Origin of the sequence: Zunongwangia pacifica (assembly GCF_023499215.1) — a bacterium.
Taxonomy (GTDB): domain Bacteria; phylum Bacteroidota; class Bacteroidia; order Flavobacteriales; family Flavobacteriaceae; genus Zunongwangia; species Zunongwangia pacifica.
This window is the reverse complement of the sequence record NZ_JAKHSK010000023.1, coordinates 1-57,671: the sequence shown is the minus strand read 5'-3', so window position 1 is coordinate 57,671 and position 57,671 is coordinate 1. Positions and strand designations below refer to the sequence as shown.

Below are 57,671 nucleotides of genomic sequence, written 5' to 3'. Positions count from 1 at the left end.
TACCAGGATCACACCATTTGCACCAATAGTACCATAAATAGCGGCCTGCGCATCTTTAAGAACGGTAATGTTTTCGATATCCTGAGGGTTAATACTATTTAAACCTCCTTCATATTGAAAACCATCCAGAATAATGAGTGGTTTGTTCTGCCCGTTTGTTGAAATTCCACGAATCCTGATATTGGACTCCGCTCCCGGCGAACCTCCTGTAGGCGTAACGTTTACCCCTGAGGTTGTTCCCTGAAGTGCCTGCGCGGCGTTTACCGGTTCTAATTTAGAAATCGTCTCGGCCCCTACATTAGAAACAGCACCAGTAATATCTCTTTTCTTTTGTGCTCCATAACCAATCACTAAAACTTCGTCTAATGCCTGAGAATCGACACTTAAAACTACATTTATAGCATCCTGATTGGTAATGTTTACTTCCTTACTCGTATATCCGATAAAAGAAAATACAAGCACATCTCCTTGCGAAACATTATCAATAGAATAATTACCATCAAAATCGGTAATTACTCCATTAGTAGTTCCTTTCACTACAACATTTACTCCGGGTAGTGGCATTTGTGTTTCATCTTCTGAAACGGTACCCGAAACCGAAAACGTTTGAGCGTGTATGCCAAATGAAAGCATACAAAATAAAATAAGTAACAGTACTCTATTCATTTGTTGATTGTTTTGTTTAGTACGCAAAGTAGGATGAAATCAAAGCAGAAAACGAATTTAGAACCCTTACAAAAAGTATACATTCTAAATTTTTAATGTTAAAATTGAGAATATGCTAATAAACCACTGTGAAATTGATGTTTCAAGAGGATTTATAAAGTTGAGATTAACTAGGCTTAAATGAAGGATTTAGAAAAATGTTGAGGTAATGTTGAGGCAAATTTTACACTTGTAAAGGAATTAGAAGCTTAAGATGTATTCTACCAAACCTTCTTCGTGGGCTAAATCCATCTTTTTCCTCAAACGATATCGTTTAATCTCTACACTTCTCACTGAAATATTTAAAAGCGGAGCGATTTCTTTAGAGGATAAATTAAGCCGTAAGTACGCACACAATTTCAGATCGTTCGATGTTAAGTTGGGATGTTTGGCTTTTACGGTTTGTAAAAAATCTTTATCGGCATTATCAAAAGCTTCTTTAAAAAATTTCCAGTTATCCTCTTCGTTTATATTGGAATCGATAGTTTTTAAAACAGATTTTATATCTTCTACTTTTTTAATAGCGGCAAGTTCATCTTTAATCTGGTTTAAAACTTCACTTTTTCTAATAATACTCATGGTAGAAGCAGCCAATTCTCTATTCTTGGAAGAAACATCAGCTTCTAATTGTTCGTTTTTAAGCTTCATGATCTCCTGCTGCGCTTCAAGCTGTTGCATTTCAGCCTTCTTTTGCTGCACCTTAATCATTTTCTCGTGCCTTTTATTATAATAGCGGGTGTAAAAATGATGAGTAATAAAAATAATAATGGCTAATAACAACACATATACAAAAAAGGCCAAGTTGGATAAAAACCAGGGCTTTTCTATAGAAAAAGGATAGGTTTCCAGGTTAATATCTTTACTGTTATATTTTGCCCTTACCTGAAATTCGTAGTTTCCGTAGGGTAAATTCTCGAAAGAAGCCATACTTACCGTCTTAAAAGGCGTCCATACTTCAGTAAAACCTTTAATTCGGTAACTATAGGTAACATTAGAGAACTTTTGGTATACCGGTGTATTAAAGTAAAAATTGAAATAATTTTCAGAATTCTTAAACTCCGGATTAAGCTGTTCCCTATCAACAAGCTCAAAACTCAACCCTTTATCTGCAATTTCGATTTTATTAATTTCCAGCTCAGGGATTTCATTTTTTGTAAAGGGTGTATTAAAAATGGCATATCCATGATTGCTTCCTACCAGATATTGATTTTCGTTAATTTGGGATAGATTTTCAAAACCACTGGAAATATTTCTAAACTCATAAGAAAGTGGAATTGATGCTACATTAATCCCATTCTGAAAAGCGTCTTTTACGGTATAGTAGATCTCGCTTTCAGAAAAAGCCCACCATTTCCCATCAGGGGTACGTTCAGAAATTCCAGTACTTCTAGTTAAATTTTTAAATGCCTTCTGAAGCTTATTTTCAGTAGTAAAAACATCTAAATTGGGATCATATTTAAAAATGCTGCTTGCGGTGGCATAATAAATATCTTCGTTAAAGCGAAAAAGTTTAATCCCAGAGGCGTCTTTATAATCTACCGGATAATTTTTTACAATTTCGACTTTGAAATTGGTTAAATCTGGTTTCAATTTAAAAATCCCTTTATGGTCATGGCCTATCCAAATTTCCTCGTCATTACTATTCAGGATATTTCTGGACGAAAGATTAAAACCATTTAAATAAGAGATTTCATTAAAACTTTGACCTTCTTTGAAATAACTTAGACCATTATAATGTCCCTGAAGAAATCCATCTGAAAACGGAATTACCTGCCAGGTTCCCAATCCATCAAAAATATAGTTTAGGCTATTATTTTTTAGAATAAAAGTCCCACGATCGTGACCTATAAAAAGCTGATCGTTATACTGCTGTAAACTCCATACCTGCCCACTGGTGCCTTCAATTAAATTAAAATCCTTAGAATCTTGATCACGTCTGTAAAGCCCCTGATTAGTACCAAGATACAACTGGTTTTGGAACATGATACTACAATAAACAGTACCAAGTTTTCCTGTAATATCTGAAAATATGGAAAATTGACTATCTTTTTCAATAAGACTAATTCCGTTATCCAGTCCGCACCATATATCTCCGGCTTTATCTTCAAATAAAGATAAGACCGTATTATTAAGAATATCGGGTTGAACGATTTGCTGCAAATTACCATTTACCAAATTCAGAATAAATAATCCATCGCCAATGCTCCCTAGCACCAGCATATCATCATCGGTATATTTAGCGGTGAAAAAACTGGAAGAAATTGGATAATTTGGGATACTAATTTTTTCCCAGTTGGATGATGTAAAAGAAAATAATCCGTCATCGCGGGTTACGGCTACTTTTTGATCATTCCAATGAAAAACCTGAATAATTGCTTTGGCCCCAGTTTGGTCAAAACCGACTTCTTTTTGTATACCTCCACTTTTTATCGAATACAATCCATCTTCTGCCACCTGAAAATATACGGTATTTCCCGATTTATAAAGATTCGCTATTGTTTTGCCCAGATCGATCACATTGATTGTTTGATTCTTGACATGATAACTAAATAACCGGCTGAGACTTTGAAAAACGATGTAATCCCCAAATTCTTCGATATGCCAAATCTGTTCGCCATCTCGAATTCCATCAGGTAATTTTTCTAAAAGTGAGATATAGTTTAGAGTGCCAAAAGAATCTTGCTTCCAATATCCAAAATCCATATAAGCTCCTGTAAAAATTAAGCTATCCACTACTTTTACAGAACGTACAGGGCTGCCATCTTTCATTTTATGAAGACTCCACTGCTCTCCATTAAAAGACAATAACCCCGAATTATTGGCAAAATACATCCAGCTATTCCCTGCCTGGCTTATCATCCAGTTTTGGTTCCCCCCATTATAGGCCTTGGTATCAAAATTGGTGATCGGTGGGAGTTCCTGACTTTGGGATAAAGACGGAAGGAGCAAAATTAATAGGACTAACCAACGCATAAGCAATCGCTTTTGGTATAAAAATATCAATTCTGCTAAAACTACAATAAAAAGCTTATGCAGTCCTAAGAAACTTTGGGAGAATTATTGTTCTTAAACTGTTGCAACTCTCTTTTTAAATCTTCCATAGACTGCTGTAATTGCTGAAACAGGCCATTTTCTGAAGGATTATCAATATTAAAAGTAAGCTTACTGTTTACCTGCCATAATTCCTGAATATCCCCAAGTTTTACTTCTATAGGCAAATATTCTTCATTTAAAGAAATTAGTAAAAGTTTTGATGGATCTGGCAGACGCTGTATTTTCTTAATCAAAACAGAATCGTACATCACCACGACATAAACGCGATTATTATTCACCTCGTCCATACCTGCAACCCCTTTAGCCATTACCCATTCACCGGGACGGTAATTAGGGAGCATACTATCGCCTTCTACCTGAAAACCACGATAACTGGCATTTCTAAATTCTGGCAATGGAATTTCGAAAGCCGGTAATTGTGTATACCATTCTACATCCTGAACATTGTGGGGATAACCGGCGGCGGCTTTTTGATTCACCATGACGATATTTTCGTTATCGGTATTTCTATCTACCGTCACTACTTTTGGGCTTACGTCTCCTTTAGAAATCTTCAGGTATTTTTGACCACTATCTCCAAACAACCAAAGCGGATTAATCCCAAATTGTCGTAATAGTTCAGAAACTACCTTTCCTGAGAGTTTGGTCCTGCCGCGTTCAATGTCTGCAGTAGAGTTTTTTATTCCTAAAGTCTCGGCAAATTCAGCCTGTGTAAAATTATTTTCTTCCCTTACTTCTTTAAAATGCTTAATTTCGATGGATGATGCTGCCATAATTATCTTAATAGGAATTATTCCATGCAATATAAATACTATTTGGATTAATTCCTATACTTAAATCATTTTTATGCTAAATAAAATAATATTTCTTTTCTCTTTATTCTTTATTCAATTGAGCTATTCCCAACTTCCCGAAGGTTTTGTATATGTATCTGATCTTATTCCAGATATCGAGGTGGAATTACGTTATTTTAGTGAAAATAACTTTACCGGTAAACGAGTACCCGGTTACGAAGCCGAAAAACTAATTTTAACGAAAGAAGCGGCGATGGCCCTCCAAAAAATTCAGCAGGAGCTGGAGAATGATGGCTATTGCTTAAAATTTTTTGATGCTTACCGCCCACAAAGGGCAGTAAATAGCTTTATAGCATGGGCCCAAAAACCTGAGGATACGATTACTAAATCTCAATTTTATCCAGAAAAGAAAAAAAGCAACCTCTTTAATCTAGGGTATATTGCAACACGATCTGGACATTCCAGAGGCAGCACCGTCGATCTTACGATCGTGGATGCTAAAAGTTTGGAAGAAGTAGATATGGGCGGTTCTTACGATTATTTTGGAGAGCGCTCTCATCACAACTTTCAAGATATTACTGAAAAACAAAAAGCGAATAGACAGTACCTGAAAGCTATGATGAGTAGATATGGTTTTAGAGCCTATAGTGAAGAGTGGTGGCACTATACTTTAAGAAATGAACCTTATCCCAATACTTATTTTGATTTTATCATTCAATAAGCTTTAACAGAATAGATATTTAATTTATTGATTTTTAACCTTATATTTAAAAATGATTATAATTATTTAAAATTATGATCGATTAATTTTGTGAAAAATCAATCAAAATATGAACAACCTCAAATCCCTGGGCTTTCAAAATCGGCTGCAACAATTAAAAGACAGGTACGATTTAAATAATTTGGATCTCGAAATTCTCAAAAAAGTTCAGCAATACCAGATTATTAGTATCTGCTGTACTACCGAAGGTGGTTTTGACAAGAAAACCGGAGCTTTTTATACTCAGGAACGCACACTTAACTATAAGATCAAAATCGCTTTTAAACGAACCGCTAATGCTCCATTAGAATTTGTGCTTATAAAAGCCGAGGAAGCTGAAGAAGATTTTTTCCATTTTCCTAAAAAAACAACATCATTAAACAAAGCGGTTTAATAAATACATACTTTTAACCTCTAATTTTGCACTTTAAGCAAAATAATTTCTTTTCTTAACATCCATATATTATTTTTTTCTATTTTTCCGCAGTTAAATGATTTACAGGAAAATGGAAGAAGATACACTTCGGCAGGAGGTATTAAGTAGTTTTATATTTAAGGATAAAACTACAGAAAAAATTTTAGATGAATTAACCCAAATGGCGGCAGCTATCTGTGACACTCCTATTTCTTTAATTAGCCTGGTTGGCAAAGAAACACAATGGTTTAAATCTAAAATTGGTCTTGAGATAGCCGAAACTCCTATCCAGGATTCCTTTTGCAAATACGCCATAGAACAACCAGATGAAATTTTCATTGTAGAAAATCCATTAGAAGATATTCGGTTTAAAAATAATCCACTTGTCCTTGGCTATCCAAACATTCGCTTTTATGCGGGTGCCCCTTTAACCACATCTAATGGTTTGACTTTAGGGACTTTGTGCGTTATCGATAAAAAAAATAGAAATTTAAGTAAACTACAAATAAAGGCACTTCAGATTTTAGCCAATCAAACAATCGATTACCTAGAGCATAAAAAAGAACATATCCATCAAAATGATCTGCTAAAAAAAAGCATTTCAAAATTCAATAAACTGAGTAATCATTCTCTGGATGCTTTATTTCAGCTTGAAGTAAACGAAAATAAGCGTATTCATTTTACCTATATTAATGAAACTTTAAAGGATCTACTACCACAACTGGATACCCAGGATTTTAAAGAACATCCTTCTAAAGCTTTAGATTTTGTACATCAGGAAGATCGTATGATGGTAGAAAATACTTTTGTCGATGCTGTACGGCATAAAAAAGAATGGGATATTACCTATAGGGTTTTCAATCAAGACGGGAGTATCTCCTGGCATCAATCCAGAGCATTCCCTGATCAATTTTCAGGCAATAAAACGGTATGGTATGGCAGTTTTAGAGATGTTACCGATAAAAAGAATTACCTGGAATTACTCGAAAAGATCATCTTTGACATCTCTCACATTATGCGTCGCCCTATTGCCAATATGCTAGGTTTAATTTATTTACTTGAAGTCTCGGATGATAGCGATATGCTAAACAACAGAGAAATTATAAAGTATATTAAAATTGTATCTGAAGAAATCGATGAAGAAATACAGGGACTAAACGAAAACTATCAAAAAATTAAAACCAGCTTTAAAAATATCTATTAAATACGGTAGAAAGTAGATCGAAAGTTTTGACATAAAAAAATCGCCTTATTTTCATGAGACGATTTTTTTATTTGAATCTTAAAGAATTTTGAAATCTTAGTTTTTTACTACTGCAAAGTAAGGCTCAAAACTGTCTCCGCTAGACCAGCTTAATTTACCATTGTAGTATATTTTATCTTGAATAATATAGCGATCACCTTTTAAATATTCGCTTTGAATGGTATCCACATCTCTTTCATTCCACTGAATTAACGTTAAAGGACGATCTTCAGTTTTTGATGGATTTTGAATAATTCTCATTCTATAGGTATCTCCGGTTTGAAAAACCATAAAGCTTTTTGGTAAATCACTTGTTTCATCATAAACTTCCTGAGCTTTACCTCCTTCTACATAATACAATTTTACATCTTCTGGATTTATCGCTCCTTCTGTTTTTGGATCTAAAAGATTTTCTCCTGCTTCATTCTGTAAAGTAATCTCGAATGCAACATCTAAATTAAATGTATCTGCACCTGGTCTTTCATGGCTGCATCCAATGGCTAAAAAAGCTCCTACGATTCCTAAAAGTAACTTTGATTTCATATGATTCTATTAAGATTTAATATTTCAGTTATTTCTACGAAGTAAAATTAATAAAAAAGAAGCATCAAAAAACACACAAAACCGATGAAATACACTTTTAAGGTTGAAAAACCCCAATTTAACACATTTTTGTAAGTAAGATATTACAAATATGAATTTTCAACACAAATTAATTGCTTAAGAAGTAAGAATTTACCTTCTTTATAATTCCAAAATATTTGTTAAAAACGGTCAAAAAGCACTAAAAATGGTTTTTAATCCAGTTAAAAGGCATAAAAAAACCTCCAAAAAGGAGGTTTTTTATCGATAAAATACACCTATTAACTGTTAATCATCAGCAAAAATTTTATCAATTCTAGCGATCAAATCTTTATAATGATATCGGCTTAAACGATCTGAAGTTGAATATTGCATACGTTGCAATTGGGATTGAAGCGTTTCTAATTCTCCCCTCATTAATGCGATAATATCTGTGCCAGAAACCTCATCTTCTTCTTCTAGCTTTTCTAAATACGTAATTGCAATATCTACATAAGAGCGTTGCAGGTTTCTTCGGTAAGCGTCAACCTGTTTTCCGTTATACAATTCAGAAAAAATACCTTTACGTAAATCTTCTAATAGTTCTACGACCGCATAATCGCTATCATGTAATTGCTCATTTTCGATCATTCGCATTAAACGATCTTCATCAAGCAAATAATTTAAAACCCTAGATTGTAGGCTTTGTACCCGCGCTATTGCTCCACTCGATTCAATACGATCTAAAATATCCTTATTTAATAACCAATCTGGTGTGGTAAACGCATTTTCATTTAAAAACTTTACCGCATTTTGTTGAATTTCATCTGGCACCGGAGTATAAACAGCTCCTTCCTGATCTGATGTTTTTCTGGTTTCATAAACGCCGCCTACATTTGTAACCACATGATAAAGGTACCCCCTCCAAAGGCCAATAAGTTCGCCATACACTTCTTCTAACTCATCATAACCATAGCCATCTTTTGTAGTCCATTCGATCAAATTTGGGACTACCCTCTTCATATTCGCCAGGCCATATTCACTAGCTTTTACCTGGTCTTTCCCTAAACTTTCACGTTGCGCCTGCGGATCGAAACCTCCGTAACCTCCGCCGAATTCGTACACAGGATCACCTGCTTTTTCAAGAATCCATTGATCCAAAGTCTCTTTTTCATCATCAGGACTTTTGGCCTCTGGCAAATAACGATATCCCCAATTAATCGCGTACAAATCGTAAGGCCCCATCATTCTAATATACCGCACACCTTTATCTTCTGGTTGAGCGACATAATTGACACGGGCATAATCCATAATCGATGGGGTAAGACCATATTTTTGAGTAAACCTGGCAGAACGTAAAGAATCTGTAGAGTAAGCTGCACTGGCTTTCATATTATGAGGTAAGCCTAAAGCATGACCAACTTCGTGCGCAATAACCATTCGCATCATTTCCCCTATCTCTTCTTCTGGAGTATCTAGTGTGCGGGCACTAGGATTCTGAGCTCCGGCCTCGATCATAAACCTATTTCTGTAAGAACGCAAATGATTATGATACCAGATAATATCACTCTCTATAATTTCTCCTGTTCTTGGATCGACTACAGAAGGGCCTACGGCGTTACGGGTAGTACTGGCAACATAGCGGACTACAGAATATCTTACATCTTCCGGGCTAAAATCGGGATCTTCTTCTTTAGAAGGAGGATCCTTTGCTATAATCGCATTTTTAAAACCGGCAGTTTCAAAAGCTTTGTTCCAATCCTCAATTCCCTGTTTAAAATAAGGTCTCCAGCGTTTAGGAGTTGCAGGATCCAGGTAGTAAACAATGGGCTTAATCGGTTCTACCAGTTCTCCTTTTTTATATGCTTCAATATCTTTAGGTACCAGTCTCCATTTTCTGATAATCTGATAATCATCAGATTTTAAAGCATCTGAATCATAATCATATTTTCCTATGGTAAACCATCCCACGCGATAATCTGCAATTCGTGGCATCATTTTATCTTCAGGAAGCAGTACCATAGATTGGTTCATTAATAAAGAAATGGTACCGGCCTGATCTCTTTCTGGCGGTTCTTCAGCTTCATAAGTCATCACATGTCTTACTTCCACATTTTGCGGAAAAGAATGAACCTCATCAATATAAGATCGGCTCTTATCAAGTCTTTTTACTTTATATCTTTTTCTGGAAGAGGCATTAATACCGTTAATCGCTGTCACTTCCTCTTCAAACAAACCAGTGACGTCGATCACATAAGCACTACTGTCTGCGCTTATGGTTTCGATTTTGGCACTGTACATAATTGGCTCGAAATTATTGGCCTGAACAGATTTATAGATAGGAGATTCTTCGTCACTCTGGTTTTCAAAGCTCATCACCTTAATGTCTACATTTTTGCCCCGTTTATTCCAACGCATTACCTGCTCATTCACTTTAGAACCAGCATTTACATAGCCACCCCCATAACCCGAAGGCACTTTAGCAATTCTGCTTACCCATAACATATCTTTATTAAAAAGAGAATCGGGAATTTCAAAATACAGTTTACCATCTACCCGGTGGGTAGTAAACAATCCTTTATCTGAAATTGCTTCAGCAGTAACTACTTCTTTGTAGGGTTTAAAATCTCCTTTCTTTTCGGTTTTAGGAGTTTCGACGACAGATTTAGAAGTTTTACAGCCAACACTTAAGGCTGCTAACACTCCAATCATTAGTACTTTTTTTATCATGAAGGTTTGAATTTTCCCACAAGATAAGGAAAGCTTCTAAAATGAATAAATAGCTGAAACCAGGATTACCGTAAATTGAAGAATTGTTAAGCAAACTAGCTTAGGGCAAACTCATAAGGCATTCATTAGAAAATTATTTTTATTTCCAGACATTTAATCTCGATGAGCGAGTAAAAAGTCCTTTTTTAAAAATTTGATTTAATCTTAAAATCACTATCCCCGGCTTTCACTTTTTCGATAAAGGCCTGCATCTCTTTGGTAAGCAATAATTGATTTTGATCATCCCAAAAACCTGAAATATACTTCGTACCCACATTGAAAATATCTTTTTTAGCACGAATATTTCTATTTACTTCAAAATTTCCGAAATGATCGTTGCTCAAATAATTGATACGCTGAATGTAGGTAAACATCTTATTTTCATACTTACATTCTATAGCAGCTTCATGAAAACTTTTAATCAAAATGTACTTCTCATTCGGCAGTTTTTTATAAAAAGAGTGAAAAATATTATATAACGTTCGGTTTTCTGTGTTTTTACCAGTCTCAAATTCTGCATCTGGATAGCCAATTTTAATATAACTTTCTTCCACGGCATAATTTTCTGTATTAATAATAAGGTAAGCTTCAGATGCCTCTTTATGCACATAAAGTTTAACCAGATCATCTCCATAATTTGATAATTCTACCTGTACCGAATCAGAAAGACTAACTATAAGACTGGATAAATCAAAATAGCGTTCAAACGACGGAAATATAAATTCTATATCATCTTCTCTAATTTCCGCTTTTCTCAAATTCTCTATTTCTATCGTATAATTTTTCCTGGGACGTTGATCGGTTTTAAGATCCCCCAATAGCCGCTGTCGCTCTAATTTTCCATTAGCATCTGCCAGCTTGGTAATATGTCCATCCTTTTCAACTATCGCACGCAAGAAAAAGCGCTCTTTATAAGGATGTATAGGGTAATTATCTTCCAGATGATCGATCATTTTTTTATAAATACCTTTATCTAATAAATGAACCTCATCCAAACTTTCTGCAGCTTGGTTTAAATAAATAGTATCTCCTATTATGGCTGAAATTGCAAAACTTTTGGATACATAGCCTAATCTATTAAACTTAATTGTATCTCCATTGGTTGTAAATTCAAAACGTCCGTCGCTATTGGTTGAAGTATAATTTTTTGAATTATAAACGTCTACAAATTCTAATGGTTTTCTAGTTTCAGCATCTAGAACAATAGCTTCAATTCTAGATTGAGCCCGAAATTGGAAAGAACAAAATAATAAAATTAAAAGAAGATAACGCATCATAAACCCAAACCTATAAAAAATAACGTTTAACTATAAATTTAACAATTTTTACCTTCTCGCTCTCATTACTATGCCTGTTTTTTATAAAAACCCGACCGTTTCGCTGCAATAAAATCTTAAACTCATTACATATTTTCAGGATATCTTTCTTTAAAACTTATAATTCGTTATTTTTAAGTGATATTTTTTAACTATTCAACACCTATTTGTTTTATAGCTATAAATTCCCCAATTTAAACAATAGTTTTTTACTATTATAATTCACAAAAACATAGCATTTCATTATCTACTTTTAACCAGTTATTAATTAAAATCTTAAGTCATGGCAAACAACAATCATCAAGACAGTCCAGATAACCACAAAGTTTGGGAAGTAAATGATTCCAGTAAATGTCCTTTTTTAGGTGGAGCGAAAAACTTCACCGCAGGAACCGGAACAACCAATAAAGACTGGTGGCCCAACCAGCTTAATCTAAAAATATTAAGTCAGCATTCGTCTAAAACCAACCCCATGGACGAGGATTTTAATTATGCTTCAGCATTTAAGAAACTAGACCTACAAGCGGTAAAACAGGATTTATTTGATTTAATGACCGATTCGCAAGACTGGTGGCCGGCAGATTATGGTCATTACGGACCATTTTTTATAAGAATGGCGTGGCATAGCGCCGGTACATATAGAATTGCCGATGGTCGCGGTGGAGCTAGTTCTGGTTCACAACGTTTTGCGCCTTTAAACAGTTGGCCAGATAATGCTAATCTAGATAAAGCGCGACTACTTTTATGGCCCATCAAACAAAAATATGGTAAGAAAATTAGTTGGGCAGATTTAATGATCCTTGCCGGAAACTGCGCTTTGGAATCTATGGGATTTGAAACTTTTGGTTTTGCCGGTGGCCGTGAGGATATCTGGGAACCCGAAGAAGATATTTATTGGGGATCTGAAGGTGAATGGCTAGGAAACAAAGAACGTTATGAAAACGGAAACACTTTGGAAAATCCGCTTGGCGCTTCACATATGGGATTAATTTATGTAAATCCTGAAGGGCCTAACGGAAATCCAGATCCTGTTGGTGCTGCAAAAGATATCAGGGAAACTTTTGGGCGTATGGCCATGAACGACGAAGAGACAGTAGCATTAATCGCTGGCGGACATAGCTTCGGAAAAACACATGGTGCGGCCGATCCTGAAAAATATGTGGCGGCAGAACCTGCCGGTGCAACCCTCGAAGAAATGAATTTAGGATGGAAAAATACCTTTGGAACAGGAAATGCCGGAGACACCATCACAAGCGGACTTGAAGGTGCCTGGACCACCACCCCTACGAAATGGAGTAACAACTTTTTTGAAAACCTTTTTGGTTTTGAATGGGAACTCACCAAAAGTCCGGCCGGTGCACACCAGTGGAAACCAAAAGACAATGCAGGCGCAGGTACCGTTCCAGATGCGCATGATCCTAATAAAAAGCATGCACCTTTTATGCTTACTACCGATCTTGCATTAAAAATGGATCCCGAATACGAGAAAATCTCCAGACGATTTTTTGAAAACCCAGATGAATTTGCCGATGCTTTTGCCAGAGCATGGTTTAAATTAACGCATCGGGATATGGGACCACTTTCCAGATATTTAGGCCCCGAAGTTCCTAAAGAAGAATTGATTTGGCAGGACCCTGTACCCGCTGTAGAACATGAATTAGTAAATAGCGAGGATATTGCAGGTTTAAAAGAGAAAATTTTAAACTCGGGATTATCGGTTTCAGAGCTGGTTTCTACTGCCTGGGCTTCGGCTTCTACCTTTAGAGGTTCAGATAAACGTGGTGGCGCCAATGGGGCCAGAATTCGCTTAGAGCCACAACGTAACTGGGAAGTAAATAACCCGCCAAAACTTCAAAAAATAATATCAAAATTAGAAGAAATTCAGGCTGATTTTAATGCTTCTTCGGAAAGAAAAATCTCTTTGGCCGATTTAATTGTTCTTGCCGGTAACGCAGCGATCGAAAAAGCGGCTAAAGATGCCGGAAGTGATATAACACTTGAATTTACACCGGGACGTACCGATGCTACTGAAGCGCAAACCGATGCCGACGCATTTAATGCGTTAGAACCGGAAGCTGATGGGTTTAGAAATTACGTAAAAGGTAGCGAAAATATAGGTACTTCAGCGGAAACCATGCTTATTGACAGAGCGCAATTGCTAACACTTAGTGTTCCTGAATTGACAGTTCTTTTTGGCGGACTTAAGGTATTGGACATTAACTATGACGGTTCTAAAAAAGGAGTTTTTACTGAAAAACCCGGCGTTTTAAGTAATGATTATTTTATGAATTTGTTGGATATGAGTACCACATGGAGTTCTACAAATGATGCTCAGACAGAATTTGCCGGAAAAGACCGAAAAAGCGGAGAAACAAAATGGACGGCCAGCCGTGCCGACCTAATATTTGGTTCGAATTCTGAACTACGTGCCCAGGCTGAAGTTTATGCCTGTTCTGATAGCCAGGAGAAATTCTTAAAAGATTTCGCTAAAGCCTGGACTAAAGTCATGAACTTAGATCGCTTTGATTTAAAATAAAAATATCGATCTAAAATATCGAAAAGCAGCTTCCAGATGGAGCTGCTTTTGTTATTAATAAATAAAAATTTAGAAATATCTCAAATTTTTAGAGATTATTCACGTTTCATAGATTAGTATAAGACATCTTATACCTTTTAATAAAAATATAGCAAGCATAACCATCACTAAGATTCTTTTAAAACATTAACATTCCATCATTTAATAGCTAATAATTATTCTAACACAATATAATGAATCAATTAATACACTTAGGAATTATAGGAACCGAACTTATAGAAGTAGCATTTAATAATAAAGCTCTTGAAAATCCCATCACTGTTAATTCTTTAGATTATTTTGAAATAATAGCTGTTCAGCAGAATAGCCGAAAAATATGGTTATTTGTTGGACCTTCTGGAGAATATAACGGAAGTAGCACTTTGGCTACAGAGCAAGATTTTACATTGATTGATAGTGGCATCTTAACTTCTCAGGCTATTCAGAATGCTCTTGGGGATAAACCAGTACTTGCCGGAGGAAATACTGATGATACTGCTAAAACGTTGAGAGATGATGTTAATATCAAGCAAAATGTAGCGGCTAATATAGCTAATCTTAAAACTGTTGACGTTTCAAAAATTAAAGACGGTGATGAGTTTTCAATAACTGGCCACTCAATAAAAGGAGACGGCGGCGGAGGTGTATTCTTTTGGAATGCTAGTTCAACTGCCACTCCAGATGATGGAACTATAATTCAGGTTAATGGACAAACGAATGGACGATTTATTCGTAAACGTTTTGGTACTCCCGTAATACCGGAATGGTTTGGTGCTAAAGGTGATTTTTTAGAAAATGGCAGTAATGATACAGAAGCACTTCTAAAATTATTTAAGCATAGAAACATAGCACTTACAGAAAGTAAGCACTACGGAGTTTCAGAAAGTTTAATCCCATTATCTGATACAATTTTAGAGGGTAATAATTCATTTATTCATGTTCATCCAGATATAGAAAATGATGTTTTGGAAAATCCTGAATATAGCCTTAACGACAAAGGGGAAGTTATCAAATGTCGAGATGTTGAAAATGTAACACTTCGGAATTTTACCATTAAAAAGGATGGTGTAGATTATGCTTTTGATAGAAAATGGGAAGCAGGTGTAATTACATTCAGGGATGCAGATCATTGCCTAGTAAACAATGTGACTGTTGATTATGATTTTGCATTTGGACAACCAAAATTTATACATGGAATTGTTGTTACCGGACTATCGGAATATGTAAAAATTGATAGCTGTACATTCAATACGGTAGGTATTCATTATGCCATTAATGGTGCAAAATACACTCATATCGAGAACTGTATCATTCGAAATTCCTGTCAAAATGCATTGACTGCAAATGGAAATAGCTCAATAAATTATATTATTGGATGTAGAATTAGAAATAACAAACTCTACAATTGTGGAAGGATGGGGATTGAAGACTGGGGACAAGTCTTTGGAACTCTTATCGAAGGAAATGAAATCTATGGTGTAGGAAAAAATACTTTTGAAGATTATGCCAATAGAGCTTTTGGTATTTCAGCAGTTGCTTTTGACATCTCTGTTATTAAGAATATAATTGAAGATTTTGGAGAATATGGAATAGAAGCACCGGGGCATAAAGGTTTAATTATTAAATACAATCTTATTAAAGGTAAAGACGACGCGACTTCTAAAGTAGGGATAATGAATAATTCAACGGGTACACAAGAATTGGCAAAAAAATTAACCATTCTTGAAGGTAATACTATTGAATACTGTAGAACTGCAATAAACATTTTTGGAAGTAATTATCCTAATGTAAATGCTGTAAACAATATCATTTTAGATCCAATTGTCTCTGGTATTGTAGCAGATTACACATCACCGAACGCTAAAATTAATATAAGTAAGAATAAAATTTATTTTACTCAGCCAAATAACACCGGTGATTTTAGACGTGGAATTACTACAAATTCAAGCGATATTGGAATAAGTGGTTCTAATGTAAATATCGATTGGAATTATATATTCTACGAAGAATCGGCTGCCGGAGGAAGTGATATTGATATTGCTATCAGACCAGGCACACCTAACTTAAATATCGCATTTAATTTCGTCAATGGAAATGATAATTTAACAAGCGAAGGAAGAGAAGTATTGGCTTTATTTAGTTTTGGTTCAGCAGCACCAAAGTCTCGAGTAGTTTTTAATACCTTCATAGGGGCTGTTACGAAATATCAAAGTTTAGAGGACTGTTATTCTTTCGGAAATTTATCAGATAAAATTGAAAATAGTCAAAACCAAAAATTTTCATTTTTCGACTCCCCTCCTATTTCAAAACCAACCGTTTCTGGTATTATTGGTAAAGGAGGCAAATCACTGGCACAAGCTTTAAATGCTTTTGGTTTAATCAATGACAATTCCAACCTAAAGGAATATAATACCATATATCCTTCAAATAATTACACATTAAACGTTGCTCAGAAAGATCAATTTTTAACGATAGGATCTCAGGCATCTGTACCTATCAATATTATTGTTAACGATACTTTTGAAATTAATGATATTATTGAAGGTCGAATTGCTTTAAACTCAATTAATTTTACAGGAGAAAATATTACTATAGTTGGAGCAACTTCAGCTAAAGTTGGGGATTTTTTCAAAATTAGAATTATATCAGAAACGCAAGCTTTTATATATGTAGTTCCTAAACAATCAATAACCTTTGGATTTAAAAAAGGACAAGCCTTAGAAGGCTCAGAATATGGAGAAATAGAAATGATTAATATACCTGATGGTGCTACATATTCTTTAAATAGAAATACCAAAATTCCTGCTTTACATGTAAAAGAAGGAAGTACCGAACAAAGCTTTAGTATTAATTATGAAAGCTTTGAAAATAATGATGTGAAGCATTATAAAGTAATGAGAGGTCAAACCGCTGGAAAACTTACACTCGATAATAGCGGAGAAGCTATACCACGATGTCAAATCCTAACACCAAACGGAAAAACAAATAAAGTAGTCCAAGGAGGAACGGTTGATGTACATTTCATCTCAAGTAAATTATCTAATGGTACAAGGTTTTATTATTGGGCGGCAACAGGCGATCTGGAAGATATTTTAATTTCAGAAACTTCTCGAAATTTTAATTCAGCAGGAGGGAATTTTGATATCATCATTTCAACTCTTCATGCATGGTCAATAGATGATGATTCAGATTGGATAATTTTTTCTAAAACATCAGGTGTCGGTAGCGATAGAATTACAATTACAGTGGAGGCTAATCCCACTCCAGAAATTAGCCGGGTGACGAATATTGAAATTTCAGACAGCTTTAAATCAGAACAACTTACTATACAACAAAATGTAGGCTAAGAATATTTTTCATTCTTAATAGTTTTTATTGATAGAATAAAAATAATACAAAACTATTTAAGCTAGAACCAACCGATATTCAAATTAGCAACGCAGAAGCATCTAATTATAAAAGTTAAAAAAATATTAAAAACACAACCTTTAACACTAAAAAATAGCATTAAATCAACAACAATATTAAATTAATACTCTTAACCACTTAAATTATTATTATGAGAAAATTATTTTTATCCGCCTTTGCGTGTGCTTCTTTATTATTTGGAAGCACTTTAGCCTCTAATGCAGAAACTAAATCTTCAGCGACCACATTACTGCCTCCCCTGTTCCAAAATTGCGATCAGGCCAATGACTTTTTGGCTAGCATTCGTGAAAACCCAGAAAATTACGCCCCATACCTCTATTATTATACAATAGATTATTTAGAGAATAATGATTGTCCTTATGCAACATCGCCAAATCCTTATATTTTAGTTCCCTAAAATTTAAATCTCTTATTAATTTATAGAAAACCGTTAACACCTACGGTTTTCTATAAATTACATGACCAATCCGTCTAATTAGAAATAAAAACAACTGAAACTATAAAATAAGGTCTTTTCAAAAAATCACCAAAACATCATCCAGTCTAAAAACCATAATCAGCATCAGATATATTGCGCTCTGAAACCATGTCCGCTATTCCCTGAAAAATATTTAATGGATATTCCGCCCAACGATTACATAAATACAAGTACCACTCTTTTCCGTATACGATATAAATTCGGCAATTATAACCGTCATCTTTATACTTTTGGAATTCTTCATTTCTAATGCCCAACAGTCTTTCGAGCACATAATTGGTGGGCTTACATTTTTCGATTAATGCAATCGTTTCATTATATATTTTTTCATCATGCGAGGCTATAGCACATTTATGGTTATTCCTTAAAAGTTTCTCTACATATCCCAAATAAATCTCATCAAGCTTATCCCCACGTTCTATCGATAATCCCTTTGCAGTTTCATAGGCTCCTTTTACCATTCGTATACTGCCAGACAACTGGGACACTTCTTTAAAATCATCGCTTGTCCTTTCCAGATAAGCCTGAAGTGTGATTCCAAGATTTTTATGCGTTTTTAAGGTTTCTTTATACACCTCCAGAATACTATCAGTTCTGTCCGTGCCTTCCATACTGATAATAACATCCTGGTTCATTTTACCTGCCTCTTCGCAAATGGCTTTTAAGTTCTCCATTGCCAGTTCTTTCGAGATAAGCAGACCAATATGTGATAGGTCTAAAGAAATAGAAGAATTAAGATGATCTTTTTTAACTGCCCTGGCAAAATTCATAAATTCAGCGGTCGCTTCGTTGGCATCTTTTTCATTCCGAATACTTTCTCCCATAAAATCGGTCGTTACGTCGTATCCCTTTTCATTCCATTTCCGAACCGAAAAGAGTGTTTCTTTTATCGTTTCCCCACCAATATATCGATCTGCGGCTTTCTTTAAAACCTTAAATAAGGCTTCATTATTTAATATAAAATTTTTGGCCTCTTCATTTAAGGCTGCTTTTTTCAGGCTATCTGACCCTATCCTTAATAAGTTTTGTTCTTCTTTCATGGCATTTGAATATGTTACGGGGTATTGCACTAATCTTATAGTTTTTGATTCTTAAACCGACATGAATTTTTCTAATTTATCTGAAGCTTTTAAAATACCTTTTAGCATTAATGGAATTTTATTGTTTTTTGAACTCACCGCACTTTCAATCAAAATCGGTATAATAAGACATAACAATAATCCTACAGACCAGATTGGAATAATCTCATAATGTACAATATTTATAACGGCTACAATCGCTACGACTAAGGCTACGATACCACCAAAAATAAATCCCGGATTGTATTTCTTTGTTTTTAAGGTCAGGATTATGTGTTGCAAAGAATTGAGTATGGTAAAATCTATTAATAACATCATTATTACGGTACTTAATGCCATATTTGGAATCCAATAGCAAATCCCCGTCCATACAAACCCTACAATACTTAGAAAAAACAACCAAAGTCGGGTTCCTAAAATACTCTCTTCAATGACTCCTGTAGGGTAGTTTTTTTGATGATAATGATAGATATTCCATTCTTCCATTTCGTGTATGAATAATACGAGTGGAATTACAAAGAATAATTCTTTTAAAATTTCGATATTAAAAATCATAGCAAACCTGTTTTATGAATTAAACTTCAGTTTTCTGTTTGCTAAATTAGTCGATTTTCAACCTCTATTCTTGAACGAAATAACTGTCTTTCAGTATCGATTTCATAGTCATTCCTGAAATTTGATGGATAACTCTACTCAAATGGGCATAATCTGCAAAGCCGGCTAAAAATGCAGCTTCAGATAGACTTTTATTTTGCATAATATGATAAAACGCATGCTTAATTTTTACCCATAAAAGGTATCGCTGCATAGAAAGCCCTGTTTGCTGTTTAAACAACGAACGAATACGACTTTTTGATAAAGGAATCTCATTTATTAGGGTATCAAGGTCGATCTCTACAGCGGGCGTATCATGCATTGCTTCAATCAATTTGGCAATACGAGAATCTATTGTCCTCTTCGCTGGAGGTAACTTTAGTAGCTTAAAAATTTTGAATTCCAGATTTTCTATCGATTGACCTCCTGCCTGATTACGGGCAGACAATTCATATCGCAAATCCCTTAGGGCATCCTGGCAAATAGTAATGGGCTTATACGGCGGCGCGTACTTTTTTACCAAAGCATTCCCTAAATCGGTCGTTGGATCGATCAATATACAAAACAGTGCTCCATTTTTCGAAACATGCCGGTGTGGTACATTCGAATGGATTATAAAATTATGATGATCATACTCCTTATCTTCAATAAATAATCGATAACTACCATTTAGCACCAATCCTATTTGTATGGCGTAATGTTTATGCTGTTGGGTCTTAGAGACTTTTCCGGCATAAATAATTATCCCATTATCCACAAAAATTTTTGAATTGTGTTTCATGTAAGCACCACTATTATTAGGCTGTCAAAAGCAGCCAATACCAAAATCTATCGATTAGGATTTAAAAGTAGTGGAAATTGTAATTTGAAACAAAATTGATGATGTTGAGTTCAGTATTTTTTTTTGACATGACCAAATCTGCTAAAGCCAATCTAGAATTTTTCAAAATCGATTTGAAAATCACCTAATACTTCTTATTTATTCTCCTTCCCCAATTGCTCTATTTTGGACAAATATTTTTTTCTGAATTCTTCACTCGAACTCTTTATGGGAGCGATATAACTAACTTTAACCGGATTGACTCCACAAAACTGAAGAGTTCCTTTTTTAAACTGATTCAGCGCCGGAGTTTTCATAAAAAGACGATCATACCACTTTGGCGTATCGGCCGTCATGATGATCCTTGCTGTTTTCCCTTTTAATAGCTTTTTGGGGACCGACTTTCCCGGTTCATAATCAAACATAATCCCAGGTAAAAAAGTCCGATCAATAAAACCTTTCATCAGTGCAGGATAACCATACCACCACATCGGGAAAACCCATACCAGATGATCTGCTGCTTTAATTTTTTCTATGGAAGACAAAAGATCTGGCTCCAAATTTACCCGCTGACGATAACCGAATTGCAGATTGGGATTAAAATCCAATTCCCGAATGTTAAGTAAGTTTACTGAGGCATTGGACTCTTTCGCTCCTTTTTGGTAAGCTGCTGCCAATGCGCTATTAAAACTTTCCTGATCTGGGTGCCCGTTTATAATTAAAACCTGTTTATTTTTCATAACCTTCTTTATTTGATGCAATACTAAAGACATCAGTAAAGTGTAGAAAGGACAAATGTCTAAATCGGAGTTCTATTTAATCCCCCATTGAGGATTTAATTCCCCGTCCCGACAGCAATAGGGATGCCCTCGAAATTATAAAGAGTTTTTCCGATTCATATCTGGAGGGCATGCTCCGAGATTCTTGATTAACATACCAGAGGCTGACTGAAATCTTTGCAAAAGATTTGGTATAAAAGCTTCCATTTTTGTTTTATTTCGACACCAATTTATTTTGAAAATGTACTCCATGCCCCAATGGCCGTATTAACCCAATTCAGGTTTTATTTATAAAAGTTGGCTTCGAAGCCTGCTTAAATGTCTTTGGGTGATCCCAAGGTAAGAGGCAATATACTTTAAAGGCACCTGCTGAATGATTTCAGGATGGTTCGCTATTAAATCGGCATAGCGCTTTTCGGCAGATACCATTTGCAACATCAATAAGCGTTCTTCCATTAAAACATAGGATTGCTCTGTAAAATAATTTGAAAACTTAAGCCATCCATAACTAGAACGTATTAATTCCTGATACTGCTTTTTTTGAATCATTAATACCTCGACATCGGTTAAGGCCTGAATATATTCGAATGTCTTTTTCCCGGTAAGAAAAGAAGAATAAGCTGTGATAAATGTATTAGGAAAAGTTAAACAATAGGTAACCTCTTCATCCTTGCCGGAAAAATAGTAGTTTCTAAGCGTCCCGGAGCTTATAAAAGCGATCCAGTCACAGGTTTTCCCGGCTTCTATAATTAGTTCATTTTTCTTATAAAATTTGGGAGTAAAAACCGCTAAACCTCTTTTGATATCGTCTTCCGACAATTCCTTAAAAGATCTAAATACCTTTTCCAGCGCTTCTTTCATCCTGATGGTATTTCGGTTAAAACAAACCTTTTTCGACTACTTTTAGTGATTTCAGTAAAATGAATCCCATATCCTAAAAAAATTGCAACGAAAGTTTCTATCAGAAAAAACAATGAAGGTGGAGATTGAGAGTGAGACTTTTTATATTATATAATTTTTTGGATCATAATACCCTACCTTAAATTGATTATCAGAAAGCACTGGGTAATCTTCGTAAACATCTAAATTAAAAGAATCAGGAGACTTTACAGATCTATACAATTTAACTTCCGTATTGTGGTTATTGTTGTATTCATCTACATACTTAGTCGCTTCATTAATTTTGGTATACCTATGCCCCATTATTATTGCTTTCAAAGATTTAGGTTCAAATTCCAATAAATTATCCTTTGTTTCACCATAAAATCGAACTTCATTCTCATATGACCACCGATTAGATTTTGTTTCGATTATGGAAATTAATTGATTTTTGAGTAAATCACGAGTCGTCATACCTTCATAAAAATCAATTTCGGGTAATTTGGATGAGTATTTAACTTTACAAAAATCTAAATCTTCATTTGAAAAAATTTTATTTTTCTCAAAAACATAACAAATCCCTTTATGTTTATCTGCATAATGAGACCACATCAAACTCTCGCTAGGAGTTTCACTAAAACAAGTAACTTTAATATCATCTAATAAATTATCTATTAACTCCTTAATATTTTGGATTTGAAGTTCATCAATAAATTCATAACCTCCATCTTTTAGCCTACTAAAATCTTTATATGTTTTATTTTTATTGGTGAAATAATTTAACATATAACTAGATTCATACAGATCATTAAATTTATTAAGACTAGTAAACTTCAGTTTATGATTTTTGAGGGTTTCTTCAAAATATTTAAAGTTACTGTATTGAAATAAATACTTACTATCGAACTCTACAGGCCCAACCGATGTAATATCATAAACTTTATTAGGTATTAATTTACTCATATTTAAAAATCTAAAGTGAATATATTGGAATGATCTGGCGGAATAGATTTTTTATGCTTTCGAAGGTAGGTTTTTATCCCTGCAATCGACTTATGCTGAGTGATTGGCATTAATTGAAACAAAATCTCCATTTCCTTCATCAACCAGGCTGTTATATACACTCATATTACCGTATGCATGTAGATGTAAATCCTACTTATCTTAAAAAAGTCCGGTATAGGATTGAGATATCTAAACTTCTTTGCAAAATAATCATCTCACAATCCAATTACTCATAAAAATAATCAATTAAAAATCTTAAAGAAACGGTATTGGTAAAAAATTCTTTTAATCAATGTAAAATATAATTCATCCAGAATCCGTCATCTCATCTTTTATAATGAAAAAATTGCAGAATTACTGGATACTATTTTGCCTCATATTTATCACTTAAAACAAAAAACCCTCTAAATCAAAAAGATAAAGAGGGTTTTTGTACTCGGAGCGGGACTTGAACCCGCACGAACGTTGCTGTTCATTGGATTTTAAGTCCAACGTGTCTACCAATTCCACCATCCGAGCATAATATTATATATACTGAGCGAAAAACGGGATTCGAACCCGCGACCTCCACCTTGGCAAGGTGGCGCTCTACCAACTGAGCTATTTTCGCGTATTTAAAAGAACTTTCGGTTTTACCGATGCGCAATTGTTTATTGCGGATGCAAATTTAGCACATTTCTTAAAACGACAAAGCTTTTTTTTAATTTTTTACGTTTTCGGCCTTCTTTTTTTGTTTTACCGAGAGCATTCGCTTAATTTCATTTAGCTTCATTAACGCCTCTACCGGCGTAAGTGTATCAATATCAATACTTACCAGTTCATCACGTAAATCTTCCAGCAAAGGGTCGTCCAGATTAAAAAAACTAAGCTGCATCTCTTCTTCGGCAGATTTTTTTAAAACCTCGCTGCTTTCTTCCATATTATGGCTTTGCTCCAGCTTTTTTAAGATCTTATTGGCCCTATGTAAAACCTGTTGTGGCATCCCCGCCATTTTCGCTACATGAATCCCAAAACTATGTTCGCTACCCCCGGGAACCAGCTTCCGCAGAAAAAGCACATTATCCTCTAATTCCTTTACAGAGACATTATAATTCTTAATGCGGCTAAAGGTATCACACATTTCATTTAACTCGTGATAATGCGTCGCAAATAGCGTTTTTGGGCGTGATGGATGTTCGTGCAGATACTCACTAATCGCCCAGGCAATCGAAATCCCGTCATACGTACTCGTCCCACGACCAATTTCATCTAAAAGCACTAAACTCCGTTCAGAAATATTATTCAGAATATTGGCAGTTTCGTTCATTTCTACCATAAATGTCGATTCGCCCATCGAGATATTATCACTCGCACCAACCCTGGTAAAAATCTTATCTACCAAACCGATATTAGCCGATTTTGCCGGCACAAAACTTCCCATTTGGGCCATAAGTACAATCAGTGCGGTTTGGCGCAAAATAGCCGACTTACCACTCATATTTGGCCCGGTAATCATAATCACCTGCTGCTCCTCGCGATCTAAGAAAACGCTGTTGGTCACATACGATTCACCAATTGGCAATTGCTTTTCGATCACCGGATGGCGGCCATCTTCAATTTGCAACTCGAAGCCCTCCTCTATTTCAGGTTTACAGTATTGCTCGATATTAGCCTGCTGCGCAAACGAACATAAACAGTCTAACTGCGCGATCAACTGCGCGTTTTGCTGTACTGGCTGAATATAATCGTTCATCCAAAGCACCAATTTCGAAAATAAGTCCTGTTCTAATTGCAGGATTTTCTCTTCGGCACCTAAAATTTTAGCCTCGTATTCTTTTAATTCTTCGGTAATATAACGTTCCGCATTTACCAGCGTCTGCTTTCTTACCCACTCGGCCGGCACTTTATCTTTATGCGTGTTTCGCACTTCGATATAATAGCCGTACACATTGTTATTTCCAATCTTCAGCGAAGTAATTCCTGTAGCCGCACTTTCACGCTCCAGCATATTATCCAGGTAGTCTTTTCCTGAAAACGCAATCGCCCGAAGTTCATCCAGTTCTTTATGAAAACCTTTAGCGATTACATTTCCTTTTTGAACCAATACCGGCGCTTCCTCGTTAATGCTTTCTTTTATTTTAGACCGAAGCAACTCACAGGCATGCAAATTATCCCCAATCACTTTTAAAGCTTCGTTCTCGCAGGCCAAAGCGGTTTCCTTCACCGGAAGTATGGCTTCTAAAGAATTTTTAAGCTGAATGACTTCTCTTGGCGAAACTTTACCGGTCGCTACTTTTGAAATTAAGCGTTCCAGATCGCTCATTTCCTTAATTTGCTCCTGTACCTTATATAAAATCTCGGGATGCGCTAAAAGATAGCCAACAACCTCGTGGCGCTTCTTTATTTTTTCTGAATTTTTTAATGGAAGCGCCAACCAGCGTTTTAGCAATCGCCCGCCCATAGGCGAAATTGTCTTATCGATCACGTCTAAAAGCGTTACCGCATTAGCAGCCGTACTGTGATACAGTTCCAAATTCCTGATGGTAAAGCGATCCATCCAGACATATTCTTCTTCGGCAATCCTGCTAATCGCCGTGATATGTTGTAATTTATTATGCTGCGTTTCGGCCAGATAATGCAATATGGCTCCTGAAGCGATAACTCCTTCCTCTAAATGCGAAACGCCAAATCCTTTTAAAGAAACGGTATTAAAATGCCCATTTAAGGTTTCACTGGCAAAATCGTTTTTAAACACCCAGTCTTCCAGATAGAAAACATGGTAATCTTCGCCAAAATCTGACGCAAAATTCTTTTTATATTTCTTCTGAATTAAAACCTCACTGGGATTAAAATTCTGAAGCAACTTATCGATATACTCCTGAGTGCCCTGAGCGGTTAAAAATTCGCCCGTGGAAACATCCAAAAAGGAGATCCCAAGATTTCTTTTTCCGTAGTGAATCGCGCAAAGAAAATTATTCGACTTACTGTTTAACACCTCATCACTTAGCGCCACACCCGGAGTTACCAGTTCGGTTACCCCACGCTTCACGATCTTCTTCGTCATTTTTGGATCTTCTAGCTGATCGCAAATCGCTACACGTTGCCCGGCCTTTACCAGTTTTGGCAAATACGTATTAAGAGAATGATGTGGAAAACCAGCAAGCTCACTCCTCTCGCCCCCGTTATTCCTGTTGGTAAGTACAATGTTTAAAATTCGGGCAGCCACCACGGCATCTGCCCCAAAAGTTTCATAAAAATCCCCTACTCTAAACAATAACATTGCATCGGGATATTTAGCTTTAATCGCTAAATACTGCTTCATTAAAGGGGTCACTTTTGCTTCTTTTTTTGCTGCCAAACCAGGAGAATTTTAGAAACGCTAAAATACAGAAACCTCCTTGCTAATCGATAAACTAAGGCCTCCTTTTTATTCACAAGTTTTTTACAGTTAGATGTAGTGAGTAGTGAGTAGTGAGTAGTGAGTAGTGAGTAGTGAGTAGTGAGTAGTGAGTAGTGAGTAGTGAGTAGTGAGTAAGATTTGGATTCTTAGCTGAATTACAAACCTGAACAAGAATTTTATCAAATGCCTGTTAATTTAGGGCACTTTACTTCTTCATATTAAACATGATTGTCGGCAGCCAGGCTCGAAATGAAAAAGCACGGTTTTTTTGCTTTCACTTCTTCTATTGAAATCTAATCATTATTTCACTTAAATCTACCAATCACAAATATTAGGATGACATACATTGAAGTCATTTCGACCCTGCCTCGCCGGTAGGCAGGTGAAGCGCAGCGCAATGGAGAAATCTCTTTCAGGATTTAAATTCAAAATAATGCCTTGATTCCTTATTCCCACGTCTTGCTTCTATTATCAATCCTCTCACATCTCTACTCCTTCTCCTGCCAAACACATTTCAGATAACATCAAAGTTGCTGTAATTTCTGCTCCCATTTGCTATCGGCTAAAAACTTCCGATAATCCTGAATAGTGAGCATATCCTGGATCGCCTGCTTTTTATCTTCTGCATTTTCGTAATACGATTTACAGATTTCATAACCAATCCAATACCCTAAATCTGGATAACTATCTTTTGAAGCTTTGCCATAATTAGCAATCCAATTGCTATAGCGATCGTAATACATATCTTTTTTAAAGTCGGTCCAAATTTGTTTTTCTTTTCCTTTCGCCCAATCAAATATTTTTCTGTTTGCAGTTTCCCCGCTAATCAATTCACCTATAAAATCGGCCATACCTTCACTTATAGCGTAACCAAGGGTAATAGTATCATTTTTAAGACCATCCTGCTGAAAATGGATTAATTCATGAGAAACGATATACGGAATATTTTCTGATTGATTCATCAATAATTTATCGCCAAAATCCAGTTCCTCTGTATTCACATCTTCTCCATCACTCATCTGATTTATTCCAATAAGCAAACCGGATGATGAAACCGTTCCGCCACTAGTGAATGCCCCCATCACAAAATAAACATCCGGAAATTTAGCCGAGGGATAAATCTCCTTAAGTTTCTTAAAACTTTTTTGGATATCCTTTTTATACTCCGATACTTTAAGCGTATTTTCTCTTATGGTTTTATAAAGTTTAGGATGGCTCTCAATATGCTTTATAAAATAATCTTTAGATTTTACTTTTAACCCCATATAATCCTCCATGCCGGGACTAGCTTTTTTAAAATAGTATTGGTCATAAATGTTTGCTGCATTATTTGCGCTATCCTGCGCCAAATCATAGGCCTCCCAAAAATTATAAACGTCCTGTGTGACGATATTTGCCAATTCAGGGGCAGTATTAATCGTATTTGTTTCTGAAAATTCATCAATCAATTTTTCCCATCTTTGATCTTGATGTAAAATCTCTAAATCTGAATCTGACAAAACATGAGATTTATCTGCTAAACCATAATCAATTGCTTTTTCTAACATCACAAAAGCACTATCTACTTTTTCCTGTAAAGCGAGACAGCACGCAGCATTATAGGCGGCACTCTTTTTTTGGCCTTTGAAATCGGCAAATTCAATAAATTGAATATAATTTTTAGCTGCTGAAGCATAATGCTTTGATTGGTAGTTTTTATCTGCTTCTTTTTTAATCCTGAAGGCATCTATTTTTTCTTGAGCGTTTAATTGATGAATTGAAATTAAAACAACTAAAAGCAGTACTATTTTCTTCATAAGGTGATTTTTCCATAAAGACGGGAATAAGCCCCATATGTTACAATTGAAAAACTAAATTTTTATAAAATACAGCAATCAGTGAGCGCAATGGAGAAATCTATTACGGTAAGCAAAAAAAGATTTCTCGACTTCACTTCGTTATGCCTGCCTGCCGGAAAGGCAGGCTCGAAATGACGAAGCCCGTTTTTTTGCTTTACCTTATTCTATTGAAATCTATTCTTTATTTCACAAAATCTACCATCCACAAACATAAGATGGCACACATTAAAGTCATTTCGACTGAAGCGCAGCGCAATGGAGAAATCTCTTACAGTAAGCAAAAAAGATTTCTCGGCTTCACTTCGTTGAACTTAAAATGACGAAGCCCGATTTTATTGCTTTACCTTATTCTATTGAAATCTATTCTTTATTTCACAAAACCTACCATCCACAAACATAGGATGACACACATTAAAGTCATTTCGACTGAAGCGCAGCGCAATGGAGAAATCTCTTACGATAAGCAAAAAAGATTTCTCGACTTCGCTGTTAGAAGATAGAAAAGAGAGTAGACCAGAGAATCAGGAAATAAGAATCAAGAAGCAGGATAAAACTTTTGAACATTGAACTTTTCAACTTTGAACGCAATTGTTATCCCGGGTACTTCGATACAATTTCTTCGAAATCACTCAGTGACCTTACCTCAACAGCGGTTGAATTATTTTTCAGCTGAAAGAATCGCTGCTCTTATAATATAGAAAATAGAGAATAGTCCAGAGAGTCAAGACTCAGGAATCAAGAAACATGACAAAATTTTAAATTTTGAATTCGGAATTTTGAATTAATTTTAGCTGCGCGCTAAAGCCTCACCTGAGAATTGATTATTAATTATTGAATTTTGAAACCACTTTTCCTTCCGATCCATTTTCTGAAGAAATTAATTCATATTCAAAATCGGGATGTAGCCCTTTTTCTTTTCGATGGGACACATACAGAATTGCCGTACTGCTCTCTGCCGCAATTCTATTGATCAGATGGGTAATTTTCAAAGCACTTTTATCATCCAGACCGGTAGAAGGTTCGTCTAAAATCAATAAAGGCGGATGTTTAATCATCGCACGGGCAATTAGTAACATTCGTTTTTCAAGATTTGGTAAATCATTAAACACTTTTTTTGCTTTCTCCTGAAAACCTAAAGTTTCCAGCCATTGTTTTGCTAAGGCTTTTTGCTTATCTGAAGGTTTTTGATATAGCCCGATGCTATCTACCAATCCCGAAATCACCATTTCTTCTACCGTATTTCTACGAATAAAAAGTTCGGTTACCGAAGGCGAAAAATAGCCTATTTTCTTCTTGATATCCCAAACCGATTCCCCGCTGCCTTTTTTCTTTCCGAAGAGCACCAGATCCACTCCGTAAGCTTTTGGGTTATCGCCATAAATCATGCTTAAAATCGTGGTTTTTCCCGATCCGTTTGGTCCCGTTAGTTTCCAGAATTCCCCTTTTTTAATCGTCCAGTTAATCTGGTTTAAAATTGGTCGTTCTTCGTAAAAAACGCTCACGTCGTTAAGTTGCACCAAAACTTCAGGAATATCCTGATATTCTCTAGCTGGCGGCGGAATGGTTTTCACGCTAACGTCTATAGCTGTTTTTTCATTTTCGATAAAATCGGCTTTATTTTTAAAAACCGCCTTCCTGGCTTTATCAAAAACAAGTACCGTATCGATAAAACTCAAAATATCTTCTTCCCTTCTAAAGATTTGCAACAGGGCAAAATCAGATTTCACTTCCGTAAGTCGCTTTTTAAAGCTCGCGACAGATTGCATGTCCAGACAATCAAAAGGGTCGTCTAAAATGAGATATGCCGGTTCTTTTTTCAGTAAATATTCCAACAACGCCTTTCGCTTTTCACCACTGGAAAAGGTACGCAGACTGCGATTTTCAGCTTTAACTAAAACCGAATTTCCGTGTCTTTGATCTTCCTTTATAAAATTTTGCAGTACCGCTTCAGAATGTTCCAGCCCTTTTTTATGCTGAAAATCTTCAAATCCGGGTACCATTTTATCTTTTTTTAGATCAGCTACCAGTCGGGAAACCGATTGATGATCTTTTGCATAAATAGCAATATGTCTCATAGATTAATTTAAATTCCGCAGCCAATCTGTTAAGCGATCGCTCCAACTTTGCAGATAATACATTCCGTTTGCCAGTGAAAATCCGTGACCGCCTGTTGGGTAAATATGCATTTCGGTCTCCACATCATGTTCCTGTAAAGCTTTGTACATTCTAAGGCTATTTTCAACCGGCACCGTATCGTCATCACTAGCATGTAAAATAAAAGTTTTTGGGGTGTTTGCAGTCACCTGCAAATCGTTAGAAAATTGTTTTTCTAATGCTTCGGTTGGATGGTCTCCCAATAAGTTATCGCGAGAACCCTGATGGGTTATTTTGGTATCCATACTAATCACCGGATAGATTAAAATCATAAAATCGGGACGAATTTCTTCGGAATCTGTTTCGTCAATAGCTGAATAAAAAGCTTCCTGAAAATGAGTTCCTAAAGTCGAAGCTAAATGACCCCCGGCTGAAAATCCCATAACGCCCAATTTCTTTTTATCGATATTCCAGGCTGAAGCATTGGCGCGAAGCATCCTAATACCCCGTTGCGCATCCTGAAGCGGTGCTTTAAAATTTTCTTTTACTGAAGCTGAACCTGGTAACCGATATTTTAAAACTCCGGCAGCAATCCCTTTTGAGTTTAGATATTTGGCGATCTCGGTACCTTCCCAATCGTAGGCAAGTCCGGCATAACCACCCCCGGGACAAACCAAAACCGCCTGCCCGTTAGCGGAAGCTTTTGGCGGAATATAAATTTCCAATGTAGGCGTTTGGACTTTTGTAATCCATCTAATATCACCTTTATTGATAACTTCTTTTTCATCAGATTTTTGCTTATTAGGCATTTTACCTTCTGGCCAAAGTGCTAATGTTTTAATTTGTGCTGAAACTGATAAACCAATAAATAAAAAGAGAATACTGAACGTCTTCATGACAAAATTAAGTTTAGTATAAAAGTAATTAATTATCCGGGGATAAGGTGAGAAAACGGAAGTAAGAAGTAAGAATTACGAAGTTAGAAATAGAATTTAGAACATAAAATCCAGAATTAAAAATTTTAAATGTTGAATTTTGAATGTTGAACAAATTTTATTTTCGTCATGCTGAACTTGTTTCAGCATCTTACCCTGAAAGAAGTGAATATTAGAATTAAAGAAACCTGAGCTCTATAGTGCAAAGATTATTGATTTTTGAACGAAATTATTTAATATCAAATGATGAGATCCCGGATCTGAGTCCGGGATGACGTTGCTTGCAATTGCATATTCTAAAAACTTGAACGTTTTCCCCCCTTCGGGGGTTAGGGGGAATTCTATCACTGATACCCCGCTGCCTGAAGATTAAATAATTCGGCATATAATTGATCCTTTTCCATCAATTCTTCGTGCGTACCGATCTCTAAAACCGAACCATCTTTAAGCACCATAATCCGGTCTGCAATTCTCACGGTACTAAAACGGTGGGAAATAATTACTGCTGTTTTTCCTTTGGTTAAATTGATAAAACGATCAAAAGCCTCGGTTTCTGCCCGTGCATCTAATGCTGAAGTTGGCTCGTCTAAGATCAAAACTTCGGCATCTTTCATATATGCCCTGGCTATTGCGATCTTTTGCCACTGCCCGCCAGACAGATCTTTTCCCTGCTTAAAGCGTTTCCCTAATTGCTGATCAAAACCTTTTGGAATATCGGCAATCACCTGATTGGCCAGACTTTTTTCGGCAGCAGCATCTAATTTAAATTGATTGTCGATTTCCCGAATATCACCCATGGCGATATTCTCACGAAGCGTTAATTCAAACTTTACAAAATCCTGAAAAATGACTCCAAAATACTGTTGATATTGGGCTTTATCATATTGCTTTACCGGAATATCTTCCAGTAAAATTTCTCCTTCAGTCGGTTCGTAAAAGCGGAGTAACAATTTGATCAGCGTAGTCTTTCCGGCTCCGTTTTCTCCCACAAAAGCCAGTTTTTCGCCGGCGAGTAATTCAAAATTGATATTACGAACCACCCATTTATCTGATTTTGGATATTTAAAGCCTACATTTTTTAAACGGAATCCTTTTTTAATTTCCCTGGGAAGTGGTAAACCATCAATTACGGCATCCTCGTATTTAAGATCCAAAAACTCAAAGTAATCCTGAAGATACAGCGCGCTTTCGGTTATTGCCGTAAAACGAGTAAAAAATCCCTGCAATTTTGAGCGTAAGCGATTAAATGACCCCGATAAAAACGTAAGATCACCCAAACTAAACACGCCTAAAACCGTCCTGTACACGATGAGTAAATAGGCACCATAGTAGGCTGAAGTTCCAATCACGTTAAACACCGAACCCCAACCGGCTCTTTTTTTCGCCAGTTTTTTATTCGCTACATAATATTGATCTGAAAGTGACTTAAAACGATTCGCAAGATATCCCGAAAGTCCGAATAACTTCACTTCTTTGGCCGTCACATCACTTGCTCCTGCATAGCGCAGATAATCGAGTTCGCGGCGCTCCTGCGTCCAGCTTCTGGCTAAAGAATAACTGGTACCGCTAAATTTTATTTCATTTATAATAGTAGGAACAATTGAGACTACCAACAAAATAATCAACCAGGGTTCAAAAACCACCACACCGGCAAGCAAAGAGATAATCACGATTAGATCTTCGCCCTGCGCAAGAATATTGGACATTAAACCAACCCTTCCGGTAGTTTGTCTACGTGCTCTTTCCAGCTTATCGTAAAATTCAGAATCTTCTAATTGATCTAAATTTAGCTCGGCTGTTTTTTCAATAATTTTTACAGAAGTATCTATCGAATATTGATCGCCCAGTAAAGCATCGGTTAACGAAACTGCCCTGCTCAATAGATCTGATAAAATTGCCAAACCAAATTCTGCAGCAACAAACATCCATAATCGGGAAAGGTCTTTTACTTCGGCATCGATTTGTACCACCACCTCATCGATAATGATCTTCCCTATCCATAGCAAGGCTAAAGGAATGACCGCACTTAAAATTCGGCTGCCGATATTGGTGTAAAACAATAGCGGATTTACTTTCCTGATCTCTTTAAAGAATCGCGGTACAAATTTTAAAGAAGCAAAACTTTCTTTAAGATTGATCTTATTGGATTCTAAGGACTTTTTTGGTTTTGGCAAATGATTTGGTTTTAATACGTTCTTAAAAATGGTCTGATATTTTACAAAAACCTTACTTGTGGCTGTAAATGATATTAAGCAAAATACCTAAATTAAAGACAAAATTATAATTCTTAGGCATCCCGACAGCTATCGGGACGGGGTATTAAACCCTTTGGTGCTGCCAATAAATAAATACGTATAAAAATTCTTTTTATATTGTAGCAAACAAATCTTATTTAGCGATGAATACGAAATTGACACTCTCCATCGAACAAGAGATCGTAAAAAGAGCCAAAAAATACGCAAAAGATAAGAATCGTAGTTTATCTGATATCATTGAAAACTACTTAAAGATCTTAACTAAAGAAGAACAAAAAGAAAAAGCCAACAAGCTTAATCCTATTGTAAAGTCTTTAAAAGGTTCTTTTAAAATGCCTAAAGCTGATATGGATTATAAAGAAGAACTTAGAAAAAGATTAGAAGAAAAATATTCATAAATGGATAAGGTGCTGATTGATACAGATGTCATTTTGGATTTCTTTTATGACCGTGAACCATTTGCTGAATTTGCTACAGACCTCCTAAATCTTTGTGAAGCAAGCCAAATTAAGGGCTATACTACGCCGGTGATAATATGTAATGTTTACTATTTACTTAGAAAAACGGCAAAACATGATATTATAATTGAAAAAATTAAACAGCTATGAAATATTATTGAAGTCATTACAATGGATAAAGAAGTTGTACTTGGAGCGTTAAACTCAAAATTTAAAGATTTTGAAGATGCATTACAAAACTTTTCAGCGGTAGAAAATGGAGAAATCACCATCATACTTACCAGGAATGTAAAGGATTATAAAAAAAGTGAATTGGCTGTTCTTACACCTGAAACTTATTTACAAGGAAAAGCCAATGACTAACAGGACTAGCATTATATCTCATAAATTTCTGCTCACCTCATATAAAAACACATATTGAATTTAACGAAAGCTAAGCGCTGATGGATTAAGCTGTAAACTTTGAACTTTGTGCACTAAAAAATAAAAACCTCACGAGTGAAGCACTGTGAGGTTTTTTATTTCAGTTTAAAAACTATCGATTAGATAATCTTATTTCTTTTTCTGTCGTTTTCAGTCAGATAAATTTTTCTAAGTCGTAAGTGATTTGGAGTTACTTCTACATACTCATCTTTCTGAATATATTCTAAAGCTTCTTCCAAAGAGAACTTAATTGCAGGAACGATCTTCGCTTTTTCATCGGCTCCTGAAGAACGTACGTTAGAAAGTTTTTTGGTTTTAGTGATGTTCACTACCATATCATCCTGGCGTGAGTTTTCACCAATCACCTGACCTTCGTAAATATCTTCTCCCGGATCTACAAAGAACTTCCCACGATCCTGAAGTTTATCGATAGAATAAGGAATTGCGGTTCCTTTCTCCATAGACACTAAAGATCCATTTAAACGCTCTGGAATACCTCCTTTTAATGGCTGATATTCTTTAAAACGGTGCGCCATAATCGCTTCACCGGCAGTAGCCGTTAATAACTGGTTACGTAAACCTATAATCCCACGAGATGGAATAATAAATTCACAAACCATACGATCACCACGCGCTTCCATCGAGAGCATTTCTCCTTTACGAAGGGTTACCATTTCTACCGCTTTACCAGATACATTTTCTGGAAGATCGATGGTTAATTCCTCTACGGGCTCACATTTAACACCATCAATTTCTTTGATGATTACCTGTGGCTGCCCAATTTGTAATTCGTATCCTTCACGACGCATGGTCTCGATAAGTACCGATAAATGCAGTACCCCACGACCAAACACCATAAATTTATCTGCACTATCGGTTTCTTTAACACGAAGTGCCAGGTTTTTCTCTAATTCTTTTGTAAGTCTTTCTTTAATGTGTCTTGAGGTTACAAACTTACCATCTTTACCAAAGAAAGGAGAGTCGTTAATCGTAAACAACATACTCATTGTAGGCTCGTCGATAGCGATCGTTTTTAAAGCCTCAGGGTTTTCAAAATCAGCGATAGTATCTCCAATTTCAAATCCTTCTAATCCTACAACCGCACAAATATCTCCAGCCTCAACTTCTTCTATCTTTCGTCTTCCAAGACCTTCAAAAGTATGAAGTTCTTTAATTCTTGTTTTCTTAATGGTACCGTCTCTTTTAACCAAAGAAACATTCATCCCTTCTTTTAAAACACCACGTTGTAAACGACCAATAGCGATCCTTCCTGTAAACGAAGAGAAATCTAAAGAAGTAATAAGCATTTGTGGCGTTCCTTCTTTATCTACTTTTGGAGAAGGAATATGCTCGATTACCATATCTAATAATGGTTCGATATTTTCAGTCTGGTTTTTCCAGTCTTCACTCATCCAGTTGTTCTTAGCCGAACCATAAACGGTTGGGAAGTCCAACTGCCACTCTTCTGCTCCAAGCTCAAACATCAAGTCGAACACTTTTTCGTGCACCTCATCTGGAGTACAGTTTTCTTTATCCACTTTGTTTATAACTACACAAGGCTTAAGACCAAGATCGATTGCTTTTTGCAGCACAAAACGAGTTTGTGGCATAGGGCCTTCAAAAGCATCTACTAAAAGTAAAACACCATCTGCCATATTTAGCACACGCTCTACCTCTCCACCAAAATCGGCGTGACCAGGAGTATCGATAATGTTAATCTTTGTATCTTTATAAACTACAGATACGTTTTTAGAAGTGATGGTAATACCACGCTCTCTTTCAAGATCGTTATTATCCAAAATAAGATCACCTGTATTCTCGTTTTCTCTAAATAAACGACAATGATACATGATCTTATCAACCAGGGTAGTTTTACCGTGGTCTACGTGCGCAATAATTGCAATATTTTTAATAGCTGCCATAAAAGCCTGTTTTTAAAGGGCGCAAATATACAGCTATTTTTCGCCAAATAAATATTATTGAAAAAAATAATTTAAAAGTAACAATTTGTTTCACAAAGACTTACAAATCACGTTTTGTTTTAAAACCCAAATCAAGATAGAAACCTAAATATAGAAAACCGGTTATACTCTATAAATAAACCATAAAAACAAGCCGTTAAAGTATCCCTAAAATTAAAATATTCTCATTTCACTAATACTTAAATCATAAGAATTCCTGCGGAAAAAGACCAATATTAGCGTCACTTAAAAATGTTGTTTCTGATGCTTGAGTGTATGCTGTGTAATTCATCCAGAAACTAACCGTAAACTAAAAATATGGTTAGCAAATTTGATTGAGTTATCTTTGCAGCTGAATTAATTCTTGAAAAATGAAATTAGAAAATATCCCACAAATACATCATGCCGATTCTGATAACTTTTTTCTTCTTGCCGGTCCTTGTGCCATTGAAGGCGAAGAAATGGCACTACGTATTGCTGAAAAAGTTGTTGAAATTACCGATAAACTGAAAATTCCGTATGTTTTTAAAGGAAGTTTTAAAAAAGCAAACCGATCACGAATCGATAGCTTTACCGGAATTGGTGATGAAAAAGCCTTAAAAATACTTAGAAAAGTTTCTGAGACTTTTAAAGTGCCTACGATTACCGACATTCACGAAATTAGCGACGCCCAACTAGCTGCTGAATATGTTGATATTCTACAAATTCCGGCTTTTTTAGTGAGGCAGACCGATCTTGTAGTTGCTGCCGCTGAAACCGGAAAAACCGTAAACCTAAAGAAAGGACAGTTTATGAGTCCCGAATCTATGAAACATGCGGTAACTAAGGTAACCGATTGTAATAACGAGCAGGTGATGGTGACCGATCGTGGTACCATGTTTGGTTATAAAGATATGATTGTCGATTTTAGGGGAATACCTACCATGCGAGAATTTGCTCCTACCGTTTTAGATGTAACCCATAGCTTACAACAGCCCAACCAAAGCAGTGGTGTAACCGGTGGCCGACCCGATATGATTGAAACTATTGCCCGTGCAGGAGTGGTAAATAATGTAGATGGACTATTTATAGAAACTCATTTTGATCCTGCTAATGCTAAAAGTGATGGTGCCAATATGCTCGATCTAAAATATTTAGAGCAATTAATGACCAATCTCGTGGCAATAAGACAAACCATTAATTCTTTCTAAGTAAAGTACCTCGGGGCAAGCCCACAAGGCATTCGTTGAAAACAAATTTTTAATTTCGAGGCAAGCCTCGGGGTATTATACCCTTTGGCGGTGCCAATAAAAATCTATTTTTTACTCGATAATAGAGATAAAATACCCCAAGGTTACCCCCTGGATGGTTTACTGAAAAGGCTCTACAATCAACTTCAGATTATAGAGCCTTTTAGTTTTTGATAATTTAAGGCTACATTTTTAAACTTTATTCATTTAAGAATGTTTATTTTATTTAAAACCCACGCCAAATGTTAAATCAATGCTTAAACAAAAAACTTTAACTCTTTTTAACTAATTTCATACACACTACATAAAAACATCGATCGAAATATGAAAAAAATAGTATTACCCACATTAGCTTTATTGACAGCTTTAGTTTCTTGCGAAACCGAACCTAAGGACAATGGAAAAGACATAGGAGCATTACATATTGATAAAGAATTCCCAAAACCAGGGGATGAAATTAAAATTACCTATACTTCAGAAGATAGTATTCCCTCCAATGAAGATGAAAAAGTAAAAGGTATTATCAACTTCATTACGGGGAACGGCATATATCCAGAAGATATTAAACTTAAAGATTCGGCGATGATGTATATGTCCAGCATCAAAATTCCGGATTCTGTCACTGCGATTTCTTTTCAGTTTAAACAATATAATATAGACGATAATAACGGAAAAGCAGGCTATGTACTTCCGCTTTACGATGAAGAAGGAAATGCGATTACCGGAAGTGCTGCACAAATTGCCAATCTTTACAGCCAGGGTGATCGTTACGGGAACATAGAGCTTCCCAAAGATTCTATCATTTCTAAATTTGAGAGCGATTTTAAAAAGGATGCTTCTTTAGAAGGAAAATGGAGCAGTAATTACGTTAACCTTATCAAATCTGATAAAGAAAAAGCCACTGCTTTCGTCGAAAAGCAAATGACAGCTGCAAATGATTCTTTAAGCGAAGAAGATTATATGAGTTTGTATCGTATCAATGCGATTGTTGAAAATAAAAAAGCGGCTGATTCTTTAAGAAGTTTAATCCCTGAAAAGTTTCCACAAGGTTCTTTAGCTGTTTCAAGCTATTACCAAAAAATGTATCAGGCAAAAGGTGCCGAGGCTAAGGAAAAAGTTTTTCAGGATTATGAAGATAAGGTTGGTAAGGACAATATGTATAGAAATTATATGCTATCCATGCTAGCCAGTGAGCTTGCAGCCGAAGGTGATATCGATAAAGCAGAGGAATATGCTTCTAAAATTTCTGAACAGGGAAAAGTAGCTTCAGCATATAACAGCATCGCCTGGAAATTAGCTGAAGAAGGTAAAGATCTTGATAAGGCACAGAAGATTTCTAAAAAATCTCTTGACATTCTTGATAATATTGACCTGAAAGAAGAAAAGCCAGATTATAATACTGTAAGCCAGTATAAAAACAATATCGATTACATGAAGGCAATGTATCAGGATACTTATGCCACGATCATGTATAAAAAAGGAGACCTGAAAGAAGCGATAAAATATCAGGAAATGGCGGCAAGCTCTAAACTTGCCGAAGCCGATCTTACTGAAAAATACATTCAATATTTAGTGGAAGATGAGCAATATGAAACTGCAAAAGAAAAAGCGGCCAATTTTATTGCTGAAAATAAAGGTTCACAAAAACTAAACGAATATTACAAAGAAGCGTACACTGCCATTGGTGATGCTGAAGGATTTGAAAAAGAATTAGCAATGCTTGAAGAAAAAGGGCATCAAAAAGCAAAAAACGATATCAAAAAAATGATGATCGATGAAGATGCCAGCCAGTTTACTTTAAAAGATCTTGATGGCAACGAAGTTAGTTTAGAAGAATTAAAAGGAAAAACCGTAATTCTTGATTTTTGGGCGACCTGGTGCGGCCCATGTAAAATGTCGTTCCCTGGAATGCAAAAAGCCGTGGTTGCACATAAAGACGATCCAAATGTAGCATTCTTATTTATCGATACCTGGGAAAGCCAGGAACCAGAGGTACGTATGAAAGAGGTTACCGAGTTTATCGATGCTAATGATTATGATTTCCAAGTGTTAATGGATGAGAAAGTTGAAGATAGCAACGCCTTTAAAGTGGTAGAAGATTATGGCGTTTCAGGAATCCCTACAAAATTTGTTTTAGGACCTGATGGCCGAATTAAATTTAAATCGGTAGGTTGGAACGGTAACACCGATAAATTAGCCGAAGAACTTGCGATCATGATCCAACTCACGCAATCTTAACACTTCCCTTAGCTTGTAGTCTAATTCTGTTTTTTGTTTATAATTTTTTATTTAAGCCTTCTATTTTCATAGAAGGCTTTTTTAGTCCCCAAAAACTAATAAATTATTAAAATTTGAGTCTTTTAAGCTAATTCATAATTATTCATAGTAACTTAACTTAAACAAAAAGCATCCTATGAATAAACAATTACTAAAAAATTACTTTTCTCTACTGCTACTTTTAGGCATTTTTCTACCTTATCACAACTTTGCTCAGGAAAAGGATGGGGAAGATAACCCCAAACCAAAATTAACCATCGGGGGAGCTTTGCGTTTTAATTACAACCTGTCTTCCTGGAAGCCAGAAATGCAGGAAAGAGGCGGTGATTTTGGTTTTGATGTTTTTAGACTTGCTGTAAACGGTTCTTATAAAAATTTATATATCAATGCCGAATACCGTCTTTATTCCGAAGCTTTTGGGGGCGGATTTTTAAAACAGGGATGGTTAGGGTATAAACTTGATGACAAGCGTGAAGTCCAAATGGGTTTGGTACAGGTTCCTTTTGGAATAGAACGTTACAATTCGCATAACTGGTTTCTTAACCTCCCCTATTATGTTGGCTTAGAAGACGACTATGATATGGGGATACGCTATTCTTATAAAGGAGATATGTTTGAATATCATGCCGCATTCTTTAAAAACGCTGAAGAACTTACATTTGGTAATAATTCTCCCGCATCGACGCACCGGTATTCCTATGACGTTGTTGGCAACAACAAAGAAGTAAATCAAATAAACGGAAAAATTTTATACAAACCCAATTTAGATGCCATGCACAAAGTAGGATTATCTGCCCAATATGGCGGTTTGTATAATATCGAAACTACAAAAACCGGAAATCGATATGCGCTGGCCGTTCATTACGAATACAAATCTGACGATTGGTTTATAAAAGCACAAGCCACTAAAGCCGAATTTAACCCTAAAAATGCACCGGGAATTACACGGAATATTATAGAAATGGGTGCTTATGGCACTCCCTACGAAGTCGCAACAAATTTCGAGATCTACAATTTTGGTACTGCTCACCTCTTCTATATAAATAAAGATTTTGTAGAAAAAATCGAAATCTATAATGACTTTGGTTATATGCACAAACGTATTGATGGTTTTGGTGATTCTTACATGAATGTTTTAGGGGTCTTAATTAATTCGGGGCCTGTGAGTACCTATATCGATTATGCGGCAGGATATAACCATTCCTGGTTAGGTGGTGATTTTGATAACGAATTTTCTACCGGTGACCCAGATCCCAAATGGGAAGCAAGATTCAATATTAATATTGGATATTATTTCTAAACTATTGGTAAACTACCTCGGGACAATGAGACATTTGTTCGGAATTCATTTTTATTTCGAGGCATCCCGCGATACCAATAGCTATTGGGACCGTAGCATTTAAAATCGATTATCGAATAAAAAGCAATTTTATAAAATCCTCACAAAGATGGTTTAAGGCTTTATTAATTTTTAGGATTTGGAGATCGATTTTTATTGTTTCGCACAGCGCATAAAAAAATCTGGATGGAAAAAACTTTACTGCTTCAATTTTATAGACTAATTCTAGGCACCGCTTTTCTTATTTTCTCATTTCCAATTTTGGCCCAAGAAACAAAGGATTCAGAGAAACCAAAGCTAAAATTAGGTGGCGCCCTTAGATTTAATTACAATTTATCAAGTTGGAAAGAAGGCCAGAAAGATCGTGGTGGTGATTTTGGATACGATATGTTTAGGATTAATGCGGAAGGATCGTATAAAAGTGTGTTTATAAATGCCGAATATCGATTGTATTCTGAAGCCTTTGGTGGCGGCTTCTTAAAACAAGGTTGGATAGGTTATAAATTTAATCAAGAAGATCAAATTCATATTGGTTTAACACAGATCCCTTTTGGACTTCAGCAGTATAACTCCCACAATTGGTTCTTCAACCTTACGTATTATATGGGTTTAGAAGATGATCACGATATGGGAATAAAGTACATCCACGATTCAGATAGAATCCAATATCAATTGGCTTTCTTTAAAAATGCTGAAGAATTGCAATTTGGTAGCACTACTGAAGTTGACCCTTCCCGATATTCTTACGACATCGCTGGTCGCAATAAGGAAATTAACCAATTTAACGGAAAGTTTATTTACAAACTGGGTAAAGATAGACAACATCAATTAGGAACATCAGTACAATACGGTGGTATTTATAATCTGGATACCAAAGAAACCGGGAACCATCATGGTTTTGCCCTTCACTATGAATTTTTGGGTGAAAAATGGAACGTAAAAGCTCAGGGAATGATCATAGATCATAATCTTAAAACACCCGATACCATTAGTGATAAGGTACTTCAATTTGGAGCTTACGGCGCGACCTACGAAGTTGCTGCTAAATTCAATCTTTACTCTTTAGCCATTAGCCGAAGGGTTCCTGTTGAAATAGGCCCAATATCAAATTTAGAATTCTATAATGATTTTGGCTTTATGGATAAAGCAGAAGATGACTTTGAGGACTCTTATATGAATGTTACTGGTGTGTTGATCACTTCCGGAAACGTGTATACCTATATAGACTACGCGGCCGGATATAATCACTCCTGGCTTGGCGGTAATTTTGTAGACGATTTCTCTAAGGGAAACCCAGATGCAAAATGGGAGGCCCGCTTTAATATAAACATAGGATATTATTTTTAACCCACTAACAAATTAATATGGCAGAAAAAGTTACCAGAAGCGACGAGAAAAAATCCATTTTTGGATTAGAGGTTAACGGCCCGGTATTTTTCTCTTCGTCCATTATTATTATCGCAAGTATAGTCTTAACGCTCATTTACGAGAAAAAGGCAGAAAAAGTTTTTGAGAATGTACAAAACTATGTGGCCAACAATGGCGGATGGTTTTTTGTGCTGGTCGTAAATATTTTTCTTGGTTTTATGATCTATTTGGCCTTTAGTAAATTCGGGAATCTTAGAATTGGCGGACAAAACGCAAAACCAGAATTTAAAACCGCATCCTGGTTTGCAATGCTTTTTAGTGCCGGGATGGGAATAGGACTATTATTTTGGAGTATTGCTGAACCTATAAATCACTTTAATGAGCCACCAATGGCTGAAGGAGGTACAGTTGAAGCTGCGCGCGAAGCCATGAGTTTCACCTTTCTTCACTGGGGTTTTCATGCATGGGGAATTTATGCTTTAGTAGGGCTTGCGCTTGCCTACTTTACTTATACCCGTGGTTTACCGCTTACGATACGATCTGTTTTTTATCCATTTATAGGCGATAAAATTCATGGTTGGATGGGGAACGTAATCGACATCTTCGCTGTTTTAGCCACACTTTTTGGATTGGCCACTTCTCTTGGATTTGGGGTACAACAAATTGCTGCGGGAGTAGACCATGTATTCGGGATTACCAACGATATTACGACTCAAATCATCATAATTGCCGGAATTACGGCAATCGCCACTTTATCTGTGGTGTTAGGAGTTGATAAGGGTGTTCGTATTTTGAGCGAATGGAACATGAGAATTGCGGTACTTCTTTTAATCCTTGTTTTAGTATTAGGACCAACGATTTTTATCTTTCAGTCTTTTGTTCAAAATACCGGGAATTATTTTTCAGATTTCTTAATGATCTCTACCTGGACAGAAAGTTTTACCGGTACCAAATGGCAAAACAACTGGACCGTATTTTACTGGGGATGGTGGATTGCCTGGTCTCCTTTTGTGGGAACTTTTATCGCCCGTGTCTCTAAAGGCAGAACGATAAGAGAATTTGTATTAGGGGTGCTTATTGTCCCTTCATTAATCACCTTCTTTTGGATTTCCGCCTTTGGTAGTGCGTCTATTCAGCAGGTATTAGGCGGAGATAATGCCATTGTGGAAGCCGTAAACGATGATGTTGCTACAGCACTTTTCGTATTTTTAGAACAATTTCCGCTGGCAACCGTTCTTAATGTGGTGGGCGTTATTTTAATCGCAGGATTTTTTGTAACCTCTTCAGATTCTGGTTCCTTGGTGGTAGACAGTTTAACTTCAGGAGGAAAAATAGATGCCCCGGTAGGGCAACGTATTTTTTGGGCTGTGGCTGAAGGTACTATCGCCGCCGTATTATTAGTAGGTGGTGGTTTACAGGCCCTGCAGACCGCATCGATCGTCACGGGGCTTCCCTTTGCTTTTATTTTGCTGGTAATGTGTTATTCGCTCTACAAAGGCCTTAAAGAGGATATGCGTAAACTAAACAAGAAAAAAGAGCAAAAACAAAAAGAGAATTACGAAGAGGTCGTTAAAGAAATAGTACAGAAAAGAAACCTGAAAAAAGCCGATTAAAATGATGAATATTAATACGATAATGGTAGGACTGGATCTTTCTCCCATGGACGATCACCTAATCGCATACGCCTCTTTTTTAGCAAAAAAATTAGATATCAAAAAGGTCTATTTTCTTCACAATGTCAAAAAATATGCAATTTCAGAACTATTTCAGGAACAATTAAAAGAACTGGATTTAGAACAGATTATTGGCGATGAACTTTCTGAAAAGATCACCAATAGTTTTTATGCTGAAGTTGAATGGGATACACTAATTGCTGAAGACCCTTATACCGAATCGATTTTTAATCATGTGGTAAATAAATATTATATCGATATGATCCTGGTGGGCAACAAAATCGATTATGAAGGTGCCGGAGTGCTTACCGATAAATTACTTAGAATGGTAAAATGCCCGCTATTGATTATTCCTGAAACCAGTACCCCAAAAATAGATAGTATTTGGACCGGAACCGATTTTTCCAGAAGTTGTATGAAAATCTATACTACCGTAGATTATATTCAGGAGAAAATCAATGCGGATATTGTAGCCGCCCACGTATATCAAATCCCGGCGCAATTTTCACCATACGTCTCGGCAGACACTATGAAGGCAAAACTGGAAAAACACAGCCAGGAGCGTTTGGATAAATTTATACAACGTATGCATAAGTCTTACCCTATAGAAGAAAAAGTGTTAGACAGTAAAGATGCTACGATCGCTGAAAAACTGATCGAATGTTCGCAGGAGAATAATGCCGATCTTTTAATGGTTGCCGATAAAGGAAGTAATAATATCTCTTCTTTGATGTTGGGAAGTGTTACCGATGAGCTTTCTACGGCTAATGCGAAAATCCCAATTTGGGTAGTGAAATAAGCTTTTAAAAAAGCATTATGAAAATTATGCAATCTGAGTTTTAGCTAACAACTTTCTTCATTGAAAGAAATAAAATTCTAAAATTCAGTTGCATAATTTATTTTTATATATTTACTTTGATTTTCAAAGTACTTTAAAATGAGTAAAGATTATTCACAAGACCTGTCTGAAATTAGAAATTTAATGAACCGCTCTTCGCGGTTTCTTTCCCTTAGCGGAACCTCTGGAATCATGGCCGGGATTTATGCAATCGTAGGCGCGGGAATTGCTAAAATCTATTTCTTCCCTACCCAGCTTGATTATGAAAATATTGGATATGCCAGTCCGCAACTCATACCGATTGTGATCGATTTATTGTTGGTTCTTTTGCTTAGCGTGGTAACAGCCTATGTGCTTTCAGCCAAAGAAGCGAAGAAAAATGATGAAAAAATCTGGGATGAAACGGCAAAACGCCTGGCATTTCACTTTTTGATTCCGCTACTTACCGGTGGCGCATACATTCTTTTAAAATTGAATCAGGGTAATTTTGCTTCAGCTGCTTCATTGATGTTAATCTTTTACGGACTCGCTTTGATAAATGCTTCAAAATATACAATTGGCACCATAAAATATTTGGGGATTTCAGAGATTTTGATCGGATTGATCTGTGCCTGTTTTCCCGGATATGGTTTTTGGTTTTGGACGATAGGATTCGGACTTTTGCATATTGTTTACGGAAGTTTAATGATCATTCAGAAAAAATAATTTCCGAAGAAAACGTCCAAAGTGAGTATCATAGAAAACATAAATAAACTTTTTGACCATCGCATTCGATTGGGGATCATGTCGGTTTTAATGGTGAACGAAAAAGTCAGTTTTAATCAGCTAAAAGAGCTATTGGAAGTGACCGATGGTAATTTGGCCAGCCATATAAAAGCGCTTGAAAAAGCCGAATATCTTGAGGTTCAAAAATCCTTCGTAGATCGCAAGCCAAACACCAAATATAAAGCGACAAAAGTTGGGAAGTTAGCATTTAAAAAACATATCGATGCGTTGGAAAGCATTATAAAATCGAGAAATGAATTAAACTAAATTTTTTTATTAACCTACTTTGAAATTCAAAGTAAAATTTATGTATTATGACTATAGAACATCCATTGAAATTAAATTACGCTTTGGCCTCTAAACGAGCACTTAGCGGAGCCGGAATTGCATTACTCTTATTGGCAGTCATCTTATTAATAGTTGGCGAAATTGAAAGCTGGGTGTATATCCCTATAATTACCACTTCGATTGGTGGTGCCTGCAGTGGTTTATTGTATTACCTGGTCCATGATTTCTTGTTTAAAGGCCATAAATACACAAAATTGATTAGTATTTTTTGCGGATTTTGCTTTCTCTTCATTTTTTGGTTAAGCTTAGTTTTCGCGTTAGCACAAGTAGGACTTTGGGATTAAACTATGGAAAAAACCTATTTCACAAAAAAAGACTCGATTGTTCGCCAGATTTGGGGAAAAGCAGATACCATTATGTTTATTTTTGCCGGTGCTGCTGCTGAATTTGCATTAAATAAAGCAGTAGACTGGTTGTATTACACCGGCAGGCTTCCAAAAGATCCTTTAGGTCGCCTCTTCTCTACCGTGAATTACGCGAAAGTGATTGTTTTTGCTGAAGAAAAAGCTGCTTTCCAGGCGATTGACCAGATGAATAAAATTCATGCTAAAATTGAAGAAAATCGAGGTTTTAAAATCCCGGAATGGGCGTATCGTGATGTACTTTTTATGCTAATCGATTATTCTATAAGAGCTTTTGAAGCTTTAGAACGAAGACTAACGTTGAATGAAAAAGAAGAAGTACTAAGCGTATTTCTAAAAGTTGGCCACGGAATGAAAATCGAGGGATTACCAAAGGATTTTAAAGACTGGAAACAACAGCGCGAACTTCAGCTTCAGGAAAATTTTGAGCATAGTGATTTTACCCAGGATCTCTTTGTTCAGTATAAAAAACATCTAGGTGTTGCTCGTTATCGATTATTGCTGGAAGCACAAATTTTAATGGCGCCAAAACGGGTAAAAGAATTACTGAATTTCCGGGAACATTCGGTTTTAATCGCTGTAATTCCGCTATACCGACTAAGCCGATCATTTAAAATCGATTACATCCTGAAGGCACTTATTTTGCCTAAAGACTATAAAAACGACATCAAAGCTTTAGATCATTCGGTCATTCATTAATCAAAAAAATTTAATTAAACACTTTGAATTTCAAAGTACTTTAAACTATCCTTATGCGAAAAAGATTCATTCACTGGCTTTTCGATCAAACGCAGAAAATATACAGGCGATGGCTAAAACGCGATCATATTCCGTGGAATATCAGTACTGCCGATTTGCTAAATTACCCTAAAGAGAGTTTTGGTTATCATCTTGGCCAGTTTCTAAATAAAAATAATTTTCAGCTCATCGCTAAAGTAGAGCGTCACGATGCTTATCACACCCTTTGCGGTTACGGAATAACTGTTGAAGACGAAATCGCCTTGCAATATTTATGTTTTGGAAACGGAAAGCGCAGTCCTTATATGTTTGGCGCCATTATATTAGGTAGCCTTATTTTGCCCGATTATTTTAGATATTACTACCGATCTTTTAAGATTGGGCAGAATGCGAATACGTTTCATCATTTTGACTTTAAAGAAGTGCTTCCGCTAAACTTTGAAGATTTCAGGCAGGCGATATTTAGCCGAGATTATATAAATTCAGTAACCATTTTATCTACTCCGAAGCAATGAAAATCATCGCTAAATTCGAACAATTTCATCTACAGGCAAGACAAAACATCTGGATTAGATATTTTGCTATTTTTTGCCGAATTGCATTAGCAGCCGGTTTTTTACCCTCGGGTTTTGTAAAAATAAACGGGGAACGTTTTACATCTTTACCAAATGATCATCCCATGGGGCATTACCTGGAAGCACTATTTTATACCGGTTATTACTATCCTTTTATTGGCGTGATGCAAATGCTAGCGGCAATTTTACTTTTAATTCCGCGTACCGCGACTTTAGGCGCTTTAATTTATTTGCCCATTATTTTAAATATCATGGTGCTTTCTTTAGCTGTAAGATTTGAAGGATCATTACTAACCTCACCACTTATGTTTACGGCTGTGATATTTTTACTGTGCTGGGATTACCATAAACTAAAATATATTCTTCCGTTAAAGCAAAACAGTAGTGAAAAATTACTACCGCAACAATCAAAAATCAAAAAATTTCCGTTTGCATTTTTCGGTGGCGCGTTCCTTTACGTAATCACTTTTGTATTTTTTATCACCCACGTTTATACTATTATGCCCCGGAATACTTTATCTGATTGCGAAAAACAATGTAGTGATGCTGATAATCGCGAAAATTGTATCACATTTTGCGAATGTATCCACGAAGAAGGAAATTCGCTGCAGGAATGTTTGAAGGTTTATGAGGGTGAGTGATTGGTAAAAATCAACGCTGTAATCTCGAATATTAGGTTAATAAAAATTCCAATTTTAATAAATTACGGTTCCTTTAATATTTTTTAATTCTATAAAACCAAAATACCTGGAATCTTCCGAATTATCTCTATTATCACCAAGAACAAAGGCTTTCCCTTCAGGAACAATTATTGGCCCAAAATAATCTTTATTCCAGTTAGCATTGTAGATATTTTGAATCCTTTTATCAACTTCTGTTTGGTTAAGCACTACTTTTTGATCTGATACACCAATTTCTCTAGCAAAATTATCATCTATCATTATTTTATATGTAGAATCATTTATTTTCGAAGCATATCCAAATTCATTATACGCTATTGATTTTGGTAAGCTTTCGTACTTTTCTATAGAAAGATGATAGTTGTGAATAAAGTTAATACCTCTATCTAAGTTTTTACCATTAATAAACAAAATGCCACCTTTAAGTTCAATTGTATCACCTTGTTTACCAGTTAATCTATGAACCCTAAAATGAGCTCCAAAATTTTCATCATGATGTAAATAGGAAACAAAATCACCGTTTTTTGGAGTTATTAAATTTGATGAAACAAAGTATTTCCCCATTTTTAAATTTGGATCGTTAGCAACACTGGAATTATGAAATACTTTAAAAATCCCTGATTGCCCTAAACCATTATAAATTAGAAATATTGCCAATAAAATGCTACCAGTAATTAGCAGTTTTTTCTTCATGATTTAGATGAAATTCTATTCGTTATTATACTCCAGATCAAAGCTTTTCAAGCTAGTATTTTTAAATTTAGTGATGATCTTTGCTATTTTATCGTCTTCTCCTATTACTCCAAATTGATGTTGTAAATCGTGATTTGTAGCGATTAAATAATCTTCCGGGTTCATTAGATTTTTAAATCCGGTAAACTCCTCATTTATATCTGCATACCTATTTGAAAATTCATTATCGAGCCAAATCTCGATTTCAGCTTTAGATCTTAATTGCTTTGTAAAAATATACAGGTAGCTTCCAAATTCGTGTGGATAATAGAAATTTTGATTTGGCATGATTAATAAATCCCTTACCGTTCTGGTTGCAAACCCAAACCAGGTTTTCTCTATACGATATAACTGCTCAAAATTTATTTGATTCTCTTTTAATTTAGAGATAGGCATAACGTATGTATTCCCAGCTTGGATGTATTGATACATATAATACCCATCTAGCATTACAAGTTGGATAAAGTTTTCTTCAGGAAGATCTGATTCAAATTCTAACTGCGCAAACCCAGCTATTCCCAATTTTTGGAATAATACAATAAACTCAGTCATTTTCTTTTTTTGAATAATCCTTACGAACTAAAACTCTTAGCTCCGTAATCTAAAAGCTAGCAATATTATGATCTTTCAAAATCAAATATTCGATCCTTTAAATAATTAATTTCTTTCTTCTCCTTTATTTTAAATCTGATATAAATTATTGAAAAAGGGAGAATGAAATAGATAATTGGAAACAACAAAAATCCTTTAATAAGCATAATAACAGAAGTCAATATCCCAGATCCAAATGCTAGTTTTGCAGCTATAGGTGATTTAAAATCCAGTTTTAGATCATAATATCCATTCTCATTTAAAGTACCAATTAGCCTATAGTTGTTAGGAAAATATGCTCTTTGCAGTTCTAATTTTTCTGGACGGATATAACCAGAATAAAATCCATTCACAATTAGCTTATTCAGGATTTTAGAATTTTTATCTGATTTTCTTAATGTCCTTTGCAACCCTATAATTTAATAGTTCCTAATGGCCAAAATTCATCTTAGCTGACTTTGAAAAAATTCTTTCTAAATTATTTACTTACCAAATAAGAATTCTTTCATCTTCAGATAAATACAATGAATCTTCTGGCTGTACATCGAAAGCTTCATAGAAATGCGGATTGTTCATTAAAGGTCCGTTTACTCGCCATGATGGTGGCGAATGCGGATTGTTATTGATCCATAATCGTAGAAATTCATCCTTCATTTTTACGCGCCATATTTTCGCAACCGAAAGGAAAAATCGCTGATCTGGCGTAAATCCGCCGATCTTTGTAGTATCCTGGCCTTGCTCGGTCATTTTAAAAGCATCGTAAGCAACCGCCACTCCGGCAATATCGGCAGTATTTTCACCAACCGTCATTGCGCCTTTTATATGAAGGGAATCCAACACTGTAAATTCATCATATTGATCGATCACCTGCTGGATCCTCGATTTAAATTTCTCGTAATCGCTATCTGTCCACCAGTTTTTCACGTTTCCTTCTTTATCGAATTGCGCTCCCTGATCGTCGAACGTATGGGTTAATTCGTGACCAATCACCATTCCTATTCCGCCGTAATTTAAAGCGTCATCAGCTTCGTTATCAAAATAAGGAGGTTGTAAAATTCCTGCCGGAAAAACAATTTCGTTTGCTGAAGGGTTGTTGTAGGCTGTAACTGTAGAGGGTGTAGTAAACCATTCTGATTTATCGACCGGCTTTCCTAACTTTTCAAGATTACGCTGATACGCTGCTGAAGAGGCCGAAACAATATTTTCAAAATAAGTATCCCTATCGATACTTACATTGCTATAGTCTTTCCAATGATCTGGATATCCTATCTTTTTGGTGATCGCAGCCAATTTTTCTTTGGCTTTTAGTTTCGTGCTATCACTCATCCACTCTAAATCCTCTATTCTTTTCGCATAAGCCTTTTGTACATTATTCACCAGTTCCTGCATGCGTTCTTTGGCTTCTTCAGGAAAATATTTCTTAACGTACAATTGCCCTAAAGCTTCGCCAAGATATCCATCTACGGCACTTGCCATGATCTCTCCGCGGGTTTTCTGAACTGCCTGCCCAGAGATCACTTTGGTAAAATCGAAAGAAGCATCTACAAAAGGCTTGCTTAAATTATCTGCATAATTTTCTAACGTATGCGCTTTTAAATAAACTTTCCAATCTTCTAAAGGAACTGCTTTTAAAAGCGAATTCAGTTGATCGTAATATTCTGGTTGCCCAACATCGATAGAATCTGTTTGGGCATTTAGATCTTCTAAAACTGTAGCCCACCCAATATTTGGATGTTTTTCCTCAAGTTCGCTCACCGCCATCTTATTGTAATTAGCTTTTACATCACGACGCTCGATCCTGGTTCTATGCGATTCGGCGATCTGCTTCTCGATATCATAAACCAAATCGGCTTTCTTCGAAGCTTCAGCATCGCTAACTCCGGTAAGCTGAAATAATGTTGAAAGGTATTTTTTATAAGCTTTCTGAATTGCTTCTGTTTCTGAATCTTCACTGAAATAATAATCCCTATCTGGCAAGCCAATCCCCGTTTGACTGGCATGAGCAATATTCATCTGGCTATTTTTATCATCTGGCCCAACGTAAAAGCTTAAGATAGAACCATTCCCCGACCTTGTTGCATTGGTTACAAAATGCATCATCGAAGAAATATCTGAAATAGCATCGATTTCATTCAAAATTGGTTTTACAGGATCGAATCCTCTTTTGTTTATCGTTGCCGTATCCATCCCTGAAGCATAAAAATCGCCTACTTTTTGAGCAATACTACCTTTGGCATTTTCACTTTTAGATACACTATCCAGAATTCCTTGTAATCGAAGTCGCTGTGGATAATTCATAAACATATAGGCTCCTGCCCCAGCCTGTGTTTCAGGAATCGTAATGGTATCGTACCATTTGGCATTAACGTATCTAAAAAAATTATCACCCGGTTTTAGATCCTGACTGATCCCGGTGATTTCTTTGAATTTCTTTTGAGGAGTTTTTTCTTCCTTTTTACAGGAAGCCAGGGAAAGTAAACCAAGAAGAAGTAATGATGTTTTTTTCATGTGATTAATAGAGAAGTGATTAATTCTAATGTCTAACAAGATACGATATTGGATAAAACGGCTTCAAATTTTAGCTTACAAAATCCTGTAAGTAACTGTATTTAGGTGTTAATTTACCATTTTTAGTCATTCGAGCTCTTTCTAAAATGCCATTTTTATCGTTATTGAAAAAAGCCGGCAAAACGTGTTCTAAAAACATTTCACCAAAACCTTCACTGGCATCTTTAGGCAATTCGCAAGGCAAATTATCTACCGCCATCACGGTAATCGCTTTTGGGTCTTTAAAATCTATTTCCTCCCCTGATTGCGGATCATATCCATAAATAGGATCGGCGATAGTAGAAGGTCTTATTGTGCTAGGGATTGGGCCAGCGATATCACAAGAAATATCTGCAATATATTTGATGCTGAAATTGGGTGTTTTAGCATCTTCTTTTGTAAAAAATACCGGAGCTCCCTGCCCGTAAAAATGTCCCGCAATAAAAAAGTCACTTACCACGGCAAAACGCCAGAAATCTGATTCGTACAACTCTGGATTACTGAAAAACTCCGGAATACTGCCTTCTGCTCCATCTTTACGTTTATTATAATCTAACACATCGATATGGCAATACACAGGCTCATCAAATTCTTCTGAAAGATACTCTGGCACCTCAACTTCTCTAATTTTAAGATGATCTAATATTTCTTTAGCGCCGCGTGCTACTTTCCCACTACCGGTAAGTACAATTTTCAAATTTGGGACTTTAATTTTATCCAATTGGGTCAACATCTCATTTAAATCTGAAAGGCTTTCTACTTTTGGCAAATCATAAAATTCATTTTTAAGTCCGATGGCACGAAATCCGTTATAAGCCCCTACCAAACCGGCATATCTGCCAAAACCAATTAGTCGCATTCCGCTTTCACTGGTAATCACCTCGTGATCAAAAAGCTCGATTTTTTTATCTAAAATTGCCTTTAAAAGATCGCGATTATAGGGTTGTTTTTTGATAGTATGAGAAAAGAAAAAGTATTTTTTATTGGGAATTAGGCTTTTAATTGGCACTTCCTTTACGCCAATCATCACATCGCAGTCGCTAATATCTTCGGAAACCTGAAACCCTTGGTTTTTATATTCTTCGTCTTTAAAAATCCGAATATCAGATTGCTGTACTTTAAATTGAGCTTCGGGAAATTGATCTTTAGCTTGTTTTAGATGTTTTGGTGAGAATACCACGCGACGATCTGGTGGTGTTTTTTCTTCCCGAATGATGGCGAATTTTAGCATAAAATGGTATAAGTTTTGTACAATTAATATCGGTTTTAAAAGACTAAAGTTTGCAGAAACAGCTAACAAATTTTAAATTTGCGATCTATTTTTGAACTATTCAATTTAGATAAATAAAATTTAAATTTGAAGGCTTTTTGACATCTTAGGAAAAAGTTCTAAAATTTTTAAATCTCGATTATCGAGTAAACTACCTTGTCGCAAGCCTACGAAATAATTATTAGAAAATTATTTTTATTTTCGAGGTAAGTCTTGGTGTATTTAATCCCGATTATCGGGTAAAGATATAAATTTAATAGTACCTTTGCAGGCCTTGCCATTTTGCAAGTGGTAAGCTGAATTTGATGTTCTTTGTTTGATGGGTAATGGATTTTGCGTTAGGGATAGTAGCGGTTAGCTTTTTGTGAGGCGACGAGCAAAAACTAAAAGCGGATAGCCCGCCGTTTGGCCGAGAGGGCAAGCGGAACGCCCAAAAAACAAAGCATAATGTTCTTTACATATTGGGGTCGACTTGGTTTTGACAGCGAGTCTAATTGAGTTGTAAGCACGCCGAGCGCTGGGATATAGCTCGTAAATCTCATATTTCACACTTTTTTAAACGGCGAGAATAACTACGCCTTGGCTGCGTAACCGAATCACAGTAGGTTTTGCTTAGTCCCTACTAGGTAGGGAGCCGAGATGTCTCGTGGAAGCCCTGATTTACGGCGTCCACACCAGAGGCACCGATAAAGTAAATATAGAAGCCGCAGTGCCTTGATGCGGTTTTGAAATTTAATTGAGGATACGGAAAGGGTTAGGTTGTTTTCGGCCAGATTTTTTCCCGACAATCCAAGCGAAAACTAAGCGTGTAGAAAGCTTCTGAATTGCTTGTTTGGACGAGGGTTCGAACCCCTCCGACTCCACTTAATAGCCTCGTAACACCAGTGTTTACGGGGCTTTTTATTTTGCGTTGACAAAATAGTTGACAGAACGTATTATTTATTATGCTTAAATACTTACCTCAAATTTAGTATATTTATACTAATTAAGCATAATTTACTATGGATACTACCTTTCTCTTATTGTTGATTTTAACCGCTATTACTTTTGTACATATACCGCTAGCTACTTTGCCAGCTATTGAAGCAATCATTCCTTCTTTATTTCCTACCTGCAAAAATAAATATTCAAATTATCATCCTGGTAACAATATACTTAGGTCTATTGGTTCTTTAGCATTTTTGATATTACCTATTTTTATTTTTAGTCTATTTAAATCTTTAATTGTAGAAAATGAGTTGGCACATACTGCTATCATTTGTTTATTTATCTGCATTACGTTATATCTTATTTATTTTAATCGCACTAGCTTTTGGTCTAAAAATTTCAAGACGGTAGAGAATCCAGAGATTAAAAAGTTACGACAATCAAAAGAGAATGATGATAAAATCAATGGTATGAAATTTCAGATTGAAGAGTTATCTAAGAAGATAATTGTAAAACCTAGAAAGTCTGAATTAAGAAATGAAAAAGTAAAAGTTGCCAAACAACAATTTGAATTATTTAAATCTGATCTAAAAAAATTACCTGAATTCAATTCTCGTGATAAAAAATTTGATTCGTTTAAAGACGAAAATCTAACTGAATTACAAACCTATCAAACAGCATTGTGGTTCTTTAAAGAAAACTATAATCTTATGAAAGGTACGCTTACAAGTAAAGCCATCCATTGAGACTGCTTATAAAATCGCTGAAGCTCTCGAAGTGTCTTTGGATTATTTAACTGGTCTGTCTGATTTGGAACTTGACAAAAATATCGTTGATGTGATTACCAGTTTACAGAAGTTGAACAGCGAAGATAGAGAGCATATTTTCACTACGATTAATGCGTTAATTCGGGATGCTAAAGCTCGTAACACCTACGCATAAAAAAACCACAACATTTCTGCTGTGGTTCTTGTAACAATAAATTCTTCGTTTTTATATACCAAAAAACTCGGTGTTTAATATCTCCCAACTTTGCCCAGTACAAGAATACTCAAAGCTTGTTTTACTACCACCACCATTGCTAAAATCATAATTTCTGTTTTTATAGGTAACTGTAAAATCTATCAAATTAATAATAGCCTGTTCATTTTTTAGGATGAGCGGTTGTATAGATACTGCAAAAATTCCTTTACGTAAAAGCCTTTTGCTTTTTTTTTATACACATCAATGTATTTGATGTTGTATTGCCCTATTTTCTTTGGTAAGTACACTTCAGGAATATCCTTCGATATAAAATACAAATCCTCTATTTTGACAGCTGAACTTCCATTTTCGAACATTTGCTGAAAATTATCGATATGGTTTTTTATTGCTGATTCATAAAACATTTTAATCTGTGATTCTTCTGTTTGTGAATGTCCAAAAAGACAGTTACTAACAATAAAAAGAACCAATAATATACTTTTCCTCATAATACTTTAATTACTGTTTTGGTGTTACAAACCTTTTTTGAGGTATTGTGGCTATTACACCGCCACCACTATAGATATATACCGTTTTGCTTCTTCTGCCAAAAACATAGTTCGTTCTTGTTGAGCCATTGGCATCTTGTGGCGATGGTGCTTGTCTCCAACTATGCGTTGTAGTGCTGCCACCTCCTAATGTTGTTGACGAACCTGTAGCACCACTATTATTGCCCGAACCTACAACAACTTGACCACTTGGATGGCTATGGAATGTTGATTTAGAGTTAGCGTATATTGTGTGTGTAATTTCAGCTGTTACTACTTGGCCATTTTCATTTGGAACAGGTGTAGAAACATCTCCAGGCGTAGATTCTCTAACCGTGCCATCATTATTTACCACTCCGCCATATTCTCTGTTATTAGCGTCAGAGGTTCCGCCTCTACCATTATCCTGATTCACAATATCAACCATAGATTGTCTGGTTTCAGCACTTCCTTCAATCTCAACGCTATTGTCATAAGCAATGCTATTCTCTTGAAAAGCTGCGGTGTTGCCACTATTCTTTTTAATGAACTTTTCAGTAGCCTTGGCTTCGCTTTTAGTTATCCCATTAGCTGCGACACCACTTTTAAAACTTTGTTCAGATGTTTTCACAACGTATACTTTACCATCCTCAATACCGTCATTACCTATTTCTTTGCCATCTTCATTAATAAAAATGCCATCTTGACCATCAGGGTCAACAACCATCAAAGGGCTGTTATAAGCAAAGTTATACGGTGTCCAACTCATATAGCTTTCAGCGTGATTATCCATATTAAACCACCTTCCTAAAGCTGGGTCGTAGTTTCTTGCGTGGAAGTCGTACCAGTCAAGACCTAATTCCTCTTGATGTTCCTTACCTTGAAATTTATACGGATGTTCCGTACCATTCACGACATTATTATAACCTCGATGTTTAAGCCCAAAAGGGTAGACGTTTAGGCATTTTTTTCAACTATGGCGCACTTTTCAGCGGTTTACCTCCAAAAATTTTTTATAAGAACGTAATACAAATATACTCATTTTAGCCTTTAAAGAGCTTGACTAGTTCTATTAATAATCTTAAGGTATCATCCGTTGGGTCCTGGATTTTGCTAACAAATATGATCGCAGCAATCCCTAGGGTTATCTGCCACCACTTCCAGTTACCTGCTCCAGCGGTTACCTGATTATTGTTTTTTTTCTTTTTTCCCATATCAATCGTATTTGGGTTATTTTAAGATCAGAACTTCTAAAGTCAACAGAGTTGTCAGATAAAAAAAGGACAGACCTCCGAAGCCGTCTGTAAACCCTTGTCAATACTGG

Annotated in this window: 47 protein-coding genes, 2 tRNA genes, 1 other RNA gene and 2 pseudogenes (1 of these 52 running past the window's edge); 24 read left to right on the top strand and 28 right to left on the bottom strand. The window is 35.8% G+C overall.

Features of this window, described 5'->3' with window-relative positions; genetic code table 11:
* From L1967_RS15050 to L1967_RS15040, 3 genes are all read right to left on the bottom strand, one after another.
* Positions 1-666: the 5' end (the start) of a SusC/RagA family TonB-linked outer membrane protein gene (locus L1967_RS15050; RefSeq protein WP_249602328.1), read on the bottom strand. 2,373 nt of this gene lie to the left of the window's left edge; only the first 666 of its 3,039 coding nucleotides appear in the window; its start codon is at positions 664-666; its stop codon lies beyond the left edge, outside the window.
* A gap of 240 nt (positions 667-906) precedes the next feature.
* Entirely contained in the window at positions 907-3,678 is a 2,772-nt protein-coding gene (locus L1967_RS15045; protein ID WP_249602327.1) for a helix-turn-helix and ligand-binding sensor domain-containing protein, read from the bottom strand.
* A 65-nt stretch (positions 3,679-3,743) separates the two neighbouring features.
* Positions 3,744-4,532, bottom strand: a complete 789-nt coding sequence (locus L1967_RS15040) for an XRE family transcriptional regulator (RefSeq protein WP_249602326.1) — start codon at positions 4,530-4,532, stop codon at positions 3,744-3,746.
* A gap of 73 nt (positions 4,533-4,605) precedes the next feature.
* Here L1967_RS15040 and L1967_RS15035 point away from each other — a divergent pair, with 73 nt between their 5' ends.
* The 3 genes from L1967_RS15035 (at position 4,606) to L1967_RS15025 (ending at position 6,932) form a co-directional block, all read left to right on the top strand.
* A complete protein-coding gene (locus L1967_RS15035) occupies positions 4,606-5,274 on the top strand; it encodes a M15 family metallopeptidase (RefSeq protein ID WP_249602325.1) in 669 nt (222 codons plus the stop codon).
* Positions 5,275-5,383: 109 nt separating this feature from the next.
* Positions 5,384-5,707, top strand: a complete 324-nt coding sequence (locus tag L1967_RS15030) for a hypothetical protein (protein ID WP_249602324.1) — start codon at positions 5,384-5,386, stop codon at positions 5,705-5,707.
* Between the two features lie 112 nt (positions 5,708-5,819).
* Positions 5,820-6,932 (top strand): PAS domain-containing protein, encoded by a 1,113-nt coding sequence (locus tag L1967_RS15025; protein WP_249602323.1) that lies wholly within the window; start codon positions 5,820-5,822, stop codon positions 6,930-6,932.
* Positions 6,933-7,028: 96 nt separating this feature from the next.
* Here L1967_RS15025 and L1967_RS15020 read toward each other — a convergent pair whose 3' ends face one another.
* The 3 genes from L1967_RS15020 to L1967_RS15010 all read right to left on the bottom strand — a co-directional run bounded on the left by L1967_RS15020 (position 7,029) and on the right by L1967_RS15010 (position 11,578).
* Positions 7,029-7,514 carry a hypothetical protein gene (locus L1967_RS15020; RefSeq protein ID WP_249602322.1) on the bottom strand — a complete coding sequence of 162 codons (486 nt, stop codon included), beginning with the start codon at positions 7,512-7,514 and terminating at the stop codon, positions 7,029-7,031.
* A 327-nt stretch (positions 7,515-7,841) separates the two neighbouring features.
* The gene (locus L1967_RS15015; protein ID WP_249602321.1) at positions 7,842-10,262 is read right to left on the bottom strand and encodes a zinc-dependent metalloprotease; all 2,421 of its coding nucleotides are present in this window, start codon (positions 10,260-10,262) and stop codon (positions 7,842-7,844) included.
* A gap of 185 nt (positions 10,263-10,447) precedes the next feature.
* Complete coding sequence (locus L1967_RS15010; protein ID WP_249602320.1) at positions 10,448-11,578, bottom strand: carboxypeptidase-like regulatory domain-containing protein; 1,131 nt, start codon at positions 11,576-11,578, stop codon at positions 10,448-10,450.
* 322 nt (positions 11,579-11,900) lie between these two features.
* Here L1967_RS15010 and katG point away from each other — a divergent pair, with 322 nt between their 5' ends.
* From katG to L1967_RS14995, 3 genes are all read left to right on the top strand, one after another.
* Positions 11,901-14,153, top strand: coding sequence for a catalase/peroxidase HPI (gene katG, locus L1967_RS15005; protein ID WP_249602319.1), 2,253 nt, complete (start codon positions 11,901-11,903; stop codon positions 14,151-14,153).
* A 233-nt stretch (positions 14,154-14,386) separates the two neighbouring features.
* Complete coding sequence (locus L1967_RS15000; RefSeq protein WP_249602318.1) at positions 14,387-17,539, top strand: BACON domain-containing protein; 3,153 nt, start codon at positions 14,387-14,389, stop codon at positions 17,537-17,539.
* Positions 17,540-17,751: 212 nt separating this feature from the next.
* The gene (locus tag L1967_RS14995; protein ID WP_249602317.1) at positions 17,752-18,018 is read left to right on the top strand and encodes a hypothetical protein; all 267 of its coding nucleotides are present in this window, start codon (positions 17,752-17,754) and stop codon (positions 18,016-18,018) included.
* Between the two features lie 146 nt (positions 18,019-18,164).
* Here L1967_RS14995 and L1967_RS14990 read toward each other — a convergent pair whose 3' ends face one another.
* The 10 genes from L1967_RS14990 to L1967_RS14945 all read right to left on the bottom strand — a co-directional run bounded on the left by L1967_RS14990 (position 18,165) and on the right by L1967_RS14945 (position 28,430).
* Positions 18,165-19,139, bottom strand: a complete 975-nt coding sequence (locus L1967_RS14990; protein ID WP_249602316.1) for a proline dehydrogenase family protein — start codon at positions 19,137-19,139, stop codon at positions 18,165-18,167.
* A gap of 51 nt (positions 19,140-19,190) precedes the next feature.
* Positions 19,191-19,733, bottom strand: coding sequence for an HXXEE domain-containing protein (locus L1967_RS14985; protein ID WP_249602315.1), 543 nt, complete (start codon positions 19,731-19,733; stop codon positions 19,191-19,193).
* Positions 19,734-19,797: 64 nt separating this feature from the next.
* Positions 19,798-20,553, bottom strand: coding sequence for an AraC family transcriptional regulator (locus L1967_RS14980; RefSeq protein ID WP_249602314.1), 756 nt, complete (start codon positions 20,551-20,553; stop codon positions 19,798-19,800).
* 194 nt (positions 20,554-20,747) lie between these two features.
* On the bottom strand, positions 20,748-21,332 hold the full coding sequence (locus L1967_RS14975) for an NAD(P)H-dependent oxidoreductase (RefSeq protein ID WP_249602313.1): 585 nt from the start codon (positions 21,330-21,332) through the stop codon (positions 20,748-20,750).
* Positions 21,333-21,659: 327 nt separating this feature from the next.
* Positions 21,660-22,232, bottom strand: coding sequence for a Crp/Fnr family transcriptional regulator (locus L1967_RS14970; RefSeq protein WP_249602312.1), 573 nt, complete (start codon positions 22,230-22,232; stop codon positions 21,660-21,662).
* A 141-nt stretch (positions 22,233-22,373) separates the two neighbouring features.
* Entirely contained in the window at positions 22,374-23,213 is an 840-nt protein-coding gene (locus L1967_RS14965; RefSeq protein WP_249602311.1) for a DUF2971 domain-containing protein, read from the bottom strand.
* 475 nt (positions 23,214-23,688) lie between these two features.
* Positions 23,689-23,774 (bottom strand) — tRNA-Leu (locus tag L1967_RS14960).
* Between the two features lie 18 nt (positions 23,775-23,792).
* Positions 23,793-23,865: transfer RNA gene (locus tag L1967_RS14955), tRNA-Gly, on the bottom strand.
* A gap of 90 nt (positions 23,866-23,955) precedes the next feature.
* Positions 23,956-26,556 (bottom strand): DNA mismatch repair protein MutS, encoded by a 2,601-nt coding sequence (gene mutS, locus L1967_RS14950; protein ID WP_249602343.1) that lies wholly within the window; start codon positions 26,554-26,556, stop codon positions 23,956-23,958.
* Between the two features lie 602 nt (positions 26,557-27,158).
* Entirely contained in the window at positions 27,159-28,430 is a 1,272-nt protein-coding gene (locus L1967_RS14945; protein WP_249602310.1) for a gliding motility protein GldB-related protein, read from the bottom strand.
* A 483-nt stretch (positions 28,431-28,913) separates the two neighbouring features.
* Between L1967_RS14945 and L1967_RS22300 the strand changes: the two genes are divergently transcribed.
* Entirely contained in the window at positions 28,914-29,039 is a 126-nt protein-coding gene (locus tag L1967_RS22300; protein WP_262917452.1) for a hypothetical protein, read from the top strand.
* 257 nt (positions 29,040-29,296) lie between these two features.
* On the opposite strand, the gene L1967_RS14940 is transcribed toward L1967_RS22300, so the two are convergent.
* From L1967_RS14940 to L1967_RS14930, 3 genes are all read right to left on the bottom strand, one after another.
* Positions 29,297-30,547: an ATP-binding cassette domain-containing protein gene (locus L1967_RS14940; protein ID WP_249602309.1), complete on the bottom strand. Its 1,251-nt coding sequence runs from the start codon at positions 30,545-30,547 to the stop codon at positions 29,297-29,299.
* A gap of 3 nt (positions 30,548-30,550) precedes the next feature.
* Positions 30,551-31,462, bottom strand: a complete 912-nt coding sequence (locus tag L1967_RS14935) for an alpha/beta hydrolase (RefSeq protein ID WP_249602308.1) — start codon at positions 31,460-31,462, stop codon at positions 30,551-30,553.
* A gap of 383 nt (positions 31,463-31,845) precedes the next feature.
* Positions 31,846-33,675, bottom strand: a complete 1,830-nt coding sequence (locus L1967_RS14930) for an ABC transporter ATP-binding protein (RefSeq protein ID WP_249602307.1) — start codon at positions 33,673-33,675, stop codon at positions 31,846-31,848.
* 224 nt (positions 33,676-33,899) lie between these two features.
* On the opposite strand from L1967_RS14930, the gene L1967_RS14925 reads away from it, so the two are divergent.
* Positions 33,900-34,154 (top strand): DUF6364 family protein, encoded by a 255-nt coding sequence (locus tag L1967_RS14925; protein ID WP_249602306.1) that lies wholly within the window; start codon positions 33,900-33,902, stop codon positions 34,152-34,154.
* Positions 34,155-34,577, top strand: a pseudogene (locus L1967_RS22495) (type II toxin-antitoxin system VapC family toxin).
* 179 nt (positions 34,578-34,756) lie between these two features.
* Here L1967_RS22495 and typA read toward each other — a convergent pair.
* Positions 34,757-36,559, bottom strand: coding sequence for a translational GTPase TypA (typA, locus tag L1967_RS14910; RefSeq protein ID WP_249602303.1), 1,803 nt, complete (start codon positions 36,557-36,559; stop codon positions 34,757-34,759).
* A gap of 410 nt (positions 36,560-36,969) precedes the next feature.
* On the opposite strand from typA, the gene kdsA reads away from it, so the two are divergent.
* The 12 genes from kdsA to L1967_RS14850 all read left to right on the top strand — a co-directional run bounded on the left by kdsA (position 36,970) and on the right by L1967_RS14850 (position 48,751).
* Complete coding sequence (gene kdsA, locus L1967_RS14905) at positions 36,970-37,788, top strand: 3-deoxy-8-phosphooctulonate synthase (RefSeq protein ID WP_249602302.1); 819 nt, start codon at positions 36,970-36,972, stop codon at positions 37,786-37,788.
* A 363-nt stretch (positions 37,789-38,151) separates the two neighbouring features.
* A complete protein-coding gene (locus L1967_RS14900; RefSeq protein ID WP_249602301.1) occupies positions 38,152-40,065 on the top strand; it encodes a TlpA disulfide reductase family protein in 1,914 nt (637 codons plus the stop codon).
* A gap of 175 nt (positions 40,066-40,240) precedes the next feature.
* Positions 40,241-41,404: a hypothetical protein gene (locus L1967_RS14895; RefSeq protein ID WP_249602300.1), complete on the top strand. Its 1,164-nt coding sequence runs from the start codon at positions 40,241-40,243 to the stop codon at positions 41,402-41,404.
* A gap of 225 nt (positions 41,405-41,629) precedes the next feature.
* Positions 41,630-42,790 carry a hypothetical protein gene (locus tag L1967_RS14890; protein WP_249602299.1) on the top strand — a complete coding sequence of 387 codons (1,161 nt, stop codon included), beginning with the start codon at positions 41,630-41,632 and terminating at the stop codon, positions 42,788-42,790.
* Between the two features lie 17 nt (positions 42,791-42,807).
* The gene (locus tag L1967_RS14885) at positions 42,808-44,424 is read left to right on the top strand and encodes a BCCT family transporter (protein WP_249602298.1); all 1,617 of its coding nucleotides are present in this window, start codon (positions 42,808-42,810) and stop codon (positions 44,422-44,424) included.
* A 1-nt stretch (position 44,425) separates the two neighbouring features.
* Positions 44,426-45,283, top strand: a complete 858-nt coding sequence (locus L1967_RS14880) for a universal stress protein (RefSeq protein WP_249602297.1) — start codon at positions 44,426-44,428, stop codon at positions 45,281-45,283.
* A 138-nt stretch (positions 45,284-45,421) separates the two neighbouring features.
* A complete protein-coding gene (locus L1967_RS14875; RefSeq protein WP_249602296.1) occupies positions 45,422-46,027 on the top strand; it encodes a hypothetical protein in 606 nt (201 codons plus the stop codon).
* 21 nt (positions 46,028-46,048) lie between these two features.
* Positions 46,049-46,354, top strand: coding sequence for a winged helix-turn-helix domain-containing protein (locus L1967_RS14870; protein WP_249602295.1), 306 nt, complete (start codon positions 46,049-46,051; stop codon positions 46,352-46,354).
* Positions 46,355-46,401: 47 nt separating this feature from the next.
* Positions 46,402-46,719: a hypothetical protein gene (locus L1967_RS14865; RefSeq protein WP_249602294.1), complete on the top strand. Its 318-nt coding sequence runs from the start codon at positions 46,402-46,404 to the stop codon at positions 46,717-46,719.
* Between the two features lie 3 nt (positions 46,720-46,722).
* The gene (locus tag L1967_RS14860) at positions 46,723-47,496 is read left to right on the top strand and encodes an oxygenase MpaB family protein (RefSeq protein ID WP_249602293.1); all 774 of its coding nucleotides are present in this window, start codon (positions 46,723-46,725) and stop codon (positions 47,494-47,496) included.
* Positions 47,497-47,549: 53 nt separating this feature from the next.
* A complete protein-coding gene (locus L1967_RS14855) occupies positions 47,550-48,050 on the top strand; it encodes a Coq4 family protein (RefSeq protein WP_249602292.1) in 501 nt (166 codons plus the stop codon).
* A complete protein-coding gene (locus tag L1967_RS14850) occupies positions 48,047-48,751 on the top strand; it encodes a hypothetical protein (RefSeq protein ID WP_249602291.1) in 705 nt (234 codons plus the stop codon). Before L1967_RS14855 ends, L1967_RS14850 begins: the two co-directional genes overlap by 4 nt.
* Before the next feature lie 54 nt (positions 48,752-48,805).
* Here the strand turns inward: L1967_RS14850 and lepB are convergent, their stop codons facing one another.
* The 5 genes from lepB to L1967_RS14825 form a co-directional block, all read right to left on the bottom strand.
* On the bottom strand, positions 48,806-49,483 hold the full coding sequence (lepB, locus tag L1967_RS14845) for a signal peptidase I (RefSeq protein WP_249602290.1): 678 nt from the start codon (positions 49,481-49,483) through the stop codon (positions 48,806-48,808).
* Positions 49,484-49,498: 15 nt separating this feature from the next.
* Positions 49,499-50,074 carry a hypothetical protein gene (locus L1967_RS14840; RefSeq protein WP_249602289.1) on the bottom strand — a complete coding sequence of 192 codons (576 nt, stop codon included), beginning with the start codon at positions 50,072-50,074 and terminating at the stop codon, positions 49,499-49,501.
* 65 nt (positions 50,075-50,139) lie between these two features.
* Positions 50,140-50,523 (bottom strand): hypothetical protein, encoded by a 384-nt coding sequence (locus L1967_RS14835; protein WP_249602288.1) that lies wholly within the window; start codon positions 50,521-50,523, stop codon positions 50,140-50,142.
* Between the two features lie 76 nt (positions 50,524-50,599).
* Entirely contained in the window at positions 50,600-52,621 is a 2,022-nt protein-coding gene (locus L1967_RS14830) for a M13 family metallopeptidase (RefSeq protein ID WP_249602287.1), read from the bottom strand.
* Between the two features lie 70 nt (positions 52,622-52,691).
* Entirely contained in the window at positions 52,692-53,891 is a 1,200-nt protein-coding gene (locus L1967_RS14825) for an NAD(P)-dependent oxidoreductase (RefSeq protein ID WP_249602286.1), read from the bottom strand.
* Between the two features lie 502 nt (positions 53,892-54,393).
* On the opposite strand from L1967_RS14825, the gene ssrA reads away from it, so the two are divergent.
* The 3 genes from ssrA to L1967_RS22295 all read left to right on the top strand — a co-directional run bounded on the left by ssrA (position 54,394) and on the right by L1967_RS22295 (position 55,799).
* Positions 54,394-54,796: a transfer-messenger RNA gene (ssrA, locus tag L1967_RS14820) on the top strand.
* A gap of 135 nt (positions 54,797-54,931) precedes the next feature.
* A complete protein-coding gene (locus L1967_RS14815) occupies positions 54,932-55,603 on the top strand; it encodes a hypothetical protein (RefSeq protein WP_249602285.1) in 672 nt (223 codons plus the stop codon).
* A gap of 64 nt (positions 55,604-55,667) precedes the next feature.
* Positions 55,668-55,799 (top strand): hypothetical protein, encoded by a 132-nt coding sequence (locus tag L1967_RS22295; protein ID WP_262917451.1) that lies wholly within the window; start codon positions 55,668-55,670, stop codon positions 55,797-55,799.
* A 209-nt stretch (positions 55,800-56,008) separates the two neighbouring features.
* On the opposite strand, the gene L1967_RS14810 is transcribed toward L1967_RS22295, so the two are convergent.
* The 3 genes and pseudogenes from L1967_RS14810 to L1967_RS14800 form a co-directional block, all read right to left on the bottom strand.
* Complete coding sequence (locus tag L1967_RS14810) at positions 56,009-56,329, bottom strand: hypothetical protein (protein WP_249602284.1); 321 nt, start codon at positions 56,327-56,329, stop codon at positions 56,009-56,011.
* Positions 56,330-56,339: 10 nt separating this feature from the next.
* Positions 56,340-57,287 (bottom strand): annotated as a pseudogene (locus L1967_RS14805) (RHS repeat-associated core domain-containing protein); the annotation flags it as partial.
* Positions 57,288-57,390: 103 nt separating this feature from the next.
* A complete protein-coding gene (locus tag L1967_RS14800) occupies positions 57,391-57,561 on the bottom strand; it encodes a hypothetical protein (RefSeq protein ID WP_249602282.1) in 171 nt (56 codons plus the stop codon).
* Positions 57,562-57,671: the final 110 nt, after the last annotated feature.

What these genes read in the sequence shown, in the direction of transcription:
- L1967_RS14895 (WP_249602300.1), top strand. Translation starts at nt 40,241, where the DNA reads ATGAATAAACAATTACTAAAAAATTACTTTTCTCTACTGCTACTTTTA.
- L1967_RS15045 (WP_249602327.1), bottom strand. Translation starts at nt 3,678, where the DNA reads ATGCGTTGGTTAGTCCTATTAATTTTGCTCCTTCCGTCTTTATCCCAA.
- typA (WP_249602303.1), bottom strand. Translation starts at nt 36,559, where the DNA reads ATGGCAGCTATTAAAAATATTGCAATTATTGCGCACGTAGACCACGGT.
- L1967_RS14800 (WP_249602282.1), bottom strand. Translation starts at nt 57,561, where the DNA reads ATGGGAAAAAAGAAAAAAAACAATAATCAGGTAACCGCTGGAGCAGGT.
- mutS (WP_249602343.1), bottom strand. Translation starts at nt 26,556, where the DNA reads ATGAAGCAGTATTTAGCGATTAAAGCTAAATATCCCGATGCAATGTTA.
- L1967_RS15020 (WP_249602322.1), bottom strand. Translation starts at nt 7,514, where the DNA reads ATGAAATCAAAGTTACTTTTAGGAATCGTAGGAGCTTTTTTAGCCATT.
- L1967_RS14860 (WP_249602293.1), top strand. Translation starts at nt 46,723, where the DNA reads ATGGAAAAAACCTATTTCACAAAAAAAGACTCGATTGTTCGCCAGATT.
- L1967_RS15030 (WP_249602324.1), top strand. Translation starts at nt 5,384, where the DNA reads ATGAACAACCTCAAATCCCTGGGCTTTCAAAATCGGCTGCAACAATTA.
- L1967_RS22300 (WP_262917452.1), top strand. Translation starts at nt 28,914, where the DNA reads ATGGAGAAATCTCTTACGATAAGCAAAAAAGATTTCTCGACTTCGCTG.
- L1967_RS14815 (WP_249602285.1), top strand. Translation starts at nt 54,932, where the DNA reads ATGGATACTACCTTTCTCTTATTGTTGATTTTAACCGCTATTACTTTT.
- L1967_RS14900 (WP_249602301.1), top strand. Translation starts at nt 38,152, where the DNA reads ATGAAAAAAATAGTATTACCCACATTAGCTTTATTGACAGCTTTAGTT.
- L1967_RS14875 (WP_249602296.1), top strand. Translation starts at nt 45,422, where the DNA reads ATGAGTAAAGATTATTCACAAGACCTGTCTGAAATTAGAAATTTAATG.
- L1967_RS14970 (WP_249602312.1), bottom strand. Translation starts at nt 22,232, where the DNA reads ATGAAAGAAGCGCTGGAAAAGGTATTTAGATCTTTTAAGGAATTGTCG.
- L1967_RS14925 (WP_249602306.1), top strand. Translation starts at nt 33,900, where the DNA reads ATGAATACGAAATTGACACTCTCCATCGAACAAGAGATCGTAAAAAGA.
- L1967_RS14865 (WP_249602294.1), top strand. Translation starts at nt 46,402, where the DNA reads ATGACTATAGAACATCCATTGAAATTAAATTACGCTTTGGCCTCTAAA.
- L1967_RS14940 (WP_249602309.1), bottom strand. Translation starts at nt 30,547, where the DNA reads ATGAGACATATTGCTATTTATGCAAAAGATCATCAATCGGTTTCCCGA.
- L1967_RS14985 (WP_249602315.1), bottom strand. Translation starts at nt 19,733, where the DNA reads ATGATTTTTAATATCGAAATTTTAAAAGAATTATTCTTTGTAATTCCA.
- L1967_RS14980 (WP_249602314.1), bottom strand. Translation starts at nt 20,553, where the DNA reads ATGAAACACAATTCAAAAATTTTTGTGGATAATGGGATAATTATTTAT.
- lepB (WP_249602290.1), bottom strand. Translation starts at nt 49,483, where the DNA reads ATGAAGAAAAAACTGCTAATTACTGGTAGCATTTTATTGGCAATATTT.
- L1967_RS14825 (WP_249602286.1), bottom strand. Translation starts at nt 53,891, where the DNA reads ATGCTAAAATTCGCCATCATTCGGGAAGAAAAAACACCACCAGATCGT.
- L1967_RS14810 (WP_249602284.1), bottom strand. Translation starts at nt 56,329, where the DNA reads ATGAGGAAAAGTATATTATTGGTTCTTTTTATTGTTAGTAACTGTCTT.
- L1967_RS14935 (WP_249602308.1), bottom strand. Translation starts at nt 31,462, where the DNA reads ATGAAGACGTTCAGTATTCTCTTTTTATTTATTGGTTTATCAGTTTCA.
- L1967_RS14975 (WP_249602313.1), bottom strand. Translation starts at nt 21,332, where the DNA reads ATGAAAAATAAACAGGTTTTAATTATAAACGGGCACCCAGATCAGGAA.
- L1967_RS14965 (WP_249602311.1), bottom strand. Translation starts at nt 23,213, where the DNA reads ATGAGTAAATTAATACCTAATAAAGTTTATGATATTACATCGGTTGGG.
- L1967_RS14995 (WP_249602317.1), top strand. Translation starts at nt 17,752, where the DNA reads ATGAGAAAATTATTTTTATCCGCCTTTGCGTGTGCTTCTTTATTATTT.
- L1967_RS15025 (WP_249602323.1), top strand. Translation starts at nt 5,820, where the DNA reads ATGGAAGAAGATACACTTCGGCAGGAGGTATTAAGTAGTTTTATATTT.
- L1967_RS14945 (WP_249602310.1), bottom strand. Translation starts at nt 28,430, where the DNA reads ATGAAGAAAATAGTACTGCTTTTAGTTGTTTTAATTTCAATTCATCAA.
- L1967_RS14890 (WP_249602299.1), top strand. Translation starts at nt 41,630, where the DNA reads ATGGAAAAAACTTTACTGCTTCAATTTTATAGACTAATTCTAGGCACC.
- katG (WP_249602319.1), top strand. Translation starts at nt 11,901, where the DNA reads ATGGCAAACAACAATCATCAAGACAGTCCAGATAACCACAAAGTTTGG.
- L1967_RS14840 (WP_249602289.1), bottom strand. Translation starts at nt 50,074, where the DNA reads ATGACTGAGTTTATTGTATTATTCCAAAAATTGGGAATAGCTGGGTTT.
- L1967_RS14830 (WP_249602287.1), bottom strand. Translation starts at nt 52,621, where the DNA reads ATGAAAAAAACATCATTACTTCTTCTTGGTTTACTTTCCCTGGCTTCC.
- L1967_RS15000 (WP_249602318.1), top strand. Translation starts at nt 14,387, where the DNA reads ATGAATCAATTAATACACTTAGGAATTATAGGAACCGAACTTATAGAA.
- L1967_RS14990 (WP_249602316.1), bottom strand. Translation starts at nt 19,139, where the DNA reads ATGAAAGAAGAACAAAACTTATTAAGGATAGGGTCAGATAGCCTGAAA.
- L1967_RS14880 (WP_249602297.1), top strand. Translation starts at nt 44,426, where the DNA reads ATGATGAATATTAATACGATAATGGTAGGACTGGATCTTTCTCCCATG.
- L1967_RS15035 (WP_249602325.1), top strand. Translation starts at nt 4,606, where the DNA reads ATGCTAAATAAAATAATATTTCTTTTCTCTTTATTCTTTATTCAATTG.
- kdsA (WP_249602302.1), top strand. Translation starts at nt 36,970, where the DNA reads ATGAAATTAGAAAATATCCCACAAATACATCATGCCGATTCTGATAAC.
- L1967_RS15015 (WP_249602321.1), bottom strand. Translation starts at nt 10,262, where the DNA reads ATGATAAAAAAAGTACTAATGATTGGAGTGTTAGCAGCCTTAAGTGTT.
- L1967_RS15040 (WP_249602326.1), bottom strand. Translation starts at nt 4,532, where the DNA reads ATGGCAGCATCATCCATCGAAATTAAGCATTTTAAAGAAGTAAGGGAA.
- L1967_RS14850 (WP_249602291.1), top strand. Translation starts at nt 48,047, where the DNA reads ATGAAAATCATCGCTAAATTCGAACAATTTCATCTACAGGCAAGACAA.
- L1967_RS14885 (WP_249602298.1), top strand. Translation starts at nt 42,808, where the DNA reads ATGGCAGAAAAAGTTACCAGAAGCGACGAGAAAAAATCCATTTTTGGA.
- L1967_RS14855 (WP_249602292.1), top strand. Translation starts at nt 47,550, where the DNA reads ATGCGAAAAAGATTCATTCACTGGCTTTTCGATCAAACGCAGAAAATA.
- L1967_RS15010 (WP_249602320.1), bottom strand. Translation starts at nt 11,578, where the DNA reads ATGATGCGTTATCTTCTTTTAATTTTATTATTTTGTTCTTTCCAATTT.